Source organism: Bacillus sp. EKM420B, assembly GCF_011065565.1.
GTDB lineage: Bacteria > Bacillota > Bacilli > Bacillales > Bacillaceae > Bacillus > Bacillus velezensis.
The window spans coordinates 288,066-345,736 of sequence record NZ_JAAMNX010000003.1 but is presented as its reverse complement, the minus strand read 5'-3'; the positions used below and the strand labels follow the sequence as shown (position 1 = coordinate 345,736).

60 protein-coding genes, 1 other RNA gene and 2 other annotated features (2 of these 63 cut by a window edge) are annotated in these 57,671 nt (G+C 47.5%); of the genes, 11 read left to right on the top strand and 50 right to left on the bottom strand.

Annotated features, from left to right (window positions below; all coding sequences use genetic code 11):
* Window positions 1-687, bottom strand: partial view of a 5'-methylthioadenosine/S-adenosylhomocysteine nucleosidase gene (gene mtnN, locus G9F48_RS11765; protein WP_165409523.1) — the 5' portion only. Its footprint begins 9 nt before the window's first position; 687 of the gene's 696 nt are visible here — the first part of the coding sequence; its start codon is at window positions 685-687; its stop codon lies off the left edge, out of view.
* Between the two features lie 20 nt (window positions 688-707).
* The gene (locus G9F48_RS11760) at window positions 708-1,349 is read right to left on the bottom strand and encodes a class I SAM-dependent methyltransferase (protein ID WP_003152772.1); all 642 of its coding nucleotides are present in this window, start codon (window positions 1,347-1,349) and stop codon (window positions 708-710) included.
* A 183-nt stretch (window positions 1,350-1,532) separates the two neighbouring features.
* Here G9F48_RS11760 and G9F48_RS11755 point away from each other — a divergent pair, with 183 nt between their 5' ends.
* Window positions 1,533-1,736: a YrzA family protein gene (locus G9F48_RS11755; RefSeq protein ID WP_003152771.1), complete on the top strand. Its 204-nt coding sequence runs from the start codon at window positions 1,533-1,535 to the stop codon at window positions 1,734-1,736.
* Window positions 1,737-1,775: 39 nt separating this feature from the next.
* On the opposite strand, the gene G9F48_RS11750 is transcribed toward G9F48_RS11755, so the two are convergent.
* From G9F48_RS11750 to G9F48_RS11690, 13 genes are all read right to left on the bottom strand, one after another.
* On the bottom strand, window positions 1,776-2,492 hold the full coding sequence (locus G9F48_RS11750) for a YrrS family protein (protein ID WP_014305483.1): 717 nt from the start codon (window positions 2,490-2,492) through the stop codon (window positions 1,776-1,778).
* A gap of 63 nt (window positions 2,493-2,555) precedes the next feature.
* The gene (locus G9F48_RS11745; RefSeq protein ID WP_165409522.1) at window positions 2,556-4,310 is read right to left on the bottom strand and encodes a peptidoglycan D,D-transpeptidase FtsI family protein; all 1,755 of its coding nucleotides are present in this window, start codon (window positions 4,308-4,310) and stop codon (window positions 2,556-2,558) included.
* Between the two features lie 52 nt (window positions 4,311-4,362).
* Window positions 4,363-4,836: a transcription elongation factor GreA gene (gene greA / locus G9F48_RS11740; protein WP_003152766.1), complete on the bottom strand. Its 474-nt coding sequence runs from the start codon at window positions 4,834-4,836 to the stop codon at window positions 4,363-4,365.
* Between the two features lie 253 nt (window positions 4,837-5,089).
* Window positions 5,090-5,725, bottom strand: a complete 636-nt coding sequence (gene udk / locus G9F48_RS11735; RefSeq protein WP_003152763.1) for a uridine kinase — start codon at window positions 5,723-5,725, stop codon at window positions 5,090-5,092.
* A gap of 6 nt (window positions 5,726-5,731) precedes the next feature.
* Window positions 5,732-7,000, bottom strand: a complete 1,269-nt coding sequence (locus G9F48_RS11730; protein ID WP_003152759.1) for a peptidase U32 family protein — start codon at window positions 6,998-7,000, stop codon at window positions 5,732-5,734.
* 17 nt (window positions 7,001-7,017) lie between these two features.
* Entirely contained in the window at window positions 7,018-7,947 is a 930-nt protein-coding gene (locus tag G9F48_RS11725) for a peptidase U32 family protein (protein WP_121984407.1), read from the bottom strand.
* 6 nt (window positions 7,948-7,953) lie between these two features.
* Complete coding sequence (locus G9F48_RS11720) at window positions 7,954-8,607, bottom strand: O-methyltransferase (protein ID WP_003152755.1); 654 nt, start codon at window positions 8,605-8,607, stop codon at window positions 7,954-7,956.
* A gap of 151 nt (window positions 8,608-8,758) precedes the next feature.
* Window positions 8,759-9,850, bottom strand: a complete 1,092-nt coding sequence (mltG, locus tag G9F48_RS11715; protein ID WP_156735595.1) for an endolytic transglycosylase MltG — start codon at window positions 9,848-9,850, stop codon at window positions 8,759-8,761.
* A 110-nt stretch (window positions 9,851-9,960) separates the two neighbouring features.
* Window positions 9,961-10,242: a DUF1292 domain-containing protein gene (locus G9F48_RS11710; protein ID WP_003152751.1), complete on the bottom strand. Its 282-nt coding sequence runs from the start codon at window positions 10,240-10,242 to the stop codon at window positions 9,961-9,963.
* Between the two features lie 12 nt (window positions 10,243-10,254).
* Complete coding sequence (ruvX, locus tag G9F48_RS11705; protein WP_003152750.1) at window positions 10,255-10,671, bottom strand: Holliday junction resolvase RuvX; 417 nt, start codon at window positions 10,669-10,671, stop codon at window positions 10,255-10,257.
* Window positions 10,672-10,679: 8 nt separating this feature from the next.
* Window positions 10,680-10,946, bottom strand: a complete 267-nt coding sequence (locus G9F48_RS11700; protein WP_012118070.1) for an IreB family regulatory phosphoprotein — start codon at window positions 10,944-10,946, stop codon at window positions 10,680-10,682.
* 84 nt (window positions 10,947-11,030) lie between these two features.
* Entirely contained in the window at window positions 11,031-13,667 is a 2,637-nt protein-coding gene (alaS, locus tag G9F48_RS11695) for an alanine--tRNA ligase (protein WP_165409521.1), read from the bottom strand.
* Between the two features lie 80 nt (window positions 13,668-13,747).
* Window positions 13,748-13,955, bottom strand: a binding site (T-box leader).
* A gap of 43 nt (window positions 13,956-13,998) precedes the next feature.
* On the bottom strand, window positions 13,999-15,060 hold the full coding sequence (locus G9F48_RS11690; RefSeq protein ID WP_014305488.1) for an AI-2E family transporter: 1,062 nt from the start codon (window positions 15,058-15,060) through the stop codon (window positions 13,999-14,001).
* A 218-nt stretch (window positions 15,061-15,278) separates the two neighbouring features.
* On the opposite strand from G9F48_RS11690, the gene G9F48_RS11685 reads away from it, so the two are divergent.
* The 4 genes from G9F48_RS11685 to G9F48_RS11670 are packed head-to-tail and all read left to right on the top strand — an operon-like array spanning window position 15,279 to window position 18,237.
* A complete protein-coding gene (locus G9F48_RS11685) occupies window positions 15,279-16,007 on the top strand; it encodes an amino acid ABC transporter ATP-binding protein (RefSeq protein ID WP_003152746.1) in 729 nt (242 codons plus the stop codon).
* Window positions 16,008-16,027: 20 nt separating this feature from the next.
* On the top strand, window positions 16,028-16,855 hold the full coding sequence (locus tag G9F48_RS11680; RefSeq protein WP_165409520.1) for a transporter substrate-binding domain-containing protein: 828 nt from the start codon (window positions 16,028-16,030) through the stop codon (window positions 16,853-16,855).
* Window positions 16,856-16,911: 56 nt separating this feature from the next.
* Complete coding sequence (locus G9F48_RS11675; RefSeq protein ID WP_156735597.1) at window positions 16,912-17,562, top strand: amino acid ABC transporter permease; 651 nt, start codon at window positions 16,912-16,914, stop codon at window positions 17,560-17,562.
* A gap of 18 nt (window positions 17,563-17,580) precedes the next feature.
* Window positions 17,581-18,237 (top strand): amino acid ABC transporter permease, encoded by a 657-nt coding sequence (locus G9F48_RS11670; RefSeq protein ID WP_015417903.1) that lies wholly within the window; start codon window positions 17,581-17,583, stop codon window positions 18,235-18,237.
* 35 nt (window positions 18,238-18,272) lie between these two features.
* Here G9F48_RS11670 and G9F48_RS11665 read toward each other — a convergent pair whose 3' ends face one another.
* The 8 genes from G9F48_RS11665 to cymR all read right to left on the bottom strand — a co-directional run bounded on the left by G9F48_RS11665 (window position 18,273) and on the right by cymR (window position 25,038).
* The gene (locus G9F48_RS11665) at window positions 18,273-18,404 is read right to left on the bottom strand and encodes a YrzQ family protein (protein ID WP_003152741.1); all 132 of its coding nucleotides are present in this window, start codon (window positions 18,402-18,404) and stop codon (window positions 18,273-18,275) included.
* A gap of 21 nt (window positions 18,405-18,425) precedes the next feature.
* Window positions 18,426-18,617: a hypothetical protein gene (locus G9F48_RS11660; RefSeq protein ID WP_003152738.1), complete on the bottom strand. Its 192-nt coding sequence runs from the start codon at window positions 18,615-18,617 to the stop codon at window positions 18,426-18,428.
* A gap of 12 nt (window positions 18,618-18,629) precedes the next feature.
* Window positions 18,630-19,088, bottom strand: coding sequence for a PRC-barrel domain-containing protein (locus G9F48_RS11655; protein WP_003152735.1), 459 nt, complete (start codon window positions 19,086-19,088; stop codon window positions 18,630-18,632).
* A 118-nt stretch (window positions 19,089-19,206) separates the two neighbouring features.
* Window positions 19,207-21,585, bottom strand: a complete 2,379-nt coding sequence (gene recD2 / locus G9F48_RS11650; RefSeq protein WP_058906208.1) for an SF1B family DNA helicase RecD2 — start codon at window positions 21,583-21,585, stop codon at window positions 19,207-19,209.
* An 18-nt stretch (window positions 21,586-21,603) separates the two neighbouring features.
* Window positions 21,604-22,224 (bottom strand): tetratricopeptide repeat protein, encoded by a 621-nt coding sequence (locus tag G9F48_RS11645; protein WP_156735694.1) that lies wholly within the window; start codon window positions 22,222-22,224, stop codon window positions 21,604-21,606.
* 87 nt (window positions 22,225-22,311) lie between these two features.
* Window positions 22,312-23,427, bottom strand: a complete 1,116-nt coding sequence (mnmA, locus tag G9F48_RS11640) for a tRNA 2-thiouridine(34) synthase MnmA (protein WP_024085647.1) — start codon at window positions 23,425-23,427, stop codon at window positions 22,312-22,314.
* Between the two features lie 36 nt (window positions 23,428-23,463).
* Entirely contained in the window at window positions 23,464-24,603 is a 1,140-nt protein-coding gene (locus G9F48_RS11635) for a cysteine desulfurase family protein (RefSeq protein ID WP_071391560.1), read from the bottom strand.
* Between the two features lie 18 nt (window positions 24,604-24,621).
* Window positions 24,622-25,038: a cysteine metabolism transcriptional regulator CymR gene (gene cymR, locus G9F48_RS11630; protein ID WP_003152730.1), complete on the bottom strand. Its 417-nt coding sequence runs from the start codon at window positions 25,036-25,038 to the stop codon at window positions 24,622-24,624.
* A gap of 194 nt (window positions 25,039-25,232) precedes the next feature.
* Between cymR and G9F48_RS11625 the strand changes: the two genes are divergently transcribed.
* The gene (locus G9F48_RS11625) at window positions 25,233-26,501 is read left to right on the top strand and encodes a replication-associated recombination protein A (RefSeq protein WP_165409519.1); all 1,269 of its coding nucleotides are present in this window, start codon (window positions 25,233-25,235) and stop codon (window positions 26,499-26,501) included.
* A 75-nt stretch (window positions 26,502-26,576) separates the two neighbouring features.
* Here G9F48_RS11625 and G9F48_RS11620 read toward each other — a convergent pair whose 3' ends face one another.
* The 5 genes from G9F48_RS11620 to G9F48_RS11600 all read right to left on the bottom strand — a co-directional run bounded on the left by G9F48_RS11620 (window position 26,577) and on the right by G9F48_RS11600 (window position 31,262).
* Window positions 26,577-27,341, bottom strand: a complete 765-nt coding sequence (locus tag G9F48_RS11620) for a tRNA threonylcarbamoyladenosine dehydratase (protein ID WP_156735598.1) — start codon at window positions 27,339-27,341, stop codon at window positions 26,577-26,579.
* A 71-nt stretch (window positions 27,342-27,412) separates the two neighbouring features.
* A non-coding RNA gene (gene ssrS / locus G9F48_RS11615) (6S RNA) lies at window positions 27,413-27,604 on the bottom strand.
* 63 nt (window positions 27,605-27,667) lie between these two features.
* On the bottom strand, window positions 27,668-29,446 hold the full coding sequence (aspS, locus tag G9F48_RS11610) for an aspartate--tRNA ligase (protein WP_165409518.1): 1,779 nt from the start codon (window positions 29,444-29,446) through the stop codon (window positions 27,668-27,670).
* Window positions 29,447-29,460: 14 nt separating this feature from the next.
* Window positions 29,461-30,735: a histidine--tRNA ligase gene (gene hisS / locus G9F48_RS11605; protein ID WP_070082158.1), complete on the bottom strand. Its 1,275-nt coding sequence runs from the start codon at window positions 30,733-30,735 to the stop codon at window positions 29,461-29,463.
* A 63-nt stretch (window positions 30,736-30,798) separates the two neighbouring features.
* Window positions 30,799-31,031, bottom strand: a binding site (T-box leader).
* A 60-nt stretch (window positions 31,032-31,091) separates the two neighbouring features.
* Window positions 31,092-31,262, bottom strand: a complete 171-nt coding sequence (locus G9F48_RS11600; protein ID WP_094247699.1) for a YrzK family protein — start codon at window positions 31,260-31,262, stop codon at window positions 31,092-31,094.
* Window positions 31,263-31,392: 130 nt separating this feature from the next.
* Here G9F48_RS11600 and G9F48_RS11595 point away from each other — a divergent pair, with 130 nt between their 5' ends.
* Window positions 31,393-32,955: an SH3 domain-containing protein gene (locus tag G9F48_RS11595; RefSeq protein ID WP_165409517.1), complete on the top strand. Its 1,563-nt coding sequence runs from the start codon at window positions 31,393-31,395 to the stop codon at window positions 32,953-32,955.
* 25 nt (window positions 32,956-32,980) lie between these two features.
* On the opposite strand, the gene dtd is transcribed toward G9F48_RS11595, so the two are convergent.
* The 8 genes from dtd to G9F48_RS11555 form a co-directional block, all read right to left on the bottom strand.
* Window positions 32,981-33,424: a D-aminoacyl-tRNA deacylase gene (dtd, locus tag G9F48_RS11590; RefSeq protein ID WP_007408194.1), complete on the bottom strand. Its 444-nt coding sequence runs from the start codon at window positions 33,422-33,424 to the stop codon at window positions 32,981-32,983.
* Window positions 33,425-33,436: 12 nt separating this feature from the next.
* A complete protein-coding gene (relA, locus tag G9F48_RS11585) occupies window positions 33,437-35,641 on the bottom strand; it encodes a GTP diphosphokinase (RefSeq protein WP_060674703.1) in 2,205 nt (734 codons plus the stop codon).
* A gap of 157 nt (window positions 35,642-35,798) precedes the next feature.
* Window positions 35,799-36,311, bottom strand: a complete 513-nt coding sequence (locus G9F48_RS11580) for an adenine phosphoribosyltransferase (RefSeq protein ID WP_003152714.1) — start codon at window positions 36,309-36,311, stop codon at window positions 35,799-35,801.
* 5 nt (window positions 36,312-36,316) lie between these two features.
* Complete coding sequence (gene recJ / locus G9F48_RS11575) at window positions 36,317-38,677, bottom strand: single-stranded-DNA-specific exonuclease RecJ (RefSeq protein WP_165409516.1); 2,361 nt, start codon at window positions 38,675-38,677, stop codon at window positions 36,317-36,319.
* 55 nt (window positions 38,678-38,732) lie between these two features.
* A complete protein-coding gene (locus tag G9F48_RS11570; RefSeq protein ID WP_165409515.1) occupies window positions 38,733-39,059 on the bottom strand; it encodes a LapA family protein in 327 nt (108 codons plus the stop codon).
* 63 nt (window positions 39,060-39,122) lie between these two features.
* Complete coding sequence (locus tag G9F48_RS11565; protein ID WP_165409514.1) at window positions 39,123-39,620, bottom strand: cation:proton antiporter regulatory subunit; 498 nt, start codon at window positions 39,618-39,620, stop codon at window positions 39,123-39,125.
* Between the two features lie 130 nt (window positions 39,621-39,750).
* Entirely contained in the window at window positions 39,751-41,970 is a 2,220-nt protein-coding gene (gene secDF, locus G9F48_RS11560; RefSeq protein ID WP_156735603.1) for a protein translocase subunit SecDF, read from the bottom strand.
* A gap of 31 nt (window positions 41,971-42,001) precedes the next feature.
* Window positions 42,002-42,298, bottom strand: coding sequence for a post-transcriptional regulator (locus G9F48_RS11555; RefSeq protein WP_003152702.1), 297 nt, complete (start codon window positions 42,296-42,298; stop codon window positions 42,002-42,004).
* Between the two features lie 115 nt (window positions 42,299-42,413).
* Here G9F48_RS11555 and spoVB point away from each other — a divergent pair, with 115 nt between their 5' ends.
* Window positions 42,414-43,970: a stage V sporulation protein B gene (gene spoVB, locus G9F48_RS11550; RefSeq protein WP_070082162.1), complete on the top strand. Its 1,557-nt coding sequence runs from the start codon at window positions 42,414-42,416 to the stop codon at window positions 43,968-43,970.
* 7 nt (window positions 43,971-43,977) lie between these two features.
* Here the strand turns inward: spoVB and G9F48_RS11545 are convergent, their stop codons facing one another.
* Complete coding sequence (locus G9F48_RS11545) at window positions 43,978-44,634, bottom strand: DUF421 domain-containing protein (RefSeq protein WP_003152699.1); 657 nt, start codon at window positions 44,632-44,634, stop codon at window positions 43,978-43,980.
* A 166-nt stretch (window positions 44,635-44,800) separates the two neighbouring features.
* Here G9F48_RS11545 and G9F48_RS11540 point away from each other — a divergent pair, with 166 nt between their 5' ends.
* A complete protein-coding gene (locus tag G9F48_RS11540) occupies window positions 44,801-45,187 on the top strand; it encodes a TIGR04086 family membrane protein (protein WP_003152697.1) in 387 nt (128 codons plus the stop codon).
* A 52-nt stretch (window positions 45,188-45,239) separates the two neighbouring features.
* Here G9F48_RS11540 and yajC read toward each other — a convergent pair whose 3' ends face one another.
* From yajC to nadB, 13 genes are all read right to left on the bottom strand, one after another.
* On the bottom strand, window positions 45,240-45,500 hold the full coding sequence (gene yajC / locus G9F48_RS11535; RefSeq protein WP_003152695.1) for a preprotein translocase subunit YajC: 261 nt from the start codon (window positions 45,498-45,500) through the stop codon (window positions 45,240-45,242).
* 30 nt (window positions 45,501-45,530) lie between these two features.
* Window positions 45,531-46,676: a tRNA guanosine(34) transglycosylase Tgt gene (gene tgt, locus G9F48_RS11530; RefSeq protein ID WP_007408186.1), complete on the bottom strand. Its 1,146-nt coding sequence runs from the start codon at window positions 46,674-46,676 to the stop codon at window positions 45,531-45,533.
* A 27-nt stretch (window positions 46,677-46,703) separates the two neighbouring features.
* Entirely contained in the window at window positions 46,704-47,732 is a 1,029-nt protein-coding gene (gene queA / locus G9F48_RS11525) for a tRNA preQ1(34) S-adenosylmethionine ribosyltransferase-isomerase QueA (protein ID WP_003152692.1), read from the bottom strand.
* A gap of 25 nt (window positions 47,733-47,757) precedes the next feature.
* Window positions 47,758-47,958: a DUF2905 domain-containing protein gene (locus G9F48_RS11520; RefSeq protein ID WP_003152687.1), complete on the bottom strand. Its 201-nt coding sequence runs from the start codon at window positions 47,956-47,958 to the stop codon at window positions 47,758-47,760.
* Window positions 47,951-48,955: a Holliday junction branch migration DNA helicase RuvB gene (gene ruvB / locus G9F48_RS11515; RefSeq protein ID WP_003152685.1), complete on the bottom strand. Its 1,005-nt coding sequence runs from the start codon at window positions 48,953-48,955 to the stop codon at window positions 47,951-47,953. Before ruvB ends, G9F48_RS11520 begins: the two co-directional genes overlap by 8 nt.
* Before the next feature lie 10 nt (window positions 48,956-48,965).
* Complete coding sequence (gene ruvA / locus G9F48_RS11510; RefSeq protein WP_003152683.1) at window positions 48,966-49,571, bottom strand: Holliday junction branch migration protein RuvA; 606 nt, start codon at window positions 49,569-49,571, stop codon at window positions 48,966-48,968.
* A 135-nt stretch (window positions 49,572-49,706) separates the two neighbouring features.
* Window positions 49,707-50,216: an intercompartmental signaling factor BofC gene (locus G9F48_RS11505; RefSeq protein WP_012118093.1), complete on the bottom strand. Its 510-nt coding sequence runs from the start codon at window positions 50,214-50,216 to the stop codon at window positions 49,707-49,709.
* A gap of 131 nt (window positions 50,217-50,347) precedes the next feature.
* Window positions 50,348-50,467: a hypothetical protein gene (locus G9F48_RS20080; protein ID WP_373366015.1), complete on the bottom strand. Its 120-nt coding sequence runs from the start codon at window positions 50,465-50,467 to the stop codon at window positions 50,348-50,350.
* A 133-nt stretch (window positions 50,468-50,600) separates the two neighbouring features.
* Complete coding sequence (locus G9F48_RS11495) at window positions 50,601-51,194, bottom strand: YhcN/YlaJ family sporulation lipoprotein (protein ID WP_069013531.1); 594 nt, start codon at window positions 51,192-51,194, stop codon at window positions 50,601-50,603.
* A 147-nt stretch (window positions 51,195-51,341) separates the two neighbouring features.
* Window positions 51,342-52,547: a spore coat assembly protein SafA gene (safA, locus tag G9F48_RS11490; protein WP_165409513.1), complete on the bottom strand. Its 1,206-nt coding sequence runs from the start codon at window positions 52,545-52,547 to the stop codon at window positions 51,342-51,344.
* A 126-nt stretch (window positions 52,548-52,673) separates the two neighbouring features.
* Window positions 52,674-53,777 carry a quinolinate synthase NadA gene (gene nadA, locus G9F48_RS11485; RefSeq protein WP_024085652.1) on the bottom strand — a complete coding sequence of 368 codons (1,104 nt, stop codon included), beginning with the start codon at window positions 53,775-53,777 and terminating at the stop codon, window positions 52,674-52,676.
* Between the two features lies 1 nt (window position 53,778).
* Window positions 53,779-54,627 (bottom strand): carboxylating nicotinate-nucleotide diphosphorylase, encoded by an 849-nt coding sequence (gene nadC / locus G9F48_RS11480; RefSeq protein WP_165409512.1) that lies wholly within the window; start codon window positions 54,625-54,627, stop codon window positions 53,779-53,781.
* Window positions 54,609-56,174 carry an L-aspartate oxidase gene (gene nadB / locus G9F48_RS11475; RefSeq protein WP_165409511.1) on the bottom strand — a complete coding sequence of 522 codons (1,566 nt, stop codon included), beginning with the start codon at window positions 56,172-56,174 and terminating at the stop codon, window positions 54,609-54,611. The genes nadC and nadB overlap by 19 nt, the downstream gene beginning before the upstream one ends.
* A 105-nt stretch (window positions 56,175-56,279) precedes the next feature.
* Between nadB and G9F48_RS11470 the strand changes: the two genes are divergently transcribed.
* Together G9F48_RS11470 and G9F48_RS11465 are read left to right on the top strand one after the other, a co-directional pair.
* Entirely contained in the window at window positions 56,280-57,431 is a 1,152-nt protein-coding gene (locus G9F48_RS11470) for an IscS subfamily cysteine desulfurase (protein WP_165409510.1), read from the top strand.
* Window positions 57,428-57,671: the 5' portion of a transcription repressor NadR gene (locus G9F48_RS11465; RefSeq protein WP_165409509.1), read on the top strand. Its footprint extends 299 nt past the window's final position; only the first 244 of its 543 coding nucleotides appear in the window; it begins with the start codon at window positions 57,428-57,430; its stop codon lies off the right edge, out of view. Before G9F48_RS11470 ends, G9F48_RS11465 begins: the two co-directional genes overlap by 4 nt.

Genomic DNA, 57,671 nt, shown 5'->3' with positions numbered 1-57,671 from the left:
TCGTTTGATGACATTCAGGACAAGCTCAGTTGAATGAACGGCAGCCTGTTCTAAAAATTTATTAAATGAAACGTCAGATTCTTTTCCGGCAATATCAGATAAAGCTCTGATGACAACAAAAGGCGTTTTGAACTGGTGGCACACCTGTGCGACAGCCGCAGCTTCCATTTCAACCGCGTACAAATCCGCAAATTTGGCGCGTACGTCTTCAACCCGCTTCGGATCATTCATAAAAGAATCTCCCGTAGCGATTGTGCCTTTGGCGACTTGAATGCCGTTCAGTTCAGAAACCGCTTCCTCAGTAATACTGATCAGCTTTTCATCAGCTTTGTATGCTGCCGGAAGACCCGGCACCTGTCCGTATTCATAGTCAAACGCCGTCACATCCACGTCATGATGGCGGACATCTGTTGAGATGACGACGTCGCCTACATTCAATGTATGATGAAAACCGCCCGCTGAGCCTGTGTTAATCACATAATCAGGTTTGAAACGGTCAAGCAGAAGCGTCGTGCTGATCGCGGCGTTGACTTTTCCGATCCCCGATTTCAGCAAGATAACTTCGACGCCTTCATAGCTGCCCGTCGTAAACTCACAGTGAGCGATCATCTCTTGTTTTGCGTCTTTCAGTTTGCTTCTTAAAATCGTAACTTCCTCTTCCATTGCTCCGATGACTGCCAGTTTCATTTATACACAATCCCTTCGATTTACCGTTTAATCGCCTCCATTATCCAGACAAAGTCATTTTGCTGCGTAAACCGCGCGGCAAATCCCTCTTCTGAAAAGATGTTTTTCATTGTCCCGAGTGTCGGATAATGTTCCGTCTTTAAATCGTCCGCTAATTGATGATAGCCGTTTCGGATTGCTTTTTTAATTGTTTCATCATAAGCTTCATGATCTTTAAAGACGGTATCGGCAAACACTATTTTATCATGCTTCTGAAGGATTGTGCCATATTGCTTTACAGCCGCTTGCTTTTCTTCATCTGTTAAATGATGAAAGGCGTACGAGCTGACGATGGTATCTATTTGAAAAGGCGGAGCGGGAAACTCCAGAAAATCTCCGTCACTGAACACAGCTTTGTCAGAAAGCTTGTCAGCCGCCAGTTTTCTCATTGACGGAGACGGTTCTACACCAAACACCTTTTTGTTCGCGGCGGCTAATTTCGCCGTTAAATTCCCTGTGCCCGGTCCGAACTCTAAAACGTTTGAACCTGAAAGTGCGACGATGCTGTCAAGAATATTGTCATACCCTTTAAAAACATCAGCATATTGTTTGTCTGCCCCGTGCACTGTGGCATCATAAGTCGCTGCCCAATCTTCAAATAATGGAATAAATTCACGGCCCATATTTTTCACTCTCCATAATTTATAATTCCTATGAGTATAGTATGGATTAATCGTGGAACAGTTCCTATCCTATCACAAAAAAGAATGGAAGGGTACTAAAATACTTTGGGATTATTGCGCAATTACGGCAGAAAGGCTTATACTTTCATTGACTCAGAAGAAAAATCAGGAGGATCTGTACTGATGAATTTTCAATTGGATTTAATCAAAGATAAAGTAGAATTTTTCGAAGCGGCATCTTTGCAGGAGCTTGAAAAGAAAATAAACGTTCAGATTGAAAACAACCAGGCGATTATGCTTCGCGTCCGTTCTGTATCCCATCAGGTGACGGCCGTTGACGGCAGAATCCTTTACAGCGCGTCGGTGCATTTTTCAGCTGACGTATGACAGAAAAAAGCAGCTGAATAATCAGCTGCTTTTTTGCGGTTATTTTAACGTTTCTACTTTTGTCGGCTTCCAGCCTTTTTTGTCTTTCCAAGTGATGGTGACCTGATACTTTTTGCCGTTCGTTTTGTCTAAAACTTTACCCTTCGCATCTTGCGGGCTTCCATTGTTTCCGAGCCACAGCACTGTCATGTGATCTTTTGACACGCCTGTTGCGTAAGAGATGGCGTCAAGCATTTCGGACCAGTCTTCAGAGCTTGAGTCATACGTCGCCGCATGTTCTCCCGTCTGCTTTGTGCCGACCGCTTTCCATTTTGGGTTAACAATTGTTTTCTCGACATCGCTTGATGAGCCGCCCTCTGTTATTTTTGCTCCTTTAAAAGGATCGCTTGAATCAGAGTCTTTTTTGCTGCTGTCATCACTTTTCGATGAATCATCGTCTTTTTTGCTGTCAGAGTCTGAAGATGAATCAGATGTGTCCTTATCCTGTTTATCTTTTTTGTCATCGTCTGATGCCGTATCTTTTTTGCTGTCTTTTATGTCTTCATCCGATGTCTGCTTCGTCTTGCCTGATGCAGGTGTTTCCTGCTTCTGGCTCGTGTCCGCTTTTTCGCTCACGTCGCTCGACGGACTGTTGATGAAGAGGCTGACTGCAACGACGACAATGAGAATAGATACGATAGCAATTAAAATGTTAAGCACCATATTTGCTTTTCTGCGCTTATCACGGTTTTCAAAACGAGATTGTTTATTGCTCAATCATTCTGCACTCCTTTATCCCTCTTGCTCAGCATATATTTTAACATGGGCTGAGCGGTTGTTCTATGTCTGATTTGTTTCATTTTCATGTACCTTTTTAACAATATCATAAAACACTGTATTTGTCAGAGCCTTATCCCCCGGCGTGTCCATGTGCAGCACCACGAGAGCGTATTTCGGCTTGTCCGCGGGAAAGTATCCCGCAAACCATTTGTGGTAAAGCGTCTGTTTTTCTTTTGTGAACATTCCCGTCTGGGCCGTTCCCGATTTGCCTGCTATCTCATACGGCAGATCCTGAAACCTTCGGCCGGTTCCTTTCGGTGAGGTGACGACTTCTCTGAGAATTTGTTGAAGCTGCTGCGCCGTATATTTGTCGATGTTTTCCCCTTTTAACGGCTGATCTTTGAATGACGCCATCGTCGTTTTGTTTTTGTATTCAATTTTGTCCGCGATTTTGACTTGTTTTTTTTCACCGCCGCGCGCGATCGCCGCCATCATATTGGCGACTTCAAGAGGCGTGACTTTCACGTTTTTTTGCCCGATCGCCGTCTGTGCGACGGCTTTTTTTACGGTTTTGTCTTTGTCATCTCCCCAAATGACCCCGCTTTTTTCATTATACAGCTGCCTGAATCCGTCTTCCCGGTACAGCTTGCCTTCCCAGCCCGCCCGCTGTGTGAGACCTAGTTTTTCCGCCATGTTTTCAATAACGGAATCATCTTTTTTGATCAATTTTTCCGCAAGACTTGTAAACGTATAATTGCAGCTTTGGGCAAAGCTTTCTCCAAAACTGAGCGTGCCTTTGTCATCCCCCGGCTCTCCGTACAGGTTGAGATTGCAGTTAAAGGATGTGCCCGGCTTCACTTCGTTTTGTTCTATTGCGGCTGCGGCGATCACCGTTTTAAACACTGATCCCGGATAAATCGGCGTCAGCATGTAATTTTGCAGTGTCTGCTGCTTTGACATGTCGGCGTCAGGCTTTGATACCATTCCGAGCACACTGCTTTTTTCAATGTCTAAAAGGACGGCTCCCCCCTTTTTTAACCCGCGGTCTTTCAATACATCTTCCATTGCTTCTTGAATATTGCGGTCGATGGAGGTTTTGACTTGCAGCGGATAAAACGCGTTTGCTTCAGCCGTATATTTGACGTCCATTCCGAATAAAGGGTTTCCCCTTCCGTCGACATGATACAAAAGTTTTGTATCCTGATCCGCCAGTAAAAACTCATCAAACGTCCGCTCCATCCCGCTTGTCCCGATTTTTGCCGTGATCGGCAGTTCCTTCCTCCCGGGGTATTTCTTTTTCAAAAGCTCAGGGTCCTGGTTTGTCGCGCCCAACAGATGAGCGGCTATGTTTGTTTCTTTGCTGTCTTTCATATATACGCCGTAAATGCCGGGATATTTCAAAGAATTGATATTTGCCACGGATTGTTTCGTCAAATGTTTTATTTTTCTGCTGTTCAGGATCACCGGTTTTTTTGCTTCCGTGAGCAGCTGCCTGAGCTCCCCCTGTTTCATTCCGAGAATGTCTGATACCCGTTCAACCGGCCAATCCTGCGTCACGAGAAAGGGAAACAGTATGACGGCAGGCTGCTTTTTTCCGGTCAGCTCTTTGCCGTTCCGATCAAGAAAAGAGCCGCGTCCGTCTGAAATAAGGACTTCTTCCGTCCGCTGCTTGACGCTTTCCTGAATCAGATTAATATTGGATTTTGAAAAAGATTCTGTAAAAAAAAGCTGAATTTCAGCCAGCCTTGCAAGCAGAAAGAAAAACACGAGCAGAAAACAAATCACGGCCGTTTTCAGCCTTTTTGATACGATCATAAAAAACACCTCATCCACATTTTGGACGAGGTGTTTCATTGTTAAACGGATCTTATGAAATTTTCACAATTTTCACGAGCATTTCTCCGCCCGGCGTCTGAACTGTCACTTCTTCGTCCACTTTTCTGCCGAGCAGGCTTTTTGCGATTGGCGAGTCGTTTGAGATTTTTCCTTCAAACGGATCAGCTTCAGCGCTTCCGACAATCGTGTAAGATTCTTCTTCACCGTCCGGCAATTCGATGAATGATACGGTTTTTCCCAAACCGACTACATTTGAACCGCCGTCATCCTCGATGATTTTCGCATTGCGGATCATGTTTTCAAGCGTCGTGATGCGCCCTTCCACAAATGCCTGTTCTTCTTTTGCGGAATCATACTCAGAGTTCTCTGACAGATCTCCGAAGCTTCTTGCGATTTTAATGCGTTCTACTACTTCTTTACGTTTAACCGTTTTCAATTGCTCTAATTCTTGTTCAAGTTTTTGTTTTCCTTCGTGAGTCATCGGAAAAACTTTTTCTTGTGCCATGTTCCTTCACTCCTTGGTGGTTGTCCCTCAACAATAACGTGTGATTATGTATGAGAGCATAAACGAAAAAATCAAGAATGAGAACACAGGGCAGTCCTCGTTCTTCTCTCCCATATAGGTACTGTTTATCTTAAACTGAATGTGTGTTTTCTGCAAATGTTTCGGTTTATAAACAGGGAAAGAAGGGAACTGTCTCATTCCCTTCCAGCCTATACATAATATGGTCTGAGTTATTTATGTCTATGCTATGGTATTACAAAATTGCATTTTGTTCAAGGATCGTTTGAATCTTCGTGACCATCAGATCAATTGCGACGTGGTTTTGTCCGCCTTCCGGAATAATGATGTCCGCGTAGCGTTTCGTCGGTTCAACAAACTGATTGTGCATCGGTCTGACGACGGACACATACTGCTCAATGACAGAATCGATTGAACGGCCTCTTTCGTTAATATCTCTCATAATCCGTCTGATGATACGGAGATCCGCGTCCGTGTCGACATAAAGTTTCATATCCATGAGGTCGCGAAGTCTTTTATCTTCGAGAACGAGAATGCCTTCCAGAATAATGACATCCTTCGGCTCAACCGGAATGGTTTCCTCAGAACGCGTATGCAGTTTATAATCATAAATCGGCTTTTCTATCGGCCGGTAATTCAAAAGCTCTTGAATATGCTCGATTAAATAGTCATTATCAAATGCGAGCGGGTGATCATAGTTTGTGTTCAGCCTTTCTTCAAACGGAAGATGGCTTTGGTCTTTATAATAAAGGTCTTGCTGGATCATTAAAATCGAGTGTCCTTTAAACTGTTCATATATGGAACGGGTGACGCTTGTTTTTCCTGATCCGGAACCTCCTGCGATGCCTATAACTACAGGACTCTTACCCATTGGTGATTACTTCCCCTTTCTCATCATGTTGCTCGGATAAATCTTTTTGTCTACTTTAAATGTAACGATTTGCAGGGGATGGCGGGCAGCATCAAGCTCGTTTCCGTCTTCGTCCCAAATAGTGCCGATTGTGAATGTGAAATTGTCGATTTCAGGACCGAAAAATTCCACTTCGTCACCTTGTTTAAAGAAATTGCGCTGCTGGAGCGTCACCATTTGAGTTTCCTCGTTATACGCGAGCACGAGACCGGCAAAATCAAATGTTGTTTTCTTTCCGTGTTCGCCGAACATCTGCTCTTCATACCCGGGCGTGCCTTCAAAGAAAGCAGGCGCGGTATCCCGGTTTGCACATTTGTCCAGCTCATCCAGCCATTCTTTTTGAATGACAAAGTTTTCAGGATCAGCGCAGTATGCGTCGATGACTTTACGATACACGCTGACAACCGTCGCAACGTAATGAATCGATTTCATCCGGCCTTCAATTTTCAGGCTGTCGATACCCATCTCGATCATTTGCGGAATGGATTCAATCAATTTTAAATCTTTCGGGCTCATCGCAAACGGAGCGTCTTCTTCGTCATAAAGCGCGACCGCGTTTGCACCGTCTGTCTGATACAGGTCATAATCCCAGCGGCAGGACTGACAGCAGCCGCCGCGGTTGGAATCCCGGGCTGTCATGTGATTGCTCAGCACGCATCGTCCTGAATAAGCGATACACATGGCGCCGTGGATAAAGGTTTCGATTTCAATATCCACCTTTTCCTTCATTTCTTTAATTTCCAGTCCGCTCGTTTCACGGGCAAGCACCACGCGGTCAAGCCCTTCTTCTTTCCAGAACTGCACCGCTTTCCAGTTTGAAAGGGACTGCTGTGTGCTGAGGTGAATTTCTACGTCCGGGGCCACTCTCCGGCATGTTTCAATAATCAGCGGATCAGCGACGATAATTCCGGCAACTTTTGCGTCTCCCAACGCTTTTAAGTATTCTTCCAGACCGTCCATATTTTCATTATGGGCGAAAATGTTTGTTGTCACATATATTTTTGCCCCGTATTTTTTGGCAAATTCTACGCCCTCTGCGATTTCTTCTATTGAGAAGTTATCCGCATTTGAGCGGAGTCCGTATTCCTGTCCTCCGATAAAAACCGCGTCCGCTCCGTAATGAACGGCAATTTTTAATTTTTCAAGGTTTCCTGCCGGAGCAAGGAGTTCAGGTTTTTTCGTAATGACGCGTTTTCCGTTTACGACTTTGGAAATGGTTTGATTTACGGCTGTCATCCGTTGCACCCTCCTTTTTAATAGACCGTTTCTTTAAAGAAGAATCCTGTGTCGATGCTTCTGTTCACAGGCTGAATGCTTTCAATCCGCTCTATCCAGCTCTCTTTTTTCTCTTCGTATGTCTCTCGGCTTTCGAAGCACAGATCGATTGCTTCTCTGTACATGCGGGTCACTTCAGTTAAGTATTCAGGAGACTTCAAAACTCCGTCGATTTTGAAAGAATCGATGCCGGCGTCCATCAGGTCCTCTAATTCATCAATCATGCACACATCGTTCGGGCTCATGATATGCGTGCCGTTTTCATCTTCAAAAATCGGGTATTTATTGCCCCGTTCCTTGTCATGCAGAAACATTCCCGCTTCTTTTTTCTTCTGTTCGATGTCCATGACTTTTCCCTGGTATTCGAAGTAATGGCCCACTAGTGAACGCTTCGATTGGAACATGCACGTCATGCCGTGGATTTGAATTTCAATTTCCACTTCGGCGTTTTCTTTTATGTCAATGATGCTGTCCATATTTAATTCTTTAGCCAGCACTGCCCGCCGTGCGCCTTTGCGTCCCCAGTAATTACAGGAATAGTAGTTGGTACCCGTTGTTTCCGTGCTCCAGTGCAGTTTGAGATCGGGAGCCGCTTCACGCGCCGCCATTAAAACGGCCGGATCACCGAAAACAGCCGCATCAACGCCGGCCTCCTGCAAAAAGGCAAGATAGCCGTTCAGCTCGTCCACTTTTTCGTTGTGAAAAATAGCATTGACGGCGGCATACACTTTCGCGCCTTCCTGATGAGCTGTCTTTACGGCTTCTTTTATATCTTCTCTTGAAAATTCACCGGCCAGTCTCAGGCCGTATCTCTGTTCTCCGACTAACAGGGCCGTTGCGCCCGCTTGAATGAGCGGAAGAATATCCTGTACAGAAGTCGGAGTCACCAAAAGTTCAGGTTTTCTCATGATCCTTCACCTCTTCTTTTTACTGATGGCGATGCCGTCTCCGACCGGCAGTATGACCGTTTGATAGTCAGGCCGGTTCATCAGCCATTGGTTATATTGATCAATTTTTTCAACAAGCTTCCGTCTTCTTTTCGGCTCAATGTCCGAGTGATTTTGTGCCACCAGTCCTTTAAACAGAACATTGTCCGTAAAAATGACTCCATCCGGCGCAAGCATCGGTTCATAGAGCTCAAAAAAGTTCGTGTACTGGCCTTTGGCCGCGTCGATAAAAATGGCATCATAAGGAGCCGTGACACGGACAGACTCAGAAAGTTCCAGCGCATCCCCGTGCATTACGTGAATCCGTTTTTCCATTTCAAAGTCTTTTATATTGTTCACAGCTTCTTCATAGCGTTTGTCGTCCCGTTCAATCGTGTAAATATTCGCATCCGGAAGCTCAAGCGCCATCCGTATGGCGGAATATCCGATTGCCGCGCCGATTTCCAAAATGTTTTTCGCCTGTTGAATCGACAGCATTTGAAGCAGCACTTCAATGCCCGCTTCTTCCATAATCGGAACATGGTGCTCTTTTGCATAGGCTTCAAGCTTTTTCACTTTATCAGGCCGAGGCTTCAGCATCGCGTTTATATACTCGTTTATTTGTTCATACCGATCATTCACGGCAAACAGCCTCCGTTCTAAAAAGGAGTGCCCCTGACGAATCCGCGGGGACACTCTCTTAAGACACTTCTTTATCCATAAGTAAACAACCCGATATATTTTATCATAAAACCTTTCAGAATGGAATAAAAGGAGAGCTTTTGCCCTCCTTTTATTCGCTGTCTTTTTTGGAAATATACTTTTCCTTCGCTTTATTATGGTCTTTTAATGTTTTGGTGAAAACGACCTCGCCGTTTGATTTTGCAAGGAAATAGAGATAATCCGTTTTGTCAGGGCGGAGAGCCGCTTCCCATGATGAATCGCCGGCATTTGCAATCGGTCCCGGCGGCAGCCCCTTATGTTTATACGTATTAAACGGAGAATCAATTTTCAGGTCTTTGTAGTAGACCCGGCTTTTATGCCTGCCGGCCGCATATAATACCGTCGGGTCAGTCTGCAGCGGCATTTTTTCTGCAAGCCTGTTGTAAAAAACGCTGGCAATTTTGTGACGGTCGGCTTTGGCGGTGGCTTCTTCTTCAATAAGCGATGCCATCGTCAGCGCGTTATGGACGGAAAGTTTCTTTTTTTCCAGTTCAGATTTATACGTTTCGATACGGGTGTTTGTTTCCTGAACCATTGCCGTCAAAATCGTGTCAAGCGATGCATCCGGATCATTAAACGGATATGTGGCCGGATACAGATAGCCTTCGAGCGGATGCTTGAGCTTCTTGTTTGAAAGTGCGTCCGTTATTGTATCAGGAAACTGTTTTTTCAGTTTGCCGATGAATGTTTTGTCATCCAGTTTCGCCATAATCTCTTCTTTTGAATATGATGTTTCTTTTGCGATCGCATCCGCAATCTGTGTAAGCTGTTTTCCTTCAGGAACGGAGATCTGAAAGGCATATCCCGTTGATCCCGCGGTCAGTTTTTTGATAATCGCATCCGCATCCATTCCTTTATTCAGGTGGTAAAATCCCGCCTGAAACCCGGAAGCGCCTTTATACTTCACATACAGCTGAAATGCTTTTTTGCTTTTGATGACATGCTGATCCTCAAGAATTTCAGCGATTGCCGAAACGGAAGAACCGCTCGGAACATTAATATTGACTGCCGTTTTGCTGCCTTTGTCAACCGGAGACAGCAGAGATTTTCCATAGAAAAAAGCACCGCAAATGATGATAAGCAGAGCGATCACGGAGGACAGTATTATCGTTGTTTTTTTGTTTTTACGCGGAAATGAATTTTTAGTCTGATTGATATTCATACAAGTATTTTCCTCCCAACAGCTCTTATACTACATGATTCATGTGCATTCGGCAATTTATTACAAAAAAAAGCCGAAGCGCATATGCGCTCCGGCTTTTTCTGTTCATTTTATTCTTCGTCTTCTTCCGCTAAAAACGTGTTCAGCGTTTCTTCGATCATTTCCCACTCTTCATCGGTTTCAATCGGCATCAGTTCGCCGTCTTCACCGTTTTCGTTCGGTTCGAAGCTTGAAGCGTGAATTTCGATTTCATCATCGTCTTGAGCATCAATCGGATAATAAAGTACGTAAGATTTGTTGAATGTGTCGTTTTCAAATGTGAACAGCACTTCGCAAAGCTGTTCGTTGCCTTGATCATCGACAATTGTAATGTGTTTTTCGCCGTGTTCCATTTCTTTCACCTCTTAGTTTAAACTGTCCAGATATCCTTGAAGGATCATGACAGCCGCCATTTTATCAATGACTTTTTTTCGTTTTTGCCTGCTGACGTCAGCCGCGATCAGCATTTTTTCAGCCGCCATCGTCGTCAGACGCTCGTCCCACAGCACAACAGGGACATTGTACGCTGTTTCAAGCAGTTTCGCAAATGTTTGGCTGGCTTCGCCTCTCGGACCGATCGTCCCGTTCATGTTTTTCGGAAAACCGAGCACGATCTTCTCTACATTATAGTCTTTCATCAGCTCGGATAAACGGTCCAGACCGTAATCTCCTTCAGCCTCGTTTATTTTTATCGTCTCAATGCCCTGAGCGGTCCAGCCCATTTCATCGCTTAAAGCTACGCCGAGTGTTTTCGTTCCAAGATCAAGTCCCAATATTCTCATGAATGTATTTACGCCTCTTTATGCTGTTCTAGATAGGATTTTACCAATTCCTCAATTAATTCGTCACGTTCCAGTTTGCGAATTAAGTTCCGGGCGTCGCGATGCCTAGGAATGTATGCAGGATCTCCAGACAGCAAGTATCCGACAATCTGGTTGATAGGATTGTACCCCTTTTCCTGAAGCGCATCATATACCGTATTCAGCACTTCTTCGACGTTTGTTTCAGCAGAATCATCGGAGAAATTAAATTTCATCGTTTTATCAAACGAGCTCACCGTTTTGCACCTCTTTCCCAAATTCGCAGGCAAAGTTCAGCCTGAGGTCCTCATCTTATCATCATTCTACACTAGTTGAAAGGATTATAAAACGGATTTTATCCAATCTTCCGCAGATGCGAGCGCCTCTTCCAATTTTTCAGGCTGCTTTCCGCCGGCCTGCGCCATGTCCGGACGGCCTCCGCCTCCGCCTCCGCAGACTTCAGCCGCTTGTTTGACCATTTTGCCGGCGTGAAGGCCTTTTTCGATCAGGTCTTTTGTCACGCCTGCTGAAAGGTTGACTTTCTCGTTTTGCACGGCGCCGAGAATGATGACCGCAGAACCGAGCTTCGCTTTCAGATCATCCACCATAGTGCGAAGGTGGTTCATGTCTTTCGCATTTACTTTTTCAGCCAGCACTTTTACGCCGCCGATGTCTTTTACTTTAGACAGAATGGCTCCGGCTTCCACATTGCCGAGTTTGCTGAGCAATGATTCATTTTCTCTTTGCGCTTCCTTCAGCTCTGCTTGAAGAGACTGAATTCGCTTCGGTACGTCTTTTACGTTTGATTTCAGCTCGTCCGCAGCGTGCTGCAGAAGGCTGAGCTGGCTGTTCATTTCCTGATAAGCGCCTTTTCCTGTTACGGCTTCGATTCTTCGCGTACCTGCGCCGATCCCTGATTCGGATACGATTTTAAACAGACCGATTTCAGCCGTATTCGTGACATGGCATCCGCCGCAAAGCTCAAGGCTGTAATCTCCGACTTGTACGACGCGGACGATATCGCCGTATTTCTCGCCGAATAAGGCCATTGCGCCCATTTCTTTCGCTTCATTGATCGGTTTCAAATCAATCGCTACCGGAATGCTCTCCCAGATTTTTTCGTTGACGATTCCTTCAATGCGTTCAAGTTCTTCTTTTGTCACTTGACCGAAATGAGAGAAGTCAAAACGCAGACGATTTTCGGTAACGAGTGAACCCGCTTGGTTGACATGTGTGCCGAGAACGTCTTTCAGCGCCTGGTGCAGAAGGTGGGTTGCTGTATGGTTTTTCACCACGCCGCTTCTCATTTGATCTTCAACTTCAGCCGTCACGCTTGCGCCTTTTTGAATCGTGCCGCTATCCACCGTGCCTTCGTGTACATGCTGACCGTTCGGAGCTTTTTTCACGTCCTTAATGGTTACGACAGCCTGCGCGCTTCTCAGCACTCCTCTGTCACCGATCTGTCCGCCGCTTTCAGCATAGAAAGGCGTTTTGTCAAGAAGAATTTGGACGGTATCCCCTTCATGCGCCTCGCTGATTAATTGCCCGTCATGAAGAAGCTCGATCACCTTCGCTTCAGCTTTTACGGCACTGTAGCCGACAAATGTGCTTTCTGCGGTAATGTCGCGCAATGCGCCGCCCTGCACCTGCATGCTTCCTACATCTTGGCGCGCATTTCTCGCCCGTTCACGCTGTTTTTCCATTTCGGCTTCAAAGCCTTTATGGTCAACCTTCATTTGCTCATCTTCCGCGTATTCCTCCGTCAATTCAACCGGGAATCCGTACGTATCGTACAGTTTGAATACGTCTTTTCCGGAGATGATGCCGCTGCCTTTTTCCTTCTCTTTCTTTATCACGTCGGATAAAATGGCCAGACCTTCGTTTAATGTTTCATGAAAGCGCTCTTCCTCCGTTTTGATGACTTTGGCGATAAACTCTTGCTTTTCTTTCACCTCCGGATAGAAAGCGTCCATAATTCCTGCAACAGTCGGAACCAGCTCGTACATAAACGGACGGCTGATACCGATGGTTTTCGCGTATCGCACCGCCCGGCGCAAGAGGCGTCTCAGTACATACCCGCGCCCTTCATTTGACGGCAGAGCTCCGTCGCTTACCGCAAATGCGACCGTTCTGATATGATCGGCGATCACTTTAAAGGCCGTATCCTTCACTGCATCCTTTCCGTAAGTATCTCCGGAAATACGCTCTGTTGCTTCAATAATCGGCATAAACAAATCAGTGTCAAAGTTTGTCGGGACGTCCTGAATCACGGAGACCATCCGTTCAAGCCCCATGCCCGTATCAATGTTTTTCTTCGGAAGCGGTGTGTACGTGCCGTCCGGGTTGTGGTTGAACTCTGAGAATACCAGGTTCCACACTTCAAGATAGCGGTCATTTTCGCCGCCCGGATACAATTCAGAATCTGACGGATCATTGCCGTATTTCTCGCCGCGGTCATAGAAAATTTCTGTGTTCGGTCCGCTCGGGCCTTCGCCGATATCCCAGAAGTTCCCTTCCAGACGGATGATTCTTTCTTCCGGAACGCCGATTTTTTCCGCCCATAGCGTATAAGCTTCTTCATCCTCAGGGTGAACCGTTACAGACAGCAGCTCCGGATCAAAGCCGATCCACTTTTCGCTCGTTAAAAACTCCCATGCCCACGTGATGGCTTCTTCTTTAAAATAATCACCGATGGAAAAGTTTCCGAGCATCTCAAAGAACGTGTGGTGGCGCGCCGTTTTCCCCACATTTTCAATATCATTTGTGCGGATTGATTTTTGCGCGTTTACAATTCTCGGATTCTCCGGCACAACGCGGCCGTCAAAGTATTTTTTCAGCGTCGCAACGCCGCTGTTGATCCATAATAAAGACGGATCTTCATGCGGAACCAATGAGGCGCTCGGTTCAACGGCATGGCCTTTTTCTTTAAAGAAATCTAAAAACATTTGACGCACTTCAGCAGAAGTTAAGTGTTTCATCTATATTCCTCCTTATCACTACCCGAAATTCTCTTTTGCGACAGCAAAAAAGCTCTCTCCCTATGCAAACCATGCGTTCACACAGGGACGAGAGCTGTCTCGCGGTACCACCCTGATTACAGGCCGAAAAAGGCCTGTCACCTTTCATCCCGTAACGCAGGATTGCGGCAGCCTTTAACTGCACTCAGGATTAGCTTCGGCCGATCTTCTGCTGAAGCTCCTTTCAGCGTATCGGAGCTTCTCTCTTAAACAGGGCTTCGGCGTACTCATATCCGTCACTCGAGATTCGTATGTATTCTACTCGAAATTATAGACAAGCAGAACCCGAATGTCAATGTTCCGTCCTGATCCGCAAAAAGTGAATGGCCGTCACTTTTAAAACGGCTGCCGCCGGAACAGCGAGAATCATGCCGGGAATGCCCGCGAGCTCCCCTCCGGCAAGAAGCGCAAGCATGATCACGACGGGGTGCATCCTGAGACTTCGTCCGACAATGAGCGGGCTCAAAATGTTTCCTTCTATAAATTGAAGAATAAAAATCGTGACGATTACGATGATCACAGCCTTGGAGGAAATCGCCAGCGAAAGGAGCAGCGCCGGCACAGCGCCGATAAACGGACCGAAATACGGGATGACATTCGTAATCCCGATGGCAAGGCCCAAAATCAGCGGGTAAGGAAGCCCGAACAGCCAAAATGAAACGCCGGCTATGAACCCGAGCAAAAAACAAACGAGAAGCTGACCGCGGATGTAATCACCGAGAGAGTCGTCCACATCCCGCAGAAATTCACTCCCCCTTTTTCTCCAGGATTTCGGCGTCAAATACCAGACCGTCTTTTTCATAACGTCTATATCCTTCACCATATAGAACACGAGAAAAGGAATCGTCGCCGCGATCAGGATATAATCAAGCACGAAACGGATGCTTCTGATCGTGCTTTCAATCGTGCCGGCAAGAAACGTTTCTGTCTGCTGAATCATTTTGTCCATCCGATGGTGCATGCCGTCAGGCCAATGATCTGTGTGATTATGCAGATGCCTCAGCATGCTGTTGTAGTTTTCGGCCAGACCGGGAATGCTCTCAGACAGATCCTGCAGCTGTTCAATTAAAACAGGAACCCCTTTATAAACCCCCCAGCCGATTCCGCCGAAAAACAGGCAATAAATCAGAAGCAGGCTTAAAGTTCTAGGCATCCCTTTTCTATGAAGCCATTCAGTAATCGGAAGTAAAAGATAAGCAATAAATACTGCGATGAATATAGGAATAAAGAGAGATTTTATAACAAGCCAAATGGGAGACCATAACATATCGAGCATGCAAAAGACATACACTGTTAACAAAACGAGCAGACATACAGCCGTCCACATTAAGAGCTGCAGCGGTTTTTGAAGCATGACGTTTCACCTCTTGCTTTATCTTTTGACAGAAAGCCGGAATTATTCCCGTTTCATAAACTCCGCCTTATGACGCAGACCTCTTGACGGAAATAATTATCAGAAATTACGAAATAGTCTAACTAATATTCATAAAAGTCTGTATAACCATCGTAATGTGTTAAAGGATTTCAAAACTGTCCAGTCAATATGACTCATGTTTTTTAAGGAGGATGGCCATGATTTCATTTCAGGATGTAAATAAGCACTACGGACATTTCCACGTGCTGAAAAACATTAATCTGCACATTAAAAAAGGGGAAGTCGTCGTTATCATCGGACCTTCAGGATCGGGAAAAAGCACGCTTCTCCGCTGCATTAATCAGCTGGAAACAGTTGATGGAGGCGCCTTAACGGTAAACGGCGTCTCCATCCGTGACAAGAAAACGGATATCAATCAGGTCCGCCGGAATATCGGCATGGTGTTTCAGCATTTTCATCTGTACCCGCACAAAACCGTTCTGCAAAATATCATGCTCGCACCGATCAAAGTGCTCAAGCAATCAAAAGAAGAAGCAAAGGAAACGGCTTTATACTATTTGAAAAAAGTCGGTATACCGGACAAAGCGGACGCTTATCCTTCACAGCTTTCCGGCGGCCAGCAGCAGCGTGTCGCCATCGCCAGGGGGCTTGCGATGAAGCCCGAAATTATGCTGTTTGATGAACCCACATCCGCGCTTGATCCGGAAATGATCGGGGAGGTGCTGGATGTCATGAAAACACTCGCAAAGGAAGGCATGACCATGGCAGTCGTCACACATGAAATGGGATTCGCAAAAGAAGTGGCGGACCGCATCGTGTTTATCGACGGCGGATCCATCTTAGAAGAAGCTGCACCGGCTGAATTTTACGAAAGCCCCCGTGAAGAGAGGGCGCGTTTATTCTTAAGCCGTATTTTAAATCACTGAAAAGAAACGGAGGAGCGCTTATGTCACGCGCAACAAAATGGTTGTCATTCGGATTGATATCACTGCTGGCCGTCTTTATGCTGGCAGCCTGCGGAGGGAAAGAAACGTCCGGGGATTCAAAAGGAACGGGAAAAGACACGTTAGCCTCTATTAAAGACAGAGACAAAATCATCTTCGGCGTCAAAACCGATACGAGGTTATTCGGGCTGAAAAACCCAAGCTCCGGTGATATTGAAGGCTTCGATATTGATATCTCAAAACAGCTCGCAAAAGATATTCTGGGGGATGAGAAGAAAGCGGAATTTAAAGAAGTGACGTCAAAAACAAGGATTCCGATGCTGCAAAACGGCGATATCGACGCCATCACCGCCACGATGACGATAACGGATGAGCGGAAAAAAGAAGTTGATTTCTCAGATGTTTATTTTGAAGCCGGGCAATCCCTGCTCGTCAAAAAAGGAAGCAGCATCAAAAGCACCGAAGACCTGGGAAAAGGCTCAAAAGTATTGGCGGTAAAAGGCTCCACTTCCTCACAGAACATCAGAGAAAAAGCGCCTGACGCCTCAGTGCTGGAATTTGAAAATTACGCCGAAGCGTTCACTGCGCTTAAAGCGGGACAGGGAGATGCGCTCACAACCGATAATGCGATTTTATACGGCATGGCGGATGAAAATAAACAATATCAGCTGACGGGCGAAACCTTCACCGATGAACCTTACGGAATCGCCGTCAAAAAAGGCCAATCCGGACTCATCAAGGAAATCAACGCCTCTTTGAAAAAAATGAAAGCCGACGGCAGGTACGAAAAAATCTATAAAAAATGGATTAAAGAAGAACCGGCAAAATAGAAAGGACCGCGGGATGAGCAGCCATGCTCATCCCCGTTTTATAAGGAGTGACATAGATGAACTTTTCAATTTTAACGGAAAACTTTGATATGTATATGGACGGTTTCCTGCACACATTGCTTGCGAGCTTCATCGCGCTGGCAGGCAGTTTTGCGCTGGGCGTTCTGATCGCAGTCATGAGAATCACGGCTTTCATACCCCTTCAATGGATCGGCACTGCGTATGTGGAATTTATCCGGAACATCCCGCTTCTCCTCATCACATTCGTTTTTTATTTCGGACTTCCGAACGCCGGACTGAGACTGGACGGCTTTCAGGCGGGAACGATTGCGCTTACGATTTACACGTCCGCCTTTATCGCAGAAGCCATCAGAGCCGGAATTCAGACTGTCCCCAAAGGGCAGATGGAAGCGGCCAGATCGTCAGGCTTCACCTACAGTCAGGCGATGAGATATATCATTCTTCCTCAGGCCGTAAAAATCGTCATTCCCCCGCTCGGAAACCAATTTCTCAACCTTGTCAAAAACTCATCAATACTCGGAGTGGTGGCGGGACTCGATTTGATGTATCAGGCGGATCTCGTGTCCTCGAGCACTCTTGTCGTGTTTGATGTCTATATTTTCGTCGCGCTTTTTTATTTGATATTAACGATCCCGCTCAGCATCGGGGTTCACTATTTGGAAAGACGTCTCGGAAAGAGTTATTAGAGAAGGAGAGTGAAAAACATGGATTTTAGCGGCGCCTATACACCTGACCATCTGCTGTTTTTATGGGACGGCTTTTTGGTCACACTTTATGTTGCGCTGATCTCCATTGTCCTGAGTTTTATTTTCGGGCTTGCCGCCGGCACTTTGCGCTATGCGAAAATTCCTATCGTCTCGGGCATTATAGCGGCCATTGTGGAAACCATCCGCAACCTGCCGCTGTTATTAATCATTTTCTTTACGTTTTTTGCCCTTCCGGAAATCGGGATCAAACTGGAAATTACCGCGGCCGCCATCACGGCGCTGACGATTTTTGAATCGGCCATGCTGTCAGAAATCATCAGAAGCGGTTTGCAATCCGTTGACAAAGGACAGATTGAAGCGGCGCGTTCTTCAGGACTGACGTACACGCAGACTCTTTTTCTCGTCGTCATGCCGCAGGCGCTCAGGCGTATGGTTCCTCCGATTGTGAGCCAGTTTATCTCCTTATTAAAGGATACGTCACTTGCGGTCGTCATCGCTCTGCCCGAACTGATTCATAACGCGCAGATTTTAAACGGACAAAGCGCTGACGGGGGGTATTTTTTCCCGATCTTTCTGCTGGCGGCCCTGATGTATTTCGCGGTCAATTACAGCCTGTCTCTCGCAGCCAGACGGCTGGAAGCGAGACAAACGTAAAAAGGATACTTCCGGAGAAGTATCCTTTTTTCTGCTTAAAACATTTTCATGACTCGTCTTCTCATCCGTTTCATACCTTTTTTATTCAGCATATCGGACTGAGAAGCCATACGATACATAACGGCTCCAGCTCCTAAAGCCAACAGAGAGGTCATTGTTCTGCCCATCGCGCGTATCTCCTTTCAACTTTAAAAATTGATACTGCGTTCGTCTTCAGAAAACAAATCATCAAGACTGCTTAACGTGCCGTCTTCCTCTACTTGATGTGTCGCAATTTTGCCTTTGGCCACCGTCAGCTCAATGAAGCAGCCCCAGCAATAGTATTGGTTTACGCCGATTTTGCCGATATCTTTACTTTTGCAGTTCGGACATACAAGCACAGACTACACCTCTTATCCGTTCAGGACGATGCCTTCTTTCCCCGCTTCAATAAGCATATCGGCGGCGCGGCGCACTTGGCGTCTGCCAGCCAGATCTGAAAAGAAGCCGTCCGAGAGTTCATATGCTACGATTATGCCCCTGTCCAAACAAAAGTATACATCTTCCAGCAAACCGAACATTTCACCATCAGGCGATTTCACCGGCTGCATTTTAATCTGTTCAAAGGTGAAACAGCTCTTCGGCAAAGGCTGCAAATGAGCATGACCGGCAGCTACGGCTTCTTGATCCATCTCTTTTATATCACTTGCCCCTAAAAAAAGATGGCGGTTGTGAAACAGGCGTTTCTGCTCCAGTACGAAACCGAGAAACCGGCCGTCAAGAGAGAAACATACATCCGATATCATTCCGAGACTGCGCCCGGTGTTTTCGTCATATACTGTTCGTCCTTCAGCTGCATGGCATGTTCTCAAAGTGTGATCAACCACCTTTTGTTGAACACATATAGGTTTTGCCAAGAAGCCGGGCAGCATACTTTGAAATGACTTCCACAGGCGAAAACCCGGCGCATGAACATACGCCGGGTTTTATTTACGCTTTTTCTTCCATAAAGTCAAAAGGCGTGATGCCTTCCATTCCGATGTTCGCATCGTATACACTGAACGGCAGCTCTTTTTGCAGGGCGGCCAGTTCTGCATCCATCTCTTCAGTCTGCTCTGTGAGCCTGTTTTTAAGCGATGTCTGTCTGACGGTGGCATCATTGTTTTTGACGCCCCATTCAAGCGCTTCTTCTTCTCCGCAAAGAATCAGGAATTTTTTCGCTCTTGTAATGGCGGTATAAAGCAGATTTCTCCTGAGCATTCGATAGTAGCCTTTGACGACAGGCAGGACGACAATCGGGAATTCGCTTCCCTGCGACTTATGAATGGAACAGCAGTAAGCGTGGGTAAACTGGCTGAAATCCTTTTTCGTAAAGGTGATTTCGTTGCCGTCAAACGAGACGACGACCATGTCTTCTTTTTCCGTATTTTCTTTGGCATAAAAAATGGACACGATTTCGCCGATATCGCCGTTAAACACATTGTTTTCCGGCTGGTTGACAAGCTGCAATATTTTATCGCCCGTCCTGTAGACGACATCTCCGAATTTCAGCTCCCGCCTTTTTTCTTTAGGCGGATTCATGATGTCCTGAAGAAGCATGTTCAGCTCGTTAATTCCCGCTTTTCCCCTGTACATCGGGGCAAGCACTTGAATATCTCTGGAGGTATACCCCTTTTTTAACGCATTCGAGACGACCTGATCCACGACTTCTTTAATCTGTGAAGAATTACAGCGGATAAATGAGCGGTCCTTTGTCGGCGCGGTCAGCCCCTTTGGAAGCAGTCCTTTTTTCATATCATGGGCAAGTTCCACAATGGATGATCCTTCAGCCTGACGGTAAATATCTGTCAGGCGCACGGTCGGCAGCACTTCAGAAGCCAAAAGATCTCTGAGCACCTGCCCCGGTCCTACTGAAGGAAGCTGGTCTTCATCACCGACTATAATGAGCTGAATGTGCTTAGGAAGCGCCTTAAACAAATGGCTGGCGAGCCAGATATCAAGCATACTCGCTTCGTCTATAATGATCAGTTTCCCTTCAATCGGCTGATCTTCGTTGTAGGTAAAGCCTTCAGCGCCATTCCAGCCGAGCAGCCTGTGAATCGTAACAGCCGGCAGACCCGTAGATTCGCTCATCCGTTTTGCGGCTCTTCCGGTCGGCGCGGCAAGCAGCACCGGAAACGCCTCGTCTTTTTTATAATCACCGGGGTCAAGGGATACGCCGTGCAGTTCACTGTATAATTCCACGATTCCTTTAATAACGGTCGTTTTCCCCGTTCCCGGTCCTCCGGTCAGTAAAAGCATCGGTGAAGACAGCGCTTTTTGAATGGCATCCTTTTGGCTTGGTGCGTATTGAACATTCATCCGTTCTTCCAGTTCACCGAGTGCAAGCAGAAATTCCGATTCAGGAAACTGATCGGCATACTCCGTCTGGGCCGCAATGTCGAGCACGCGTTTTGCGACGTTTTGTTCCGCATAAAACAAGGACGGAAAATAGCAGCGCTCTCCTTCGATGACGATATCCTTACTCTCCCCGAGGGCGATGATGCCGTCAGCCGCATCCATTTCCGTGACGCGGCCGCCTTCAGCTGACTGATTCAGAAGCGTTTGCGTATTGATAATCAGCTGCTTCGTTTCTATGTACGTATGGCCCTCTGAAAGACAGGTCGATTCAATCGTATATAAGATAGCCGCTTTGATCCGCTCCGGGTGGTTTCCTGACAGACCCATTTTTCCGCCCAGCTCGTCAGCTTTCACAAAGCCGATGCCTTCAACGTCTTTTACAAGCTGATAAGGATTTTCCTGAATTTTCTCCAAGGTTTCCGTTTCGTAGGCCTGATATATTTTCATGGATAGCTGGGGCCCGAAACCGTATTGGTTCAGAGAGATCATAATCTGCTCGAGACCCTGATGCCGCTGCAGCTCTCCCGCCAGTTTGTCCGCTTTCTTTTTTGACATTTTCGGCACATCATAAAGCACCGATGCATCAGCCAGAATTTTATTGAGCGCGCCGTCTCCAAGCTTTTTGACGATTTCTTCCGCCGTTTTTTTTCCGATTCCTTCAAACAGATCACTTGATAAATAGTGAATGATCCCTTCTTTTGTGGTCGGAATTTCTTTTTTAAAGTGTTCAGCCTGAAATTGCAGGCCGAACTTAGGATGCGTGGCGGTTTTTCCGTAAAATGTGTAGGTCTCATCTTCTTGCAGCAGAGGGAAGTAGCCCGTTACGGATACGACCTTGTCTTCGATCGCCTCAGACGTTTCTGCAACCTTGACTTTCAGCACTGTATACAGGTTGGTGTCATTATGATAAATGACCGTATGAATGACGCCTTTTACATACGGCTGTTCTTCGATGTTCAGCTGATCCACGAGCCTTCCCTCCTTTTGTTATGACTGGGTGATAAGCTGTTTCGCATGAAGCGCAAGCATATGGTCAGGCTGTATGCCGATTGCGCCTTCCAGCATCTCAAGCGCCTTTTCACGATTTTCTTTGTACGCGTAAGCGACCCCGGCATTATAAAATGCGTCCGCGTGTCTTGGATCCTGCTCGATCACCGTCTCAAACTGCGCAAGAGCTTCATCCAGCATTTCTTCATTTGCGAGACACATTCCGAACTGGAAGCGCGCTTCCGTGTCATTTTCGTTTAATTCAACGGCACGCTGCAAATACGGCAGTGCAAGCTTCGGCCGCTCTAATTTAACGAGAACGGTCCCCAGCATATAAAACAAATCTCCGTTTTCCATTCCGGAGCGAAGCGCTTTTTCAAACATATCCTTCGCTTCGGAAAACGATTCTTTCATCACATATACGTTTCCCGCACCGTAATAAGCGGCTGCCGCCGAATTGTCCAATTCAAGCGCTCTGTTATAGAATGCAAGCGCCCGTTCGAGTTCGTTCACAGAAGAAAGCAGATTTGCGAAGTTGATGTACGGCACCGGGTCTTGGCCGTTTTCCTCAATCGCTTTCGTAAAAGCCTCTGCCGCTTTTTCAAAATCGCCCTCCTGCATGGCATCAATCCCGATTTTATTATAATCCATTTTTAACTTCCTTTCGCTAAAAAACCCCAACATGCGAGTTGAGGTTTTTTACATGTGTTATACGTACCACAGTTTTGTTCCGTCTTTATAAACGTCATCTATCGTTCCGCCGCCGAGGCACTCTTCTCCGTCATAAAAAACGACGGCTTGTCCCGGCGTAACGGCGCGTACCTGCCCGTCAAAAATGATTTCCGCTTCATCATCACCCGTCATTTTCACCGTTACTTTGTGATCTTCCTGACGGTAGCGGAATTTCGCCGTGCATGTCATTTCGCCGCCGTCCATCAGACCCGGACGCGTCCAGCTGACATTTGTCGCCGTGATCTTATCGGAATACAGAAGCGGATTATGGAACCCTTGATCAACATACAGAATGTTTTTTTCAAGATCTTTACCGACGGCGAACCACGGCTCGCCGCTTCCGCCGATTCCAAGACCGTGGCGCTGTCCGATTGTATAATACATCAGACCGTCATGACGCCCTTTTATTTCTCCGTCCATTGTCATCATATCGCCCGGCTGAGCGGGGAGATATTGGCTGAGAAACGTTTTGAAGTTGCGTTCGCCGATAAAGCAGATTCCCGTGCTGTCTTTTTTCGCAGCTGTCGCAAGTTCCGCTTCTTTGGCGATTTCCCGCACGCGGCTTTTTTGCAGATCACCGATCGGGAACATGACTTTGCTGAGCTGTTCCTGATTGAGCTGATTCAGAAAATAAGTCTGGTCCTTGTTTTCATCCAGACCGCGGAGCATGCGCACTGTACCTGCGCTTCTGTCCACGCGGGCGTAATGGCCCGTCGCAAGATAATCCGCGCCGAGTGACAGAGCATGATCCAAGAAAGCCTTAAACTTAATTTCTTTATTGCACATGACATCCGGATTGGGGGTTCTTCCGGCTTTATATTCATCAAGGAAATATTGAAATACCTTTTCCCAATATTGCTTCTCAAAATTGACGGCATAATACGGAATTCCGATCTGGTTGCAGACCCGGATGACGTCTTCATAATCTTCCGTCGCCGTGCAAAAACCATTTTCGTCCGTATCATCCCAGTTTTTCATAAAGATTCCGATTACATCGTAGCCCTGCTCCTTCAGCAGAAGGGCCGCTACGGAAGAGTCCACGCCGCCGGACATGCCGACTACGACTCTTGTATCCTCCGGCCGTTTTTCCATTTGCATTCACTCCATTAAAAACATAAGTCCGCCGTTTTAAGCAAGCCGTTTAACGACGGCGGCAAGCTTTTCGGCGGCTGTTTCGATTTGTTCCGCCGTATTGCCGAGGCCGAAGCTGAGGCGGATTGACGAAGTCAGCCTGCCGCTCTCACTTCCGAACATGGCCGTAAGCACATGGGACGGAAGAACGGATCCCGCTGTACAAGCAGATCCGCTGGAGACGGCAATGCCTTCCATGTCAAGATTGACCAGCAGCGCTTCCACCGGCACACCGGGAAAGTAAAGGTTTAAAATATGAGGCAGGCATTTCTCGGCATCTCCGTTCACCTCCGCTGTGACGCCGGCTTCTTCCAGCGTGCTCATGATGATGTTCTTAAACTCCTTATACTTCGCTGTTTTCTCTTCCCTCTCACGGTTTGAAAGGACGACCGCTTCTTTTAAGCCGGCGATGCCCGGTACATTTTCCGTCCCCGCGCGGCGCTTTCGTTCCTGCTCTCCCCCGAGAAGAATCGGTGACAGCTTCACCTCTTGATTTACATATAAAAAGCCTGTCCCTTTAGGCCCGTTAAGCTTGTGACCGGAAACAGACAGCATGTCAATTCTGCTTTTTTTCACGTCAATCGGCATATAACCGAATGCCTGGACGGCATCTGTGTGAAAATAGGCCTGATGCCCGCTTAACAGCTCTCCGATTTCGTCAATCGGCTGAATGGTTCCGACTTCGTTATTGCCATACATGACGGTAACAAGGATTGTATCATCACGGAGCGCTTCTTTCACCTGATTTGCACTGATCCGTCCTGAAGGGCCGGGGATGAGGTATGTCACCTCAAAGCCGTCTTCTTCCAGCTTTTCGCAGGCGTGCAATACAGCATGATGCTCAACAGCGGTCGTAATGATATGCTTTCCTTCATTCTTCCGGGCGGCAGCCGTTCCGAAAATCGCTAAATTATCAGCCTCCGTGCCGCCGCTTGTGAAAATAATTTCCTGTTCTTTCGCACTGATTTCGCGCGCGATGTCCGCTCTCGCTTCATCGACCCATTTCCGGGATTCTCTCCCGAATGAATGAATGCTTGACGGGTTGCCGAAACTGCCGAAGAAATGGGGCTTCATTTCTTCGAGCACACGCTCATCCATCGGGGAAGTCGCTGCATGATCTAAATAAATCCGTTCCATTGTCTGTACACCTCTGGTTTAAATATAGAACATATAAGCTTCCTGCTCGCCGTCCGTGTAGCTCGCAAGGTCTTCTAACGTCGTGCTGTCCAGCACGTCTTTTACAGCGTCGCGGATGCGGATCCATAACTCCCGCTTGGCAGGCTCTTCATCCTCAAGCACTTCTACCGGGCTGATCGGCCCTTCCAGCACTCTGATAATATCTCCGGCCGTTATCTCTTCAGGCTGGCCCCCGAGCACGTAGCCCCCGTAAGCGCCTCTGATGCTTTTTACGAGTCCGGCGTTTCTGAGCGGTGATACAAGCTGTTCCAAGTAATGCTCAGAAAGGCTGTTTGTTTGGGCGATGCTTTTGAGCGACGTCGGACCGTCTCCATGCTTTTTCGCCAATTCAATCATAATGGTGAGCCCGTATCTTCCCTTTGTCGATATTTTCAATATGAACACCCCAGTCAATTCTAATTGTTAATTTATACAAGTAAATGGATATGAATAATCTGTTTAGTATCTTATAGACCAACTGTTATTATAACATAACTTATCCTAATTTTCATTGAAACACGGGGCCCGCCGCAATTCGCTTTTCTAATCGTCCGTTTTCCGTTACCCTGTATATGTAAGGAGAGATGTTCATGAAACCATTGGCGTATCGGATGCGGCCTGCCAATATCGAAGACATTATCGGCCAGGAACATTTGGTCAAAGAAGATAAAATCATCGGCAGAATGGTGCGTGCGAAGCACTTATCATCCATGATCCTGTACGGACCGCCGGGCATCGGAAAAACGTCCATCGCCACAGCGATCGCAGGATCGACAAGCATCGCATTCAGGAAATTGAATGCCGTCATTCATAATAAAAAAGACATGGAGATTGTCGTACAGGAAGCGAAAATGTCAGGTCAGGTCATTTTAATCCTTGATGAAGTGCACAGGCTTGATAAGGGAAAGCAGGATTTTCTGCTGCCCTATTTAGAAAACGGCATGATTATTTTAATCGGCGCGACGACCGCCAACCCTTATCATGCCATTAACCCGGCCATCAGAAGCCGAACCCAGATATTTGAGCTTGAACCGTTAACACCCGACCTGATCAAGCAGGCATTGAAAAGAGCGCTCACAGATGAACACCGGGGACTCGGTTCCTACAGCGTTTCGGTGGACGACGACGCGATGGATCATTTCGCACAAGGATGCGGAGGAGACGTCCGCTCCGCTTTGAACGCACTGGAGCTTGCCGTGCTCTCCACAAAGGAATCAAGCGACGGCACGATCCGGATTACACGGGAAACAGCGGAAGAATGTCTGCAGAAAAAAAGCTATACCCATGATAAAAACGGCGATGCGCATTATGACGTCTTATCCGCGTTCCAAAAATCGATCCGGGGCTCGGACGCAAACGCCGCCCTTCATTATCTGGCCCGTCTGATCGAAGCCGGAGACCTTGAAAGCATATCAAGAAGACTTCTCGTGATCGCCTATGAAGATATCGGCCTCGCAAGCCCGCAGGCAGGCCCCCGGGTGCTGAGCGCGATTCAGACCGCAGAACGGATCGGCTTTCCGGAAGCAAGAATTCCGCTGGCCAATGCGGTAATCGAATTATGCCTCTCGCCAAAATCAAACTCCGCCATCTCAGCCGTTGATGAGGCGCTCAAAGACATCAGGACTGGTAAAATCGGCGATGTGCCGAAACATTTAAAAGACGCCCACTATAAAGGGGCCCAAGAGCTCGGACGCGGGATCGGCTATCAATATCCCCACGATTTCGAGAATGGATGGGTCAAACAGCAATATTTGCCCGATCCGTTAAAAAACAAGCAATACTATAAACCGAAACAAACGGGGAAATTTGAAGCCGCCATAAAGCAAGTGTATGAAAAACTGATGAAGCAGAAAAAATAACCGGACAAGATCTTTCGTGTAAACGGCGGATTCAAATAAAAAAACAGCCTTTCCTGAAGAAGGCTGTTTTTCTTTTTACTTATCTTTAACCCGTTTAATGTCGATGTCCTTTAAGAGCTCCATGACAACATGTCCGCCCATAATCAGACCGGCCACTGACGGAACCCAGGCGTTGGAAGACGGCGGCATTTGCGCTTTGCGGATTTTCGCTTCATCATTCCCGACTTCTTTTCTGACGTCTTCACGGATGACGATCGGGCTTTCATCAGAAAAAATGACCTGTACGCCTTTTTTAATGCCCTCTTTGCGAAGTCTTGTGCGGACGACTTTGGCAATCGGATCAGTATGGGTTTTTGAAATATCAGCAATCTGAAAGCGTGTCGGGTCTGTTTTATTCGCCGCTCCCATGCTTGAAATCAGCGGAACATTCCGTTTCAGACATTCTTTCATCAGATGAATTTTATAATGAATCGTATCCGACGCGTCAATGACGTAATCGAGCGGATACTCAAAGAACTGCTCATACGTCTCTTCTGTATAAAACATTTTTAAGGCGACGACGTCACAATCCGGATTAATATCAGCGATCCGCTCTTTCATCAATTCTGTTTTCGGCTGTCCCACCGTCGACAAGAGCGCATGCAGCTGGCGGTTTACGTTTGTAATGTCAACATCATCTTTATCGACAAGCACGATCCGCCCCACTCCGGACCTCGCCAATGCTTCGGCTGCGAATGAACCGACTCCGCCGACGCCGAGAACGGCCGCCGTGCTGTTTTTTAACGTGTCCAGCCCTTCTTTTCCAATCGCTAGCTCATTTCTGGAAAACTGATGTAACAAGAGACTCACTCCACATTCTGGTTTTATAAACTCGGCTTGTCAGAAAGCCGCTGGTTTCAGCGCACAAAAAATAAAGTCCCAATTGTGCCGTTGCAGCTTTCCTTCGTTTTGAACCCGCTCTCAGCAGGTGGGTGCCCTTTTTTAAATCTTGTAAGTCCTCTTAACGAATGAAAAGAGGCATGTACGCCATTTAAAAATACGGGCTCCCAAATCAAAAAAATGTTCGGTCAAAACTAGGTGTACAACTAACACATCAGGACTTTATTTAACTTGTTAAAAATCATATCACAGCAGATTTTGATTTTCAAGAAACAAACTGCTGATCTTTACTGTTTCACTTTTCTTTTGACAGAAAGGTGAAGTTCTTCAAGCTGGGCGTCGCTCACTTCGCCGGGCGCTTCCGTAAGAAGGCAGCTTGCGCTTGCCGTTTTCGGGAAAGCGATCGTATCTCTTAAGTTTGTGCGGCCTGCAAGAAGCATAACCAACCGGTCTAAGCCGAGCGCGATTCCGCCGTGCGGAGGGGCTCCGTATTCAAAGGCTTCAAGAAGGTATCCGAACTCCTCCTCCGCTTCTTCTTTTGTAAAGCCGAGAAGCCCGAACATTTTTTCCTGAACGTCTTTTTCAAAAATACGGATTGAGCCTCCGCCGAGTTCATAGCCGTTTAAGACAAGGTCGTAAGCCTGCGCTTTCATATCTTCAGGCGCCGTTTCAATCAGGTCAAGATCTTCACGGACAGGCATTGTAAACGGATGGTGAGCCGCATAGAAACGGCCTTCTTCCTCGTCATGCTCCAGTAACGGCCAGTCCACAACCCACAGGAAGTTGAAGAGGCTTTCGTCAATCAGACCGCGTTCTTTGCCGAGTTTTAAGCGAAGCGCGCCGAGGGATTGAGCCACAACCTCAAACTTATCAGCGCCGAACAGGAGCAGATCGCCTTCAGAAGCATTAAGCGCTTCAGCCAGTTTTGCCTGCTTCTCTTCATCAAAGAATTTCGCAATCGGGCCTTTTACGCCGTCAGCTTCAACTTTCACCCAAGCGAGACCTTTCGCGCCGTAATTTCCGGCAAAAACGCCGAGCGCATCGATATCTTTTCTGGAATAGTCGCCGGCAGCGCCTTTGACATTGATGGCTTTTACAACGCCGCCGTTTGCCACGGCTGATGAGAACACCTTAAATTCAGTATCTTTCACTATGTCTGACACGTCCGTCAGCAGCATGCCGAAGCGGGTATCGGGTTTGTCGGAACCGTAGCTGTTCATCGCTTCTTCATATGTCATTCGCGGAAGCGGCAGCGGTACTTCAACGTCTTTTGTTTCGAGCATGACTTTCGCCATCATCTCTTCCGCCAGAGCCATGATGTCCTCTTGACTCATAAAGGACATTTCAATATCAATCTGCGTAAATTCCGGCTGGCGGTCGGCACGCAAGTCTTCATCGCGGAAGCAGCGGGCCACTTGATAATACCGTTCAAAGCCCGACACCATCAGAAGCTGTTTAAAAATCTGCGGCGATTGCGGAAGGGCGTAAAATTCCCCTTCATGCACCCGGCTCGGCACTAAGTAATCACGGGCGCCTTCGGGAGAACTTTTTGTTAAAATCGGTGTTTCAATATCAAGAAATCCGTTTTCATCCAAGAAATGGCGGATGGATTTTGTGACTTGATGGCGCATTTGCAATGTTTGAAACATCGCCGGGCGGCGCAAATCCAAATAGCGGTGTTTTAACCGGACGTCTTCAGAAACGTCAGCCGCCTGGTCACTGATCGGAAACGGAGGCGTTTTCGCCGTGCTGAGCACCGTCACCGCTTCAGCTTTGATTTCAATTTTACCGGTTTTCAGGTTGGGATTCACCGTGCCTTCTTCACGGGCAGAAACCGTGCCTTCGATATCAAGCACATATTCGTTTCTGATGGCTTCCGCTGCGGCAAGGGCTTCCTTCGATACGTCAGGGTTGAACACGACTTGCACAATACCCGAGCGGTCACGCAAATCAATGAAAATCAAGCCGCCGAGATCGCGCCGCTTCTGCACCCACCCTTTCAGTTTGACGGTTTCGCCAATCGCTTTTTCAGTTATCTCGCCACAATAATATGTTCTTCCAAACATAGCGTTCCTCTCCTTCACTGCTTTTGATCTGCCTTTAACACTTGTATCAGCTCGTCTAACACCACTTCACGCTGCTCTCCTGTTTCCGCATCTTTTACATTGATTTTATTTTGGGCAAGCTCATCTTCCCCTAAAATCGCAATAAAACGTGCGCCGAGACGGTCAGCCGTTTTGAATTGGCCCTTCATCTTTTTATTTTCATAATCGATTTCACTTGAGATGCCCGCTTCTCTCAGTTTGTACACGAGGGAAACGGAATAATCCTTCGCTTTTTCTCCGAGCGTCACGATGTAGCAGTCAATCCCCTGATTGACGGGAAGGTCTGTTTTCTCAGCGTCAATGGCTGCCAGCAGACGTTCGATGCTCATCGCAAATCCGATACCCGGCGCTTCGGGACCGCCGATCTGTTCAACAAGCCCGTCATAGCGGCCCCCGCCGGCAAGGGTTGTAATCGCTCCGAATCCTTCGGCATTGCTCATAATTTCAAAAGCGGTATGGTTATAATAATCAAGCCCTCTGACAAGGTTCGGATCTATTTCGAACGGGATGCCGAGATCGTTTAAATATTGTTTTACCTTCTCAAAATAAGCGGCTGATTCTTCATTTAAGTAATCAAGAATGGACGGAGCCGTTTTCATCAGTTCATGCTCTCTGTCTTTCTTGCAGTCAAGAATTCTGAGCGGGTTTGTGTGCAGACGCGACTGGCAGTCTGAGCAAAATTCTCCGATGCGCGGTTCAAAATGTTTGACGAGCGCTTCCCGGTAGGATTTGCGGCTCTCCTGGTCACCAAGGCTGTTCAGCACAAGCTTGACATGTTTCAAACCGGCTTTACGGTAAATACTCATCGCAAGCGCAATGACTTCTGCATCCACGGCCGGATCTTTGGAGCCGATCGCTTCAATTCCGAATTGATAAAATTGGCGGAAACGCCCTGTCTGCGGACGTTCGTAACGGAACATCGGTCCGACATAATAAAGCTTCGTCGGCTGCACCGGGTTCGCAAATAATTTATTTTCATTGAACGCGCGGACTGCGGCGGCTGTTCCTTCCGGCCGAAGCGTCAGGCTTCTCCCTTTACGGTCTTCAAACGTGTACATTTCTTTCTGCACGATATCTGTAGACTCACCGACGCCTCTTGCGAATAATTCCGTATGCTCGAAGATCGGCGTGCGGATTTCTTTATATTGATAAGTGCGGCACGTCTCCCTCATAATTTGTTCGACGAACTGCCATCTGTCTGATTCACCCGGCAGTATGTCCTGTGTGCCTCTTGGAATGTGATATGCCATGTTACAGGCCTCCTTAATGTCTTTCTTCAAATAAAAAAACTCCCGCTCCTACTATACATGTATAGTAGGGACGAGAGTTATACCCGTGGTGCCACCCTAGTTGGAATGCCGAAGCATCCCCGCTCTGACCTTTAACGCAGGTTCACGTCCGCTGCCTAATGACTTGCAAAAGCGTTCAGCAGGGAACCTCCGGAGTGTTGTTTCGAGAAAGATGCAGTGCGGATCCGCTTTCAGCCCGGGACGGTTCCTCTCTTCTCCATGCATTCTGACCTACTCTTCTCCATTATCGGTTCAAAATCGTTATCATGACTTATGTACATCAATTTCTATTATAATAATGGGATTGCACTCCCCTGTCAAGTTTTATTCCGTCTGTTTTTCCTTGCGACCGCTTCTTTCGATAAGAGACCGAACTCCGTCGACGTCTCTTCTAGAAAACCCGCCTTTTCTCTATCGCTCTGATCACTGAAGTGCAGATTTCCTTCCGCATCGTGCAGCGCGCGTCCCATTTTTGGTTGATATTTCATGATTTGCACACCTTTTCGCTGTATTTATGACTAGTATAAACAAACCATTTTATTTTTATTTAACATTCAGCAAGGAAAATACGATATTATACAAGAATGTATTTTAGTTAGTTCAGAAAGGAGGACAGCCATGAAGAAGAGAACTCTTGCTCTTATTTTATGCGGCGTCATCATCACAGCGCTTCTTCCGTCATTTCACACCGCAATCGCCGCAGAGGGAGAAGCTGTCATCGCGACAGACAAGATCAATGTCAGAGGCGGTCCCGGCCTGAGCTACGGAATAAAGGCTGAAGTAAAAAAAGGGGAAAGATACCCGATCACTAAAGAAGAGGGAGACTGGGTACAGCTTCAGCTGAGCCCCGGTAAAACCGGATGGGTCGTTTCCTGGCTGATATCAAAAACAGCCGGGGGAGCAGACAATTCATCCGCAACAAGCGGAACGGTCACTTCCACCGATCCTGACCTCCGCATCAGAAAAGGCCCGGGGACATCGTATGAAGTCATCGGCAAACTTCCGCAAGGCGCGCATGCATCCGTGCTGGACAAGAACAGCGGATGGGTGAACATTTCTTATCAAGGCACAACCGGGTGGGTTTCTTCCGAATACGTCACCGCGGACAGCGGCGGATCGAATACGAAAGCAACTTCGGCCCGAAGCGGGTCAAAAAACGGGACGGTCGGCGTTTCTTCATTGAATGTCAGAAGTGCAGCATCACATGATTCAGCGATTATGACTAAATTATCACGCGGAACAAAGGTTTCCATCTTAAGTGAAGACCACGGCTGGCTGAAAATTGAAGCAAACGGGCAAAAAGGCTGGGCAGCAAGCCACTACATCATAAAGGATTCTGACTCATCGGACAGCGCATCGGGCTCAGGAGACGGTTCTGCGGGCTCAGGCTCCTCAAAAAAAGCGTATATTGTTTACGGCGGCACCAACTTAAGGAGCTCGGCCTCGACTTCCGCTTCTATCGTAAAAAGAGCAGATAAAGGCGCAGCCTACCCGATTGTCGGCTCAAGCGGCAAATGGTATGAAGTCCGGCTTGAGAACGGACAAACCGCATATGTGGCAGACTGGGTCGTACAAACGTCAAAAAGCGGTGAGGAAACAGGCGAAGCACCTTCTCCCAACACGTCAGGCGGCAGCGGCTCACTTAAAAACAAAACGATCGTCGTTGATCCCGGACACGGAGGAAAAGACAGCGGAACGATCGGCTACTCCGGAAAGTTTGAAAAAAACGTAACGATTAAAACAGCTAAGCTGCTGGCCCAAAAATTGAGAGCGGCCGGTGCAAATGTGTATATCACCAGACAGGATGATACATTTATCAGCCTGCAGGCCAGGGTTTCAACCTCCCATTACCGGAATGCGGATGCCTTTATCAGCATCCACTATGACAGCTATGCCGATACGTCAACGCGGGGAAGTACGGCTTATTATTACAGTCCGTCTAAGGACCGCCAGCTTGCCTCAGACGTCCATTCTGAAGTAGTGAAGCGTTCCCCTATTCCTGATCGCGGCGTTCTGTTTGGCGATTATTACGTCCTGAGGGAAAATAAACGGCCTGCCATGCTGTATGAGCTCGGCTATCTCAGTCAACCGCAAGAAGAAACAATCATACATAGCGGCTCTTACCAGGAAAAAGTGACAGACGGAATTGAAAGCGGATTGGAACATTATTTTCAATCATAAAAAAAGCTGCCGAACGGCAGCTTTTTTATTGTTTAGAATCCATAATCAATGTAATCGGCCCGGAATTCGTCAGCTGAACATCCATCATGGCTCCGAATATTCCGGTTTCCACTTTGACTCCTTTTTCCCGAAGGAGTTCGTTCCACTTTTCATAAAGGAGCACAGCCTGATCCGGTTTAGCCGCATTCATAAAATTCGGGCGTCTCCCTTTCTTCGTTTCGCCGTAAAGCGTAAACTGGGAAACGGATAAAATCTCCCCGCCCGTATCCAAAAGCGATAAATTCATCTTGCCGCTTTCATCATCAAAAATCCGAAGATTCACGATTTTATCCGCCAAGTAAGCGGCATCTTCTTCTGTATCTTCATGAGTGATGCCGACAAGCGCCATAATACCGGGTCCGATCCGGCCGGCGACAGCGCCGTCAACCGTCACACTCGCTTCTGTTACACGCTGAACAACTAATTTCATAGCAAGCTCCTTTTAGTTCATTACCCGGCGGACTGAATAGATGTCTCTGATCTGTTTAATCCGCTCGACCACTTTGTGCAGATGATTGATGTTTTGAATAAAAATCGCCATATGAATCGTAGCAACTTTATTGCGGTCGGATTTGCCGGAGACAGAGGAGATGTTGGTTTTCGTTTCATTTACGGCTTGGAGCACCTCATTTAAAAGCCCGAGACGGTCATACCCCAAAATCTCAATCTCAACGTTATATTCTTTGCGCCTTTGAACCTGTGATTCATGCTCCCATTCAACGGGGATCAGACGTTCCTGCGCTTCATTCGTTTTGACGTTCGGACAGTCATCCCGGTGAACGGATACACCGCGCCCTTTTGTAATAAAACCGACAATATGGTCGCCAGGCACCGGGTTGCAGCATTTCGACAAGCGGACGAGAAGGTTGTCAATGCCTTTTACGCGCACACCCGCTTCCCGTTTTCTCCCTTGCGGATAATGTTTCGGCTCGGAAGTGACTTCCTGAACGATTTTTTCCTGCTCTTCCTGGTCACGCAGCTTCCGTTCTTTTTCGGTGAGCCTGTTGGCCACCTGAAGAGCGGTAATGCCGTTATACCCGACCGCCGCGTACATATCCTCTTCATTTGAGAAATTGAACTTGTCGGCAACTTTTTGAAGATTTTCAAGCGTTAAAACATCCTTCACTTCAAAATCAAGGTTTTTAATTTCTTTCTCGACAAGTTCACGGCCTTTTTCGACGTTTTCTTCACGGCGCTGTTTCTTAAAGAACTGACGGATTTTGTGTTTGGCCTGCGACGTCTGAGCGAGTTTGACCCAGTCTTGGCTCGGTCCGTACGAATGCTTGGACGTCAGGATTTCAACGATGTCGCCCGTCCGGAGCTTATGGTCAAGCGTCACCATTTTTCCGTTCACTTTCGCCCCGATTGTTTTGTTGCCGATCTCCGAATGGATCCTGTAGGAAAAATCAATCGGCACAGAGCCTGACGGCAGTTCAATGACATCGCCTTTTGGCGTAAATACGTATACCATGTCAGAAAACAGATCGATTTTCAGCGATTCCATAAATTCTTCCGCATCGGTAGACTCGTTTTGGAATTCCAGAATTTCACGGAACCAGGACAGTTTTTTCTCAAATGTCGCTTCTTCGTTTGCAGCCTTGCCTTCTTTATATGCCCAGTGTGCGGCCACCCCGTATTCAGCGATCTCATGCATCTCAAACGTTCTGATCTGCACTTCCAGCGGATCGCCTTTAGGCCCGATTACGGTCGTATGCAGAGACTGATACATATTCGGCTTAGGCATCGCAATATAATCTTTGAATCTGCCCGGCATCGGCTTCCAGCACGTATGAATAATGCCGAGTACGGCGTAGCAGTCTTTAATGCTTCCGACAAGAATACGGACGGCGAGCAGATCATATATTTCATTGAACTGTTTATTTTGCAGCGCCATCTTGCGGTAAATGCTGTAGATGTGCTTCGGACGTCCTGAAAAGTCCGCTTTAATATTCACTTCTTCAACGCGTTTTTTCACTTCATTGACAACCTCTTCGACATAAAGTTCGCGTTCCGCGCGCTTTTTCTTCATGAGGTTGACGATTCTGTAATATTGCTGAGGATTCAAATAACGGAGAGCGGTGTCTTCCAGCTCCCATTTGATCTTAGAAATCCCGAGCCGATGGGCCAGCGGAGCGAAAATCTCCAGCGTCTCATTTGAAATTCTCCGCTGCTTTTCCTGCGGAAGATGCTTTAACGTCCGCATATTGTGAAGGCGATCCGCCAGCTTGATCAATATGACTCTGATATCCTGAGCCATAGCGACAAACATTTTTCGATGGTTTTCCGCCTGCTGCTCCTCTTGAGATTTATACTTAATTTTACCGAGCTTCGTCACGCCGTCGACAAGCATCGCCACTTCTTCAGAAAATGCTTCCTTCAGGTCGTCGAGGGTGACATCCGTGTCCTCCACCACGTCATGCAGAAATCCGCCCGCAATTGTGGAAGGGTCCATTTCCAGATCGACGAGGATCCCCGCCACCTGAATCGGATGAATGATGTACGGCTCACCTGATTTGCGGTACTGTTCGCGATGCGCGTCTTGCGCATACAGGTAAGCTTTCTCAACAAACGCAATCTGCTCCTCCGGCAGATAAGTGCGCGCTTTATCTATTACTTGCTCGGCAGTCAATACTTGTTCGTTCGCCATGGAATCACCTTTTTTAAATGTAAACTGTATTAGTTTATTATCAAGAAAAAAACGAGAGATGTAAAGGGCAGAAGTTCAAAACACCTAAAGAATCTGTCAGGATGATGAAATAATAGGAAAAAAGCACCCTGACACGAGTGCTTTTTTCCATATGCGGTTAATATTTCATTAATGTTAAAATATCGTAATCGTCAAGCTTGTCTCTGCCGTCAAGGTAAGAAAGCTCGATTAAGAATGCAATACCGGCTACGACGCCGCCCAGTTCTTCGACAAGCTTAATCGTTGCTTCGATCGTGCCGCCTGTTGCAAGCAAGTCATCAGTAATCAGCACGCGCTGTCCCGGCAGGATCGCATCTTTATGAATCGTCAGTACGTCTTTTCCGTACTCCAAACCGTAATCGACTTTAATGACCTCACGCGGAAGTTTTCCTTCTTTCCGAACCGGGGCAAAGCCGACTCCGAGCGCGTATGCAACCGGACAGCCGATAATAAAGCCGCGCGCTTCAGGCCCGACAACTAAATCAATTTCTTTTTCTTTTGCATATTCAACAATTTGGTCAGTGGCGTAACGGTATACGTCGCCTTTGTCCATCAATGTCGTAATATCTTTAAATTGTACGCCTTCTTTCGGGTAATCGGGCACAATTGTTACGTATTTTTTAAGATCCATCTGTTCTATGTCCTCCTCGTACTTTCATAAACCTCTGAACCTTGGTTCATCAGCTTATTCAGCCATTCCTTCAGCTCATGGGCTGCGGAATAATTGAGCTTCTGGTCTAATTCCATCAGCTGCTGTTTTACCTGATAGGTTTGCGAATCTGCCAGGTCGCGTTTTTTCGCGCCGCTCACGACAGACAGCACACCATCTTCTATTTTAACAAAACCGAGATCAAAAAACACCTTTGTCATGAAATTGATTGTGTCAATTGACCATCCTCTGTGTCTCGCAAGCTCTGAACCATGCTTGCCGAAGTCAAAAGCGCCCCTTTTCAAGAGAAATGCGTAAAACCACTTGAAATCATTCCGCGATGGAAATGAGGACAGGAAATGTTCTTCATGATTGATAAAAACAAAATAAATCCGTTCCGGCTTCTTTCCGTCAAGCAAATGCTGCAGGCGATCCGCTGACGGCGGCACATCCAGAAAAACGGCATATTTTCCGTCAAGCTGGAGGGCTTCCGCCTCGGATTCCGAAGCGATCTCGGCAAGCTCGCCCGTCAGCTCTTTTTCACGGAGCTTCTGAGCGGTTTTTTCGTTAAAGCTGATAAGCACCCGTTTTTCCTTCGGCAGCGCGGTGACCGTGTCTTCCCACGTCCGCTTGCCCCGGATATCAAAAAGCTGCCATTCCGGCACCGCAGCATCTTTAATCATCAGCTGGGGCTTCTTTCTGTTGTTCCATTCATTAATGGACATCTCGCCGACAATGGAAATCGTTGATCCGGGAACAACTCCGGCTTCCAGCTCTCCTTTGTTAAAGCCGACGCAGTCAAGGACGGCGGAATCACTTTTCACCGTCATTTTTACGTGATTTTTATTCGCTCCGATCAGGCGCACATCATCAAGCACGGCATTTTTCACCATCACATGCGGTTTAGGGTTAAGCATGCCGAACGGCGACAGCATATTCAATTCTGTAATGCTTTCAACGGTTATGTCTTCAACGCCGCAGACAAGATCAACCTCCTGAACGGGAATAAAATCCTCTTCCGTCAGGGTTTCTTCAGCCATTTGATTCAGCCTGTCCCTTAATTCCGCCACATCTTCAGCCTTCAGCGTCATTCCGGCCGCCATCGGATGCCCGCCGAAATGAGGAAGAATGTCTCTGCACTGTGAAAGGCTCGTAAAAAGGTTGAAGCCTCTGATGCTTCGCGCCGACCCTTTGGCGATTCCCTGCTCCTCATCTATCCCGAGCACAACAGCGGGCCGGTAAAAACGTTCAGCCAGCTTCGATGCGACAATACCGACGACGCCCGGATTCCAGCCGGCTTTTGCCACTACAATGGCAGACGGGTTTCCGCCTTGCTGCTGAACCATTTCAACAGCCTCTTCGGTCATGGTTTTCACCATTTTCTGCCGCTCTTTATTCAGCCGGTCAATATCCGAAGCCAGTTCCTCCGCTTCAAACTGATCTTCGGTCATCAGCAGGTGAACGGCGGGATCGGCCTGTTCTATTCTTCCGACGGCATTGAGCCTCGGTGCGACCTGAAATCCGATCGTTTCCTCATCAGCTTGTCCGATATCTCCGCCGGAAAGCTTAATCAGAGCTTTGAGGCCCGGCCGATTTGTCGTCCGAAGCCTTTCAATTCCGAGTGACGCAATTAATCTGTTTTCATCATGAAGAGGCACCAGATCTGCAACCGTACCGATTGCCGCCAAGTCCAGCATAGCTTCCGGCAAAGAACCCGTAAGCGCGTGGGCAAGCTTAAACGCCACACCGACGCCGGCCAATTCTTTAAACGGATAGCCGCATCCCGGCTGCTTCGGGTGGATGATCGCAAATACGTCAGGAAGCTCGGGTCCCGGCTCATGGTGGTCGGTAATAATGACGTCTAAGCCCAGCTCTTTTGCGACTTCAGCTTCATGGACGGCGGCGATTCCCGTATCCACTGTAATGATCAGCGAAAATCCCCGCTCTTTTATGGAGCGGAAAGCTTGTTCATTCGGGCCGTAGCCTTCTGTAAAACGGTCGGGAATATAAAAGTCAACGTCCGCCGACAGCTGTCTGAGTGCCGTCAGCATCACTGACGTGCTTGTAACGCCGTCCGCATCGTAATCTCCGTAAATCATAATCGGTTCCCCTTGAGAAACCGCCAGTTTTATCCGATCAACTGCTTCCCGCATTCCCTTTAATTCATACGGGTCATAAAAGTCTGCATCCTTTGTATGTAAAAACAGCCTTGCGCTTTCGGCAGTATCAAAACCTCTTTTTACAAGCAGTGATGCCACAAGAGGTGTTATGTCCAATTGTTCTGTGAGTGATTTGACTTTTTCCTGATCCGGCTGCTGGATTTCCCAGCGCATTTTTGACGCTAACATAAATTCACCCCTCAACCACCCTATTATACTAGAGCGGACTGAGGGGTTTCAAATGTTATTCTGATCCTTTTTTCTCTTCAAGCATTTCTTCCGGCGGCGCGGCTGTTTTTTGGCCGTCCGATTCAGTCGTCAATTCAGCCGCAGATCTGTTTTCTTTCCGCAGCATTTTAATTTCGCGCTTCAGTTTCATCACTTGAAAGATACCGGCTGAAAACACGATCAGCGCTCCCATTAACACAGAGCCTAAAATGACTAAAATCAGCGGCCACTCAGCGGTTCCGAACAGATAATCAACCTCAACCGCCCGCACGTTAATGACAGCAAAGATGGCGACAATCAAAGTAAATAGTAAAGCGAATATAATAGTCCATTGTTTATTCATGCGTCTGCCCCCAATTGTTCATTCTTATCTTTTCCCCCATTTTCCCGGGAGTAAACCCCGGTCTCAGGAAATCCGGGCCGTTAACTGCTCGCGGACCAGCTTTTTCAGTCCGCTTCTTTCACCCGATATGACGAGGGTGTCCCCTTCTTCAATTACGGTATCAATGCCGGGGCTCAGCTGTTTTTGCCGGTTTTTCTTTACGATCGCAATAATCTGGACGTTGTAATGTTTTTTGATCTCCAAATCTCCGATTGTACGGCTGACAGCCGGTGCATGAGATTCGGCTTTAAACCACTCAATGACGAGGTCATCAAGCGCGACTTCCACAGATTCCAGCGCTTTCGGATTATACGTCATCCCGCCTAAAATAGCGGAAATCTGCCTCGCCTCTTCGTCGTTAAATTCAACGGATGCCAAGCATTCGTCATAATCATTCTCATCGAAGTAATAGAGCTCTTTTCTGCCGTCATCATGAAGAATAATACTGATTTTATCGTGATTTTTCGTAATGACTTCTACTTTCTGGCCGATGCCCGGAAGCTCCGACTCACGAACGTTCATAAGAACCCTCCTACATGTTTTTACAATGATGATTGATTATGTAAGCGTATGTCATTATAGCAAATGCAGGTTTTAAGTTCAATGCGGCCTAAAAAAACAGGCTGCCTTCCGGAAGACAGCCTGTTTCCTTTTACTCTTCGATTGATTTTTTCCCTTTAAATTCTTTTCCTTTCCATACAAGCCACAGCTGCGCGGCGATGTAAAGAGAGGAATAAACGCCCGTCAATAAACCGACCAATAAGGCGACGGAGAAGTTTGTAATTGACGATGAGCCCAAAATGAGCAGCACGACGACCACAATCACAACGGTCAAGACCGTATTGATCGAACGTGTAAAGGTTTGCTGCAAACTCAGATTCACGATGTGTTCCAGATCGGCAAATGACTTCGGCTTGCGTTTTTTCATCTGCTCGCGTATCCGGTCAAATGTAACGATCGTATCATTTATCGAGTAACCGATTATGGTGAGAATAGCGGCGATAAAGGTTACGTCAACCTCCAGCCTTGTAATGCTGAAAAACGCGACGATAAAGAAAGCGTCATACAGCAGGGATACAATCGCGGCGATTGCCATTCTGTACTCGAAACGGATTGACACGTAAATAATGATGCCGATTGATGCAATTGCCACGGCATATAAAGCATTACGGGCCAGTTCTTTTCCGACTGTCGGCGATACCGTGCTGACGTTCGGTTCAGATCCGTATTTGTCCTTAAAGTACGTTTTGATTTCAGCGATCTTTTCTTTAGATGGCTCTCCGACAAACCGGGCTGCGGCAACATGGTTCTCTTTACCCGAGAGCACGATGTTTTCCGGATCCATGCCGAGAGAGTCAAAGTCTTTTTCAACCTGCTGCGCCGTCAATGCATGATTGCTCTGCACGTCAATCCGCGCACCGCTTGCAAAATCGATTCCCAGGTTGAGCTTAAAGACCAGCAAGATGATAATTCCCGCAATGGTTACAGCGCTTGAGAAAATAAAGAAATATTTTCGCTTGCTCGTGAAATCCCATTTTTGGAATGCCGTATGCGGTTCAGTATTTTCATCCGTTTTTTGAATGTCCATAATATGTTTTTTCTTGACGCCGAACCAGCCTTTTTTCCGGTCAAGCCATCTGCTTTCCACAAGAAGGGCGAGCAGGAATCTTGAAAGGAAGACAGCTGTAATAAAGCTTGTCAGTATTGACAGAATCAGCATCGTCGCAAACCCTTTTACAGAGCTTGTCCCGAAAATAAAGAGCACGACCGCTGCGATGATCGTTGTGATGTTCGCATCAAAGATCGTCGCAAATGACCGTCTGTTCCCTGAACGGAAAGCTGAGCGGACGGATTTGCCGAGTTTCAGTTCTTCTTTTATCCGTTCATAGGTGATGATGTTGGCGTCAACCGCCATCCCGACACCCAAAATGAGCGCCGCAATACCCGGAAGCGTCAGCACCGCCTGCATCCAGTCAAACACTTGAAGCGTAATATACACGTATACAGAAAGCGTAATGACCGCTATGAGTCCAGGCAGTCTGTAATAAAGCAGCATAAATAAGAAAACAATTGCAATACCGATGATGCCGGCCTCTACCGTATCATGCAAAGCCTGCTGTCCGAATTGCGCCCCTACTGAAGTAGAGTATTTTTCGGTCAGTTTCACAGGCAGCGCGCCCGCGTTTAAAATATTGGCCAAGTCCTTCGCTTTTTGAACGGTGAACTGACCTTCAATCGTGACATCCTTCGTGTTTAATTCCTGGCTCACATTCGGAGCGGATACATATTTCGGATGTTTTTTGCCGACTTCTTTTTTAAATGAATCGCCCTTTTGGTAATCAAGCCAGATCACAAGCTGATTATTAGGGGCCATTTTCTTGACTTTTTTCGTCACTTCTCCGAACTTATCCGCATCCTTCAGCTTAACGCTGACAATCGGTTCGTTCGTCGTCGGATCAAAGGTTTGCTTCGCGCCGTTTTCCACGAGATCAGAGCCGTTTAACAGCTCTTTATCATTCGTATCCCTGAACGAGAGCTGCGCTTCCGTTGACAGAATTTCGCGCGCCCTGTTCTGATTCGTGACGCCCGCCAGCTGAACGCGTATGCGGTTATTTCCTTCAATCTGAATGTTCGGCTCGCTTACGCCGAGAACGTTAGCCCGGCGGTTCAGCGCCTGCACCGTGCTGACGAGCACGTCTTTTGTGATTTTATCGCCTTTTTTGACGGGCTGCACATCGTACAGAACTTCAAACCCGCCGCGTAAATCCAATCCTAACGTAATATTATCGGCAGCCGGTTTTGTAAAATAACCCAGCCCTGTGCCGATCAATAATACGATCAGGAAAAACGCAATCAAGCGTCCTTTTTTCATTATGTATTTCCTCCTTAAACCTATGCCATCATTATCTCAGCAGTTCATCCAAAGCTTCCTGACCCTCATCGCTTTCCAGCCAATTAGACGACTTAAAAGCTTCAACGGTTGCATAGTTCATAAAATCGCCAATTTTAACTGATAAAATATTACCTGCCAATTCATGCAGCGGCAGTTCCTTTTTCTGTTTCCACTTTTTATGTATTAAGTATGACCATAAACTCTCGTGCTCAACATCATCGTATCCGAGGATTTTGAACTCTTCAAGTTTACTGTACAAGAAAGGCCGCAAATGATCTTTGTACATTTCGGCGGGATGTTTCTCCACTGGGCGCTCGCTCCTTTTTCCATTTTTCTCGAAGACTTGTCATGCTCGGACGACATCGGCGCATATCTTTATTGTATATGATTCCAGGTAGTTTGAGAAGGCAGGGGTTTATAAAATGGCAAAACAGACTTTTTTAAGGGGCACTCTTATTCTCATTGCAGCCGGGATGATTACGAGAATGCTCGGCTTTGTCAACCGGGTGGTTATCGCCCGGTTTATCGGTGAAGAAGGGGTCGGTTTATACATGATGGCTGCCCCGACATTTTTCTTGGCCACCACTTTGACTCAATTCGGCCTCCCCGTTGCCATCAGCAAACTTGTCGCTGAAGCAAGCGCGCGGGGGGACCGGCAGAAAATGAAACACATTTTAGTGATGTCGCTTACCGTCACCGGGATATTAAGTCTCATCTTCACGCCGCTGTTTTTATGCTTTGCGCCGATTATGTCCGAAACGATGCTGACGGATCAGCGTACGGTTTACCCGCTGCTGGCGATTACGCCCGTCGTGCCGATTATCGCGATATCCAGCGTGCTGCGCGGTTACTTTCAGGGCAGGCAGAATATGAACCCGCTGGCGTTTTCCCAAGTGCTTGAGCAGATCGTGCGGATTTCACTTGTCGCAGTCTGCACGACGGTGTTTCTGCCGTACGGGATTGAATATGCCGCAGCAGGAGCCATGATTTCGTCTGTCATCGGGGAGCTTGCCTCTCTTATTTATTTATTCATTTGTTTTAAAGCAAATAAAACAATCAGAATCAGAAAACAATTTTTCAAGTCGATCGCAAATGGAAAAGAAACCTTCCGCCAGCTGATGAGCGTGTCGCTCCCGACAACCGGAAGCCGCTTCATCGGAAATTTATCTTGGTTTTTTGAACCTATTGTCGTCGCGCAGAGCCTTGCGATTGCAGGAGTAGCCACCGCTGCCGCCACCAGCCAGTACGGAGAGCTGACCGGATTTGCCATGACGGTTTTGACGCTGCCCAGCTTTATAACCTATTCTCTGTCAACGGCGCTTGTTCCTGCGATCAGTGAAGGAATGGAGCAAAAAAAGCTGCAAGTTGTCGAATACCGTCTGGAACAGGCGATGAGGCTGTGTCTTTTAAGCGGAGGCATTTCGGTGGTTATTTTATTCTCTTTCGCTGATGAACTGATGTCCGTCATGTACGGATCAACTAATGCGGCGGTATTTGTTAAAGTGATGGCGCCGTTTTTTCTGCTTTACTATTTTCAGGGGCCCCTTCAGGCGGTGCTGCAGGCTCTCAATTTAGCCGGGGCAGCCATGATGAACAGTTTTATCGGCGCCGCTGTCAAAACCGGCCTAATTTTTGTTTTGGCGACCAGGCCTTCCTTGGGCATCATGGGCGCCGCACTTGCGATTGTAACGGGGATGGTCCTTGTCACCCTGCTGCATGCGGCCACCGTAAGCAAGGTGCTTCCGATCAGCATTAAAATAAAAGAATACGCGCTCTGTTTTGCCGTCATATTCATTTGCGGTTATGTCAGCCGCATCATCAAGCACGCCGTTCATTTTTCAGGATCAGAGGCTGTTAATCTCACAGGCTGGATTGCAATGACGGCGGCTTTGTACATTGCGCTTCTTCTGTTATTCAGGCTGATTAAAAGGGAAGAGCTGATCCGTATTCCGGTCATCGGCAAGTTCGTGACGCGGTGAAACCGATTTATGGCTCCCCTTTTTCATCTTTAAGATCAATAAAAAAAGCGCCGTCCGTAAACGTGCAGAATGATATAACCGAAAGATCGCGATATCCTCTTTTTGCTAAATTTTTTTCAAGCCAGTGTTTATCTTTCCCGATTCTGTCCAGATGCTCGTTCTGAATGACCCCGTCAACGATAAGCGATGTTTCCATCTGCTTATCCTTATTGTTTTTCTTTTTGACGATTGACAGTTTGCCCGAAGACTCCAAAATGGCGTACGACACGTCAGAGATTCTATCGATGTTATTCTCCCTCAGCTGCATAAGAAGATCGTCAAAATTGTAGCGCTGCGATCTCATCGCCCGTTCATCAATTTTTCCCTGTTTTATAATAATGGTGGGTTTTCCGTCAAGCAGCTGCCGTATTTTTTGGCTTTTGAGCGAAATAAAAGCAAGGCTTACTTGAATAATCATTAAAACGACAATCGGCACTATTGTGTGCAAAAGCTTATCTTTTACATTTTCAATTGCCAATACGGCAATCTCGGCAATCATAATGGAGACGACAAGGTCTAAAATGCTCAGTTCTCCGATTTCCCGTTTTCCCATCAGTCTGAAAATCACAAGAATGATAAAATAAAGCACAATCGTACGAAACGTAATAATGAAAATATCTTCCATATCGCACCTCCAACGGTCATAGCATTTGCCATCGGCTCTGAATTATGTAATAAACGGGCTGAACATCATGCATTTACGTCTAATTCGAACATTCAGAGAATACATTTAGAAAAAGACGGGCTCCGGCTTGTCATATATCAGGCCGCAGAGCGGAGAGGAGATAAAAATGGAAGAAACGAAACAAGTGGGAAGAGGCGTTTTGTACGGCTTAGTGGCTATTTTTGCGGTGATGCTTCTTACGAGTTTGGCGATTTCGCTTTTACTGACGGTTACCTCAATGGAAGAATCATCTTTCAGCTGGCTGATCACCGCGCTTTCTTTTCTTTCTTTATTTGCGGGAGGTTTTATATCGGGCGGCAAAGCGAAGGAAAAAGGCTGGATGATCGGAGCGTTAACCGCCGTCTGTTTTTCATTAATCATCTTGCTGTTTCAATATTTAGGGTTCGGAAAAACGTTTACATCCGGTCAGCTTTTGTTTCATCTCGGCTTTTTGGGAGTCAGTATGCTGGGCGGCATTTTCGGAGTGAATTTGAAAGGAAGCAGATCAGCGTAATAAAAAAAGAGCGGATTCTCCGCTCTTTTTTTTGTATGTATGAGCTTCGCTGTTATTCAGCGGAAGCTTCTCTGATTGCGCGGCGGTCAAATGTTAAACGGGTGTTATCACCTGTTTTAATGACGACCTTGCTTTCATCAATTGAATCAACAGTGCCGTGCAATCCTCCGATTGTCACCACTGAATCCCCTTTTTTCAGCTCTTCCTGCATCTGGCGGACGGCCTTCTGCTGCTTTTGCTGCGGACGGATGAGCAGGAAATAAAGCACTGCAAACATTAAAATAATAGGAACGATTGTGCCTAAAGTACCCATCTGTTTCCCTCCTTTCAAGAATGGTTTTATTTAGAAGCTTTTCGCATTTGGCTTATTATAGCCGTAACGCTCAAAGAACTCTTCTCGGAAATCACCAAGACGATCCTCCCGGATGGCTTGTCTGACCTGCTCCATTAAGTGTAACAGAAAATGAAGGTTATGGTAAGTTGTTAATCGAATTCCAAACGTTTCATTACAGCGGATCAAATGTCTGATGTAAGCGCGGGAGTAATTTTTGCATGTATGGCAGCTGCACTCTTCGTCAATCGGACGGAAATCACGCTCATATTTGGCGTTTTTCATATTCAGACGCCCTTCATTCGTAAACACCGTGCCGTTTCGGGCAATCCGGGTCGGCAGTACGCAGTCAAACATATCCACGCCGCGGATGGCGCCGTCAATTAAGGCATCCGGTGAACCCACACCCATTAAATATCTCGGCTTGTCCTTCGGTAAGAGCGGAGTTGTAAACTCAAGCACTCGGTTCATGACGTGCTTCGGCTCGCCGACAGATAATCCGCCTATGGCATACCCCGGAAAATCAAGCGAAACCAAGTCTTTTGCACTTTGTGTCCGCAGGTCTTCGTATTCTCCGCCCTGTACGATCCCGAACAGACCCTGCTCATCTGAGCGCCCGTGCGCCTCCAGGCAGCGTTCCGCCCAGCGGCTGGTCCGTTCCACAGAGCGTTTCATGTAATCATACTCTGCCGGATACGGCGGACACTCATCAAACGCCATCATGATATCAGAGCCGAGGGCGTTTTGAATTTCCATCGCTTTTTCCGGAGATAAAAACAGCTTGTCTCCGTTTAAGTGATTGCGGAAATGAACGCCTTCTTCTTCTATATTACGAAACTTGCTCAATGAAAAGACCTGAAAACCGCCGGAATCTGTTAAAATCGCGCGGTCCCAGTTCATAAACTTATGAAGCCCGCCCGCTTCTTTTACAATGTCGTGTCCCGGACGGAGCCATAAATGGTACGTATTGCTTAAAATAATGCCCGCATCCATAGATTTCAGCTCATCCGGAGACATCGTCTTTACCGTAGCAAGCGTGCCGACCGGCATAAATACAGGCGTCTCAAAGGAGCCGTGGGGCGTATGAACTCTGCCCAGCCGTGCTCCCGTTTGTTTGCATTCCTTTATAAATTCATAACGTATCGGTTGTTCAGCCACTTTGTATGAGGCCTCCTGTCATTCAAATTAGATAATCAGCATGGCGTCGCCAAAGCTGAAGAAACGGTATTCCTCTTCTACCGCATGACGGTAGGCGGAAAGAACATGCTCTCTGCCGGCAAGCGCAGAAACGAGCATGATAAGGGAAGATTTCGGCAGATGAAAATTGGTGATCATGCCGTCAATCGCTTTAAATTCATATCCCGGATAAATGAAGATGGACGTCCAGCCGCTCGAAGCGGTAAATACGCCGTCATGCTCGCCGGCAATGGTTTCCAGGGTGCGCGTTGATGTCGTCCCGACCGACACGATGCGCCCTCCCGCCTTTCTGACCTCGTTTAAAGAGGCGGCGGTTTCTTCCGTCATTTCATAAAATTCCGCGTGCATGTTATGCTCTTCCACATCATCCGCGCTGACCGGGCGGAATGTGCCGAGTCCCACATGAAGTGTGATAAATTCAATCCGCACACCCTTTTGCTTCAGCTCGTCCAGAATCTCTTCCGTAAAATGAAGTCCGGCCGTCGGAGCTGCGGCAGATCCGATTTCTTTTGAAAAGACGGTCTGATACCGTTCTTTATCATCAAGCTGCTCTTTAATATAAGGAGGCAGCGGCATTTCACCGAGTGATTCAAGCACTTCGTAAAAAATCCCGTCATACCGGAATTCTATTTTTCTGCCTCCGTGATCAAGCTCCTCCGTGCAGACCGCTGTCAGCCGGCCGTCGCCAAATGTCAGGACCGTTCCTTTTTTTACGCGTTTCGCCGGCTTTACGAGCGTTTCCCATGTGTCATTTTCTTCCTGTTTTAATAACAGAAGCTCCACTTTCGCTCCCGTATCTTCTTTTGTGCCGAATAATCTTGCAGGCAGCACACGGGTATTGTTCAAGACGAGACAATCCCCTTCATTAAAAAAGCTTACAATCTCTTTAAATGAACTGTCCGTCAGCCCGCCCGTCTGTTTGTCGAGCACCATCAGCCGCGATGCGTCACGCTCTTTCAGCGGCACTTGGGCAATGAGGCGTTCAGGCAGTTCAAAATCAAATAAATCGACTTTCATCATTTCACCTTTATTCTGTCTATTGTTATTTCATTCTGCCGAAAAAATTAAGCAGAATGGATAGTATCACACTGATCACAATACAAGTGACAACGGGAAAGAAAAATGTAACATTTCCCTTCTTAACGAAAATATCTCCGGGCAGCCTTCCGACAAAGTGCCAGACTGCGCCGGCAATAAGCAAAACGGCACCGAGAACCATGAGAACCTTCGGAAAGTCAGTCACGGGCGGGCGCCTCCAATCGAAAATGTTCATACACAGCCGGAGTCACGACCCGTCCCCTCGGCGTCCTCTGGAGAAATCCGATCTGCAGCAGATACGGTTCGTACACATCCTCTATTGTATGCGGTTCTTCGCCGATTGTCGCGGAAATCGTATCAAGGCCGACAGGACCGCCGCTGAATTTTTCGATCATGCCCATCAGCAGCTTATGGTCGATATGGTCAAGGCCGAGCGCATCGACTTGAAGACGTTCGAGCGCGTCGTGAGCGATTTCTTCCGTGATGCGGCTGTCGCCGAGCACCTGGGCAAAATCTCTCACCCTTCTGAGAAGCCGGTTTGCAACCCGCGGCGTTCCCCTTGACCGTCTGGCGATCTCCAGAGCCGGAGCTTCTTCGATATCCACTTCAAAAACGTCAGCCGTTCTTGACACGATATCTGTCAGCTCTTCCTGCGTATAGTATTCAAGGCGCGACAGCACCCCGAACCGGTCTCTGAGCGGTGCGGTCAATAACCCGACCCTTGTCGTCGCTCCTACAAGCGTAAAAGGGGGAAGGTCTAGACGGACGGAGCGGGCGGACGGGCCTTTTCCAATGACGATATCAAGGCAGAAATCCTCCATCGCCGGGTACAGCACTTCCTCAATCGAGCGGTTCAGCCTGTGAATTTCGTCTATAAACAGCACATCCCCTGGTTCGAGCGCCGTCAAAATGGCTGCCAAATCTCCCGGTCTTTCGATGGCGGGACCTGACGTCGTCCGCATCTCCACACCCATCTCATTGGCCACGATAGACGCAAGCGTTGTTTTCCCGAGACCCGGAGGCCCGTATAAAAGAACGTGGTCCAGCGTTTCCTGCCTCATTTTCGCCGCATCGATAAACACGCGCAGATTTTCTTTCACCTTCTTTTGGCCGATATACTGGGCGAGATTCTGCGGCCTGAGGCTTTGCTCGATTATTGATTCATGGCTGTCTGCTTCACTTGAAACGAGCCGTTCATCCATGAACATCACCTTACTTTAATAATTTTTGCAATGCTTTTTTCACATATTGATCTGTTGAAAGCGCCGTTTCCTCTTTTAAGTGAGGAAGCACTTTTTTAATTTCTTTTTCGGCGTAGCCGAGAACCCGGAGCGCTTCAAGCGCCTCGTCAAGCGCCGTTTCAGCCTCTTGTTTTTCAATGCGCGCTTCATGATTGAACAGGTTGTCAATCATTTCAGGCACGACGTCGGCCAGTTTGCCTTTCAAATCAAGAATAATCTGCCGCGCCGTTTTTTTGCCCACACCCGGAAATTTCACCAAAAAGGCTTCATCTTCCTGTTCGATCGCTTCGATGACGGCTCCGGGGTCACCGGAACCGAGGATGGCGAGCGCCCCTTTCGGCCCGATGCCGGTGACGTTCAGCAGCTTTGTGAAAAGCGCTTTTTCTTCCCGGGTTGAAAAACCGTACAAAGAAAAGGCGTCTTCTTTTATATGATGATACGTAAAAATGGTCTCTTGATTGCTTACCTTATAAATAAACGGGTTCGGAGTGAAGACCTGATAGCCGATTCCGCCGTTTTCAATCACGATGTATTGGGGAGATACATAATCAATCGTCCCCTTCACGAATTCAATCACACCTATTCACCTCTTTGACTGCTTATCATTGTAACACAAAAACAGCCAAAGTCTTATAGAAAAGTTAACGTATGTTCGCTTTGACACCTTCCGTTCAGAAAAAAAAAGACATGTGTCACATGTCTTGCGTCAATGTCAGCCGCTGTAAGTCTTAATATGATCGATCACGCTCTCAAACTCCGCTTTTGTCCTGTACGGTATGCCGTGTTCCAAGTGCTTTTGCAATCGGCTTTCCAGCCTTTCTATATCAATCTGGAAGAAAGATTGAATCGGCTCGGCCAGCGATCCGGGACGGCCGTGAAAAGTGGAGATGACGCCTCCGTCCGTGACGCCGATATAACCGTTAACCTTACTGAGCGGAGAAATGTCATCAACATGCTTACGGAAAAGGACGAAGCCTTTTTTCTGCTCAACGAGCGTCCAGCCCGCATATGCGGCCCAAAAATCCTCCATCGCCAAAACGGTTTCATCCGTATGTTCGATGCCGACATCACCGTCCAGATAGACCTTTTCCAGCTGGACGTGCACCCGAAGCGGCCCGTAATGCTCAACCTCCGCCCCGTATGCGCCTTTTCCTCCGCAAATCAGGACTGCAGCCGATAAGATAAGCATAAACAATAGACGAGCACCGCAAATTCGTTTCACCAATAACACCTCTTTATTCAATCAAACTCTTGATGCTAGTTTGACCAAAGATGCCGGTGCTTAACCGTTTTCTTTCATTTGTCTGTTTCAGCCGAAAAAAAGCAGCCTCTATATGAGGGCTGCCCCGATGATTATGCCCGGCCGGCTGAAATCAGTTTCATTTGTCCGGGCGTCAGTTTGAGCCGGTATCCCCTTACGGTCAGATACATAGTTTTTTCTCCGCGGCTTTTGTCATGCTCCGTTTTTTTCATTCCGGCCCCTCCGTTACGTTTTATTACTTTTATGTTAACACCGCAACATAAAGAGCGTTTTAAGAATATGTAAAGAAATGATGAAGCTTTATCCATAAAAATACTGCCGGATGAAATCATCCGGCAGTCCCGTTTAACGGCTGTTTCTGTTCATGTCTTGCAGCTTTGTAAAAGTAGCGTTGTCGGTAAACACTTGAATTGTACGGCCGTCCGCAAATTTTTTGGCCGCATGTTTGACATGTTTATCATCATTTTTCGTAAAAGGATGATTTGTTCTGACGGCAATGACGACTCTCGTGTCAGTCACGATGACCTGACTATCCTGTACGCCTTTTACTTTTTTCACGCGGTTTGCAACTTTTGCCGCCAGTCTGATGTTTTCGGCGTTGTCATACCCATTATAAGACATTGCTGCCGGCGGCGTATTGACATTTCGGCCGTTATATGTGCCGTCCGTCGTTAACGGAACCCCGTCATTAGGCGCATACTGGTCGGACACGTTTGTCGTATTATGACGGCCGTTTCGGTTTTCCATCATTTCAGAAACGGGTCCTTGATGATCCATTCCGTACTGGCGTCTGCCGTTATCATTATCATTCGAATAATATCCGACCGGACGTGTTGACTGATTGTAGCGTCCGTCATTCATGGCATTATTTGCTCCGCATGCCGTTAAGCTTGCCGTCACGGCTAAAACGCCTGCGATCGTCATCAGTTTTTTACCCAATGGAAAAACCCCCCGTGGATTCATCGCTGTTTGAGCGTTTTCCGCTCATGTTTAGGATGTGCGGCCGACGGCGGGTTTAAGCTTGTCAGTTATGTCCATTCCTCAGTTGGACATAAAAAAAGGAACGACATACATCGTCCCGAAACATTAATCTTCTTCTTCCTCCGGCCGTCCGAATACTTGATTTGGACTCGGCTGATTCGGCGCGGCATTAGGATTTGCTCCGCCGTAAGGCATAAAATATCCGGCGTTTGCACCCACATTCGGATACGGCTGCACAGGCACATTTGCGTGATGGTGATGTGAACCGTGGTGATGATGGTGGTGGTGATGTGAATCATGGCAGCCGCAATCATCATCCTTATATTTTCCATCATGATGAGGCGCGTTTGTGTAATGTGACGAATATCCGCCGTAATACGGCATTTGACCGTACGGAGCACCGCCGAAACCGGATGCAGAACCATCATAATGCTCTGCATTTTCATGGGCTTGGTTTTCATATTCACCGTAACCCGCTTGCGGCCCAAATCCCGGATGATGGAATCCGTGATGATGGAATCCGTACGGTAACGGCATCGGCATTACCGGAAAGCCTCCATAACCTCCTCCAAAACCGCCGAAACCTCCGCCTACCGGGAAGCACGGATGGCATAGTCCCGAACCCGGCAGCATCGGTGTCACCGGAACCGGACAAGGACAAGGCATGCACGGCATCGGGTAATGCATAAAAGGCGGTTCAACGGCTGGCATATTCGGAAACGGGACATTCGGAATGTTTGGCATGTTCGGCAGATGATAAGCGGCGTTTTCTTCTTCCATCTTACCGGCTTCAGGCGCCTTCGGCATATTCGGGTAATTCGCGTTTTCCATGTTGATCATTTCCTCCTGTTGTGGAATGTTATTGTCATGCTCTTTTTCTTTCGGCTCGACAAAATGTGTCACCGGTTCCTCCGGCTTAGGAGGCGACCACGGCTGAAACAGCTGATTGGACGGATAATATTGGTTCATATCAGCTTCCGGCAGCACATTTTCATGCTTTTCAGGGATTGGCGGCACATACGGAATTGACGGCTTTGGTTCTTCCGGTATGGTGTCTTCAATGTCCACAACTGATTTCGGTTTTTCTTTGGCATATGGATGCTCATGCTTATGCGCAGACGTTCCGAAGCCGGCCTTGGGCTCTTTTCTTACCGGAACGGCTTCTGAAGGCACCTTTATCTTCATTCCAGGCATAATTAAGTCTGGATTGCTAAGCTGATGATTCAGTTTTTTTAACTCTTCAAGATCAACTCCGTATTTTTCAGCTATTTTCCAGAGCGAATCGCCTTTTTGAACGATATGAATTTTCAACGTTTTCCCCTCCTATGCACAAAACGTGAACGGTACATTTGTCATTACAATACGTTTCTTCACACTATATGCCGGTGGACTGGGCATGATGATAAAAAATTTGGGAAGGAGGGGAAATTTTTATGATTACGTATGACTCAGCATTCTGTTCAAAGCACGAAGCGCTTCTGTCCGAACCGCTTCCGGAACTTTAATGACACCCTTCGGCTCGCCTTTTTCAAGCTGCTCAAGCGACCACAATAAATGCGGCAGGTCGATTCTGTTCATTGTCAGACACGGACACATATCGGGATTCAATGATTCAATCTGTTTATCCGGGTGCGAGTGAATGAGGCGCTGAACAAGATTCATTTCCGTGCCGATCGCCCACTTGCTTCCCGGTTCTGCCTGTTCAATCGTATCAATAATATATTTGGTAGACCCGCTGTCGTCACTGAGCGAGACCACTTCCCGCGAACATTCCGGATGAACGATAATGCGGATGCCGGAATCCCGCTGCCGCAGCTGAGAAATATTTTCCGCTGTAAACTTTTCGTGTACGGAGCAATGTCCTTTCCAAAGGATGACTTTAATGTTTTCCGGATGGTCAGTAAGCAATCGGTTCTGCCCCGGGTCCCATACAGCCATTTCTGTCAGCGGAATGCCGAGGTCATAGGCCGTATTTCTGCCTAAATGCTGATCCGGCAAAAATAAAATTCTTTCTTTTTGTTTAAAAGCCCATTTCAGCACACTCCGGGCATTCGAAGAGGTGACGGTCGCTCCTCCGTGCCGTCCGACGAATGCTTTAATTTCCGCCGTCGAGTTAACATATGTTAACGGAATGATGGTGTTACCGTACAGTTCTTGAAGCTCTTGCCATGCTTTGTCCGTCTGCTGAATATCTGCCATATCAGCCATCGAGCATCCGGCGCGCATGTCAGGCAAAATGACGGTTTGGTTATCATCAGTCAGCATATCAGCGGTTTCCGCCATAAAATGCACGCCGCAAAACACAATATATTCCGCCTCTTTATTTTTTTCTGCCACTTGAGCAAGCTGCAGAGAGTCACCTGCCGTATCAGCGAATTGTATCACTTCGTCTTTTTGATAGTGATGCCCCGGAATGAACAGGCGCTTTCCGAAATCCCGTTTAATGGCGGCGACACGCTTTTCCATTTCTCCGGTGCTCATGTCTTTATAATGGCTCGGCATCATTTCGGCTGATGCAGTTAGTACGTCAAAAATAGACATCTTAAAAATCCCCCTGTTCCGCAGCCTCAACATCCATGCTGATGTCGGCGCTTTTTAGTGAATGAGTCAGAAATCCGAGTGAAATATATTGTACGCCCGTTCCTTTATAAGCGGGCAATGTGTCGAGCGTTATGCCTCCGGATGCTTCCGTTTTGATATGACCCGGTGTCATGCCTGCAAAACGCCGGACGGACTCAGGCGGACAGTTGTCAAACATAATAATGTCTGCGCCCGCTTCTATTGCCTCGAGCAGCTGCTGTTCGGATTCGATTTCGACTTCCACCGCAAGCATCTGCCCCGCCGTTTTTCTTGCCCGCTCCACGGCTGCCTTTATCGATCCGCAGGCGGCAATATGATTATCTTTAATCATGATGCCGTCATATAAGCCGAAGCGATGATTAAAGCCGCCTCCGATGCGAACAGCGTATTTTTCCAGCATTCTGAGCCCGGGTGTCGTTTTTCTCGTATCACAAAGCTTGATGGACGGATCATCAAGACGCCTTTTGGCCTCATCCGTCATGGTCGCAATGCCTGACATTCTTTGTATGAGATTCAAAATGACCCGCTCCCCCGTAAGAAGAGCTGCCGCCCGGCCTTCCATTTCAGCGAGCACGTCTCCTCTTTTCATCCGTTCTCCGTCTTTTTTCAGGGAGCGGATGCGGATATCATCGTGTAAAAGCTTCCATCCTTCACGGATAACGTCTTCTCCGGCAAACACGCCGTCTGTTTTTGCGATGATCCGCGCTTTACATTGCTGATCAGAAAAAATCGCTTGTGACGTCGCATCACCCGTTCCGATATCTTCCTGAAAAAAATGAGTCAGCATTTGTTTCAGCTGCAGAATGTCCATAGTTCCCCAATCCTTTCGTTTTTTCTGATAACTGTTCCAGATGTTGAATGAATGATTTGTTTTCCGTGCCACTCTTTCTCCGTCCCGGGAAAATCAGTGCGAAAATGAGCGCCTCTGCTTTCTTCCCGAATAAGGGCTGAGGTGACAACAAGTTGCGCAGTCTTCCATAGGCAGGATAGCTCGGCTTGTTCCATTGTGATATCCTTCACATTTATATGACGCACAGATACGTTGTTAAGCCAGGATGCCAGCGCCTGCAGGTTTTCTTTTTCCCTGACGATGCCCGCTCCGGTTGTCATTTTGGCTTGAAGCACATGAAGCGTTGTGTCCGGCACTTGTAAGATGACATCGGTTTTCTTCGGGGTTTTTTTATATCTTCCGTTTAACGGTGTTTGAATGATATGTTCAGCACATCGTTGCCCGCTTGCCAGCGCTTCCAGCAGTGAGTTGCTCGCAAGGCGGTTCGCCCCGTGCAAGCCTGTGCAGGCGGTCTCGCCTATAGCGTACAAATCAGGCACGGACGTTTTCCCCCATGTATCGGCTTTTACTCCGCCCATTAAAAAATGCATTCCGGGTGCTACAGGAATCCCGCTTTCAAGATCAACGCCGGCTGTTTGACAAATTTCTGTTATGGTCGGAAAACGTTTGTTAAAATCGGCTATTCGGCTGCAATTTATAAAAACAGGATTTTCTTTCATCATTTCTTCATAAATCGCCCGTGAAACCACATCCCGGGGCGCCAAATCTTCAAGCGCGTGTCTGCCAGCCATGATCCTGCGCCCGAAGCGATCCGCTAAATATCCGCCTTCTCCTCTCACTGCTTCAGAAATCAGACCGTAAACAGTCCCGTTTTTCACAAGGAGGGTCGGGTGGAACTGGGTGAACTCCATATCCGTGATCTCAGCTCCCGCACGGAAGGCAAGAGCGATGCCGTCTCCCGTTATGGCGGAATCATTTGTGTGATATTGGTACAGACTGCCGCAGCCGCCTGAAGCAAGCACTACACAATCCGCTCTTCTGTAAGAAACAGCGCCTGAAGCATCCTTTACGGCAACGCCTGCGCATCGCCCTTGTTCAATCAGCAGATCGACAACCGTCTCGTGTTCAATGATCCGAATGCCGTCTCTCAGCTGCCGAACCAGAAACTCAACCAGCATCCGTCCGGTCGCATCTCCCCCGGCGTGCAGAATCCTCCTTTTGGAATGAGCGCCTTCCCTGCCGAGACAAAAGGTTCCGTCCGACTTCGTATCAAAAGGGAAATGGCCTTCTATCAGCCTCTTTATCATGCTCTGTCCGCTTTGCAGCAAATGCCGCACGGCTGTCACGTCATTGTGTCCGCATCCCGCATACAGTGTATCGTTCACATGGGATTCTATAGAGTCATCTTTTGCGTATGAAACAGCAATCCCGCCTTGAGCATAATGCGAATTGCTGTTCGTAACGTTTCTCTTTGTGATGACGGTTACTTGGTATGACGGAGGAAATGAGGAAGCACAGGCAAGGGCCGCCGTCCCCGAACCAATGACGATAATTGTTTTTTCAGACATACATCACCCTCCTGTTATATTTACACCTGTCTTGACACCTATATTTACACAACGATAAAATAAACTCAAGCTTTTTTTAACATAAACGGATAGGAGACGGGCTGTATGATTTATCTTGATTACGCGGCGGGAACGCCTTTAAGCAAAGAAGCCGCGAAAGTCTTTCAGCATCTCAGCACAGAGGTATACGGCAATGCAAGCAGCCTTCATGACGCCGGAGGAAGAGCGGCGGACGTGCTGGAATATTGCAGACATTCTGCAGGAAAATTGATCGGCGGAGCGGCAGACGGCATTTACTTTACAAGCGGCGGAACGGAAGCGAACATCTTGGCCGTCCAATCATTGCTGCACGGTCTGCCCGACCACAAAAAACATTTTATTACGACCGCAATGGAACACCACTCGATCCATAATGCCGCGGCGTTTTTAGCTGACCGGGGAATTGATGTCACCATCATATATCCCGACGAAAACGGCCTTATAACCGAGGACATACTGGCGGCTCATATCCGACCTGACACGGGGCTCGTTTCCATACAGCACGCCAATTCAGAAACCGGCCTCATCCAGCCTGTGAATCGTCTGGCCGCTTTTCTTCACCAGAGAAACATTTTGCTGCATTGCGATTGTGTTCAAAGTTTCGGCAAACTGCCGATTGATGCGGATCAGGCGGGAATCGACGCCCTTTCCGTCTCCGGTCATAAAGTATACGGCCCGAAAGGCACCGGGGCTGTTTACATTCGGCCCGGTGTCAGCTGGAATCCGGTTTATCCGCATACCGTGCATGAAAACGGGTTCAGGCCCGGTACGGTGAATGTGCCGGCCATCGGCGCTTTTACCGCTGCTGCGGAGTACGCAGTGAAACATATGGAGGAACACCGTGAGCATGCTGACAGGCTGAGGAATTATTTGTATGATCAAATTCGGCGTCAAGGCCTTCCCATTTCATTTTCAGAGGAAGAAACCGGCGGTGAATGCCTGCCCCACATTGTCGGGTGTTTTTTTCACTCCTTTGAAGGACAATATATTATGTTAGAATGTAATCGTAACGATATTTGCATCTCAACCGGGAGCGCATGTTCCGCCGGCAGCCACGGCCCTTCTTCAGCTATGAAGGCGCTGAGAAAAGCCGAACGGGAAGCGCGGCAGTTTTTCCGGATCTCATTCGGAAACGAAACAACATGTGAACAGCTCGATATGCTGATACATACATTTACGGCGCTGTGGGAGCAAAAGAAAGGAGAATCAGCAATTTGACAGAAGGAACGAAGCTTACTGGGGCGAAAAGACGCGACATGCTGCTTCATTGGCTGAAAGAAGCCGGCTCGCCATTAACAGGAGGCGAATTGGCCAAAAAAGCAAATGTTTCAAGACAGGTGATCGTGCAGGACATATCGCTCTTGAAAGCAAAAAGCGAACCGATTATCGCGACGAGCCAAGGCTATTTATACATCAGCATGAATGCCGGCGGCGAAAAAAACGCCGAACGGATTGTCG

Coding starts and splice junctions, on each gene's coding strand:
- G9F48_RS11760 (WP_003152772.1), bottom strand. CDS start 1,349: ATGGGCCGTGAATTTATTCCATTATTTGAAGATTGGGCAGCGACTTAT.
- G9F48_RS11755 (WP_003152771.1), top strand. CDS start 1,533: ATGAATTTTCAATTGGATTTAATCAAAGATAAAGTAGAATTTTTCGAA.
- G9F48_RS11745 (WP_165409522.1), bottom strand. CDS start 4,310: ATGATCGTATCAAAAAGGCTGAAAACGGCCGTGATTTGTTTTCTGCTC.
- greA (WP_003152766.1), bottom strand. CDS start 4,836: ATGGCACAAGAAAAAGTTTTTCCGATGACTCACGAAGGAAAACAAAAA.
- udk (WP_003152763.1), bottom strand. CDS start 5,725: ATGGGTAAGAGTCCTGTAGTTATAGGCATCGCAGGAGGTTCCGGATCA.
- G9F48_RS11730 (WP_003152759.1), bottom strand. CDS start 7,000: ATGACAGCCGTAAATCAAACCATTTCCAAAGTCGTAAACGGAAAACGC.
- G9F48_RS11725 (WP_121984407.1), bottom strand. CDS start 7,947: ATGAGAAAACCTGAACTTTTGGTGACTCCGACTTCTGTACAGGATATT.
- mltG (WP_156735595.1), bottom strand. CDS start 9,850: ATGAATATCAATCAGACTAAAAATTCATTTCCGCGTAAAAACAAAAAA.
- G9F48_RS11710 (WP_003152751.1), bottom strand. CDS start 10,242: ATGGAACACGGCGAAAAACACATTACAATTGTCGATGATCAAGGCAAC.
- ruvX (WP_003152750.1), bottom strand. CDS start 10,671: ATGAGAATATTGGGACTTGATCTTGGAACGAAAACACTCGGCGTAGCT.
- alaS (WP_165409521.1), bottom strand. CDS start 13,667: ATGAAACACTTAACTTCTGCTGAAGTGCGTCAAATGTTTTTAGATTTC.
- G9F48_RS11690 (WP_014305488.1), bottom strand. CDS start 15,060: ATGCTTCAAAAACCGCTGCAGCTCTTAATGTGGACGGCTGTATGTCTG.
- G9F48_RS11685 (WP_003152746.1), top strand. CDS start 15,279: ATGATTTCATTTCAGGATGTAAATAAGCACTACGGACATTTCCACGTG.
- G9F48_RS11680 (WP_165409520.1), top strand. CDS start 16,028: ATGTCACGCGCAACAAAATGGTTGTCATTCGGATTGATATCACTGCTG.
- G9F48_RS11675 (WP_156735597.1), top strand. CDS start 16,912: ATGAACTTTTCAATTTTAACGGAAAACTTTGATATGTATATGGACGGT.
- G9F48_RS11670 (WP_015417903.1), top strand. CDS start 17,581: ATGGATTTTAGCGGCGCCTATACACCTGACCATCTGCTGTTTTTATGG.
- G9F48_RS11665 (WP_003152741.1), bottom strand. CDS start 18,404: ATGGGCAGAACAATGACCTCTCTGTTGGCTTTAGGAGCTGGAGCCGTT.
- G9F48_RS11645 (WP_156735694.1), bottom strand. CDS start 22,224: ATGCAGGAGGGCGATTTTGAAAAAGCGGCAGAGGCTTTTACGAAAGCG.
- mnmA (WP_024085647.1), bottom strand. CDS start 23,427: ATGGAAAAACGGCCGGAGGATACAAGAGTCGTAGTCGGCATGTCCGGC.
- G9F48_RS11635 (WP_071391560.1), bottom strand. CDS start 24,603: ATGGAACGGATTTATTTAGATCATGCAGCGACTTCCCCGATGGATGAG.
- G9F48_RS11625 (WP_165409519.1), top strand. CDS start 25,233: ATGAAACCATTGGCGTATCGGATGCGGCCTGCCAATATCGAAGACATT.
- aspS (WP_165409518.1), bottom strand. CDS start 29,446: ATGTTTGGAAGAACATATTATTGTGGCGAGATAACTGAAAAAGCGATT.
- hisS (WP_070082158.1), bottom strand. CDS start 30,735: ATGGCATATCACATTCCAAGAGGCACACAGGACATACTGCCGGGTGAA.
- G9F48_RS11600 (WP_094247699.1), bottom strand. CDS start 31,262: ATGAAATATCAACCAAAAATGGGACGCGCGCTGCACGATGCGGAAGGA.
- G9F48_RS11595 (WP_165409517.1), top strand. CDS start 31,393: ATGAAGAAGAGAACTCTTGCTCTTATTTTATGCGGCGTCATCATCACA.
- dtd (WP_007408194.1), bottom strand. CDS start 33,424: ATGAAATTAGTTGTTCAGCGTGTAACAGAAGCGAGTGTGACGGTTGAC.
- relA (WP_060674703.1), bottom strand. CDS start 35,641: ATGGCGAACGAACAAGTATTGACTGCCGAGCAAGTAATAGATAAAGCG.
- G9F48_RS11580 (WP_003152714.1), bottom strand. CDS start 36,311: ATGGATCTTAAAAAATACGTAACAATTGTGCCCGATTACCCGAAAGAA.
- recJ (WP_165409516.1), bottom strand. CDS start 38,677: ATGTTAGCGTCAAAAATGCGCTGGGAAATCCAGCAGCCGGATCAGGAA.
- G9F48_RS11570 (WP_165409515.1), bottom strand. CDS start 39,059: ATGAATAAACAATGGACTATTATATTCGCTTTACTATTTACTTTGATT.
- G9F48_RS11565 (WP_165409514.1), bottom strand. CDS start 39,620: ATGAACGTTCGTGAGTCGGAGCTTCCGGGCATCGGCCAGAAAGTAGAA.
- secDF (WP_156735603.1), bottom strand. CDS start 41,970: ATGAAAAAAGGACGCTTGATTGCGTTTTTCCTGATCGTATTATTGATC.
- spoVB (WP_070082162.1), top strand. CDS start 42,414: ATGGCAAAACAGACTTTTTTAAGGGGCACTCTTATTCTCATTGCAGCC.
- G9F48_RS11545 (WP_003152699.1), bottom strand. CDS start 44,634: ATGGAAGATATTTTCATTATTACGTTTCGTACGATTGTGCTTTATTTT.
- G9F48_RS11540 (WP_003152697.1), top strand. CDS start 44,801: ATGGAAGAAACGAAACAAGTGGGAAGAGGCGTTTTGTACGGCTTAGTG.
- yajC (WP_003152695.1), bottom strand. CDS start 45,500: ATGGGTACTTTAGGCACAATCGTTCCTATTATTTTAATGTTTGCAGTG.
- queA (WP_003152692.1), bottom strand. CDS start 47,732: ATGAAAGTCGATTTATTTGATTTTGAACTGCCTGAACGCCTCATTGCC.
- ruvB (WP_003152685.1), bottom strand. CDS start 48,955: ATGGATGAACGGCTCGTTTCAAGTGAAGCAGACAGCCATGAATCAATA.
- G9F48_RS20080 (WP_373366015.1), bottom strand. CDS start 50,467: ATGAAAAAAACGGAGCATGACAAAAGCCGCGGAGAAAAAACTATGTAT.
- nadA (WP_024085652.1), bottom strand. CDS start 53,777: ATGTCTATTTTTGACGTACTAACTGCATCAGCCGAAATGATGCCGAGC.
- nadC (WP_165409512.1), bottom strand. CDS start 54,627: ATGGACATTCTGCAGCTGAAACAAATGCTGACTCATTTTTTTCAGGAA.
- nadB (WP_165409511.1), bottom strand. CDS start 56,174: ATGTCTGAAAAAACAATTATCGTCATTGGTTCGGGGACGGCGGCCCTT.
- G9F48_RS11470 (WP_165409510.1), top strand. CDS start 56,280: ATGATTTATCTTGATTACGCGGCGGGAACGCCTTTAAGCAAAGAAGCC.